We start from the raw sequence: 47371 nt of genomic DNA, 5'->3' as shown, positions 1-47371 counted from the left end.
ACGCCGCGGCGCAGGGGCAGGCGGGCTGGGCCGGGCTGCTGGCGCTCACCAACGTGGGCTACAACCTCTACCCGATGTGGCTCCAGCAATACATTCGGGTGCGGCTGGCCGCGAGCGCGCCGCGGCGGGGGGCCCGGTAGGAGCAGGGTTGTCCGTTGCAAATAAGAAGCTTGCGATTCGGGTAGGGCCATGCGCCCGCGGCTACTGAGGCCCTAGTGGCTGCTCCAGCAACCAGCGCACGGCTTCAGTTTCGAAGTTGAAAGTGCGGTAGGTGATGGCCAGGTCTTGCACTTGGGCGGTGGCGTAAGTAGTGGCCAGCCGCACAAATACGTTGGGCGATACGATGATGGCCCCGTGGCGGTAGCCGCCGTTGGCCACGGCCTGGGGCAGCCAGGTCCGGGCCACCCACTGCTGCTCGTCGGGGGAGAAGGGCGCCATGCCGATTTGGTTGATGAGCACGCGGCTCCATCCGTGCTGCTGTAAGCCCAGGGAAATTTGCGTGAACAGCGCGCACGTATCGGCCAAAGTGCGCGCCTGGGGCCCCACTGCACGCGCACGAAGCCGGCGAGGTCGGCCGCGGCCCAGCCGGCAGCATTTTCGAAGAAAATAGTAGGTAGCAAGACTTCGTTTATGAAACACAAAGGTAGAATTCCCTGCTTTGATTGCATTTCGCTGCGCCGTTGTGCGGTGGTGGCGCGGGCCTAGGGCCCCCGGGCCCGCGCCGCCGCTGGGGTCCCGGGCGCGCCGTCGCCTTCCGCCGCACGGCGCCGTATAAGCCCCCTATGATTCCATTGATTGCCCACACGCCCCACCTGACCATCCTCGCCGCCAGCCGGGCCCTGCTCACCGCTGAGCTGCACAAGCCCCAGTATTTTCCCGTGCTGCTCGGGGCCGCCCTGCCCGCCGCCTGGCCGCCCGCCGGTCCCCACCGCGAGGCACTAGAAAGCACCCTGGAAAAACTCACCGCTGGCGGGCGCGACGCGGCCGGCTGGTACGGCTGGTACGCGCTGCGCAAAGCCGCGGGCGATGTGCCGCGTACGCTGGTGGGCGCGGGCGGCTTCCTGGGGCCCCCGGACGCGGCGGGTACAGCTGAGTTGGACTTTGCCATTGCCGACGAATGGCGCGGCCAGGGCCTGGCCACCGAGCTGGTGGGTGGGCTGGTGCAGCAGGCCGCCGCCACGGGCGTGGTGCGCCGCCTGGTGGCCCACGCCCCGGCCGATGCCCCCGCTGCCCAGCAGGTACTGCGCCGCAACGGCTTCGAGCCGGCCGAAACCGCCGCCGCTGGCCGCCTGCGCTTCGAGCGGGCCATGGTGTCGGTGGCCGATGCCGCGCTGGGGCCCCCGCGGCGTAGCGCCCGGCCCGTAGTTGCCCCCCCGCGGGCCCAACTTAGCCGCATGAAAAACTATAAGCTTGCCCTCGGCCTGGCCGGGGCTGCGCTGCTGGCGGGCGCGACCCGCCCGGCCGCGCCCGCCAAAACCTACGATCTGGTAATCAGCCACGTGGGCGTGGTGGACGTGGCCACCGGCCAGGTGCGGCCCGACCAAACGGTGGCCGTGGCCGGCGGCAAAATTGTGCAAGTGGGCCCCGCGGCTCAGGCCCGCTACGCCGCCCGGCAAACCATCGACGGCACCGGCCGCTACCTTATGCCCGGGCTGTGGGACATGCACGTGCACTTCCGGGGCGGCGATAGCCTGGCGGCGGCCAACAAGAAGAGCCTCGCGCTGTACCTGGTCCACGGCATCACAACGGTGCGCGACTGCGGTGGCGACCTCACGGCCCGCGTTTTTGAGTGGCGGCGCCAGGAGGACGCGGGCACGCTGGCGGGGCCCCGCATCTTCACCTCGGGGCCCAAAATAGACGGCCCCGGGGCCTACTGGCCCGGCTCGCTGGAAGTGGAAACGCCCAACCAAGTCAGCCGGGCCCTCGACTCGCTGCAACGGCTGAAGGTGGATTTTGTGAAGATTTACGACAGCAAGATTTCGGCCGAAGCCTACCTGAACGTCATCACCCAGGCCGAGGCCCGCGGGATGAAAACCACCGGTCACATGCCCTACTCCGCCACGTTGGGCGACGCCGTGGCCCGGGGCCTGGATGCTACCGAGCACCTGTACTACGTCTTCAAGGCCTGCTCAGGCAAGGAGGATAGCCTCACGGCCGTGGTGCGCGCCAGCTTGAAAACGCCCAAGCCGCTGGGCCTGTTTGCCATGCTGCCGGCTGTGTACGACACGTACAGCCCGGCCGCGGCGGCGCGTATTTTCCGGGTGATGGCCGCCCACCACACGGCCGCCGTGCCCACGCTGGCCATCGGCAAAACCCTGGCCGAGCTGCCCGACAACGACCACGCCCGTGACTCGCTGCGGGCCTACATCGATCCTAAAATCCAGGCCACCTACGCGCGGCGGCTGGCCAGCGCCCGCCAGCAGCCGGCCGCCGCCCGGGCCTTCACCCAGAAGCTGGAGGCCAAGTTCATGACGCTGGTGCCGCAGATGCAGGCCGCGGGCGTCGTGCTGCTGGCGGGCTCCGACAGCGGGGCTTTCAACTCGTTCACCTACCCCGGGGCCTCGCTGCAAGACGAGCTGGCGCTGCTGGTGCAAGCCGGCCTCACGCCCGCCCAGGCCCTGCGCGCGGCCACCCTCAATGGGGCCCGGTTCATGGGCGTGGCCGAGCGCAGCGGCAGCATCGCCGTGGGCAAAGACGCCGATTTGCTGCTGCTGAACGCCAACCCGCTAGCCAATATCAACAACGTGAAGCAGATAGCTGCGGTGGTATCACGCGGCAAAGCCTACCAGCGCGCCGACCTTAACCGGATGCTGGCCGCCTTAAAAAACAAGTAGAGACGCATCTTTGCGTCTCAATCGCTGCCCGGCCGTACGAATACCGACCGTTCAACGATTGAGACGCAAAGATGCGTCTCTACAGATACAGATAGCTAAATCTTACGCCCGGCCCATCTGCCGGAGGAAGGCTACGTGCGAGGCCACGGCGTAGCGCATTTTGGGGTATTCCTGGTAGGGGAGGCCGAACTCTTCGCAAGTCTGGCGGATGATTTTGCTCAGCTTGGGGTAGTGCACGTGCGAGATTTTGGGGAACAAGTGGTGCTCAACTTGGAAGTTGAGGCCCCCTACGAGCCAGCTAATCACGCGGTTGTCGGTGGCGAAGTTGGCGGTGGTGCGCAGCTGGTGAATGGCCCACTCGTCCTCCATTTTGCGGGTAGTTTCGTGGGGCACCGGGAAAGCGGCCTGCTCGACGGTGTGCGCCAGCTGGAACACGATGCTGAGCGTGAAGCCGGCCACGGCGCCCGTCAGCAGGAAGCCCGCGAGCCAGGGGCCCCAGCCCAGCATGTACACGGGCAGCGCCACGAATAATCCCAAATTCAACAGCTTGAAACCCCAGAAAATGAGGTGGTCGTTGGTGCTCATTGGCTTGAGGGCCACGCTGCCAATTTTGCGGCTGAAGTACTTCTGGTAGTCGGTAAAGAGAATCCAGGAGATGTAGAGCAGGCAGTAGAAAAACCCAAAGTACAGGTGCTGGAAGCGGTGGGCGCGGTGGCGGGGCTGGTCGGGCGTCAGGCGCATCCAGGGCCGGATGTCGAGGTCGTCGTCCACACCCTCGATATTAGTATACATGTGGTGCACGGTGTTGTGCTTGGCGTCCCACATGTAGCTGCTACCCCCAAACACGTTGAGGGTGAAGGCCGCCACCTTGTTCAGCCAACCGTGGCGGCTGAAGCTGCCGTGGGCCCCGTCGTGCATCACATTGAAGCCGATGAGGGCCAGTACGCCGCCCATTAGTACGCACTCGGCCAGGGCCCAGCCGGTGGCGGGCGTGAAGAACACCAAGTGCACGTACAGGACTACCAGGGCCCCGAGCAGCAGGGCGGCCTTGCCCAGCAGCGAGGCGTTGCCGGTTTGGGCCTTGCCCGTGGTTTGGAAATACTCGGCCGTGCGGCGCTTCAGCTCGGCGTGGAAGGAGCGGGGGGGCGCAAATTTGGGAAGCAGCATAAAGAAGGAAAAACCAACTGATGGCCCGCCGCAAAGCGGGCCGCTGGGGCAGTGCCGCATTGCCAATCGGCAACCGCGGCGGGCTTCTGCACCTTGCACAAGCCAAACGCACGGGGAGGTACGCAGCCGCCCACCCCGAAGGATTGGCGCGCGGCACCCCAGCCCGCCCTACACAACGCCCCTTCCCTCGTGGAAGTTGGCGGGGGCCCTAATGTTGTTGGCCCGGGGCCCCCGCGGCGGCGCGTAGCCCCGGGGGCCCAAACGCCGTAGAAGGCAAAAAATTCACCCTTTTCTTCTGTCGCCATGTTTCGTCCGTTGCTTCTCGCCCTGCTCTTTGTGGGGGCCCTGGCCCGGCCCGCTGCGGCCCAGTCGGCCGCTGGGTTGCCCGCCCGCCCGGTACCGTTCCAGTTCGTGACGGACCAGGCCAAGCTGATGGCCCCCGCTGACGCCAAAAAACTCGAAGGCGGCCTGCGCCGCTACGCCGACCAAACCGGCACCCAAGTGGTGGTGGTGACGGTGCCCAGCCTGGGCGGCCGCCAGGTGTCGGACTACGGCCGGGCCCTGGGCACGGCCTGGGGCGTGGGCCAGCGCGGCAAAAACAACGGCCTCGTGGTCATCGTGGCCGCCCAGGAGCACAAGGTCACCATCCAGCCCGGCAGCGGCTTGGTTGATAAAATCACGCCCGCCCTCACGCAGCGCGTCATCGCCCAGGATTTTGGACCCAGCTTCAAGCAGAACAACTACTTCGCGGGCTTGCGCAAAGGCCTGAGCACGTTGATGCTGGCCGCCAACCCCGCCTCCAACCCCAACAAAACCACCACTCCGGCCGCCGCCGGGGCCCCCACTGCGGCCGCCCCGGCCGCCGCCGCTGCCCCGGCCCTGAACAGCGAGGTGCCCAGCGCCGCGCCCGGTGCTCCAGCCAGCAACATGGCCACTAACGGCGGAGGCGGCCTGACGGCGGCTCCCGCTTCGACGGATTCCGCGGGCCCGGGCATTGGTACGGGCGTGCTGCTCATTGGCGCAGTTGTGATGGGCGGCCTGTTGTATTTATTGGTTCGCATGTTTCGGCGCAAGAGTGCGGACAGCGCCGCACCGGGGCCCCAGGCGTCCAACAACCCGAACTTCTACCCCAACCAACCCAACCCTAATCAGCCTAATCGGCCGGGCGGCCCGCCCAACTTCCTGCCAAATTCGCCCCAGGGCGGCAACTACGGTTCTGGCCAGGCCCCCAACCAGGGCGGCAGCGGCTTGGGCATGGGCAGCATTTTGGCCACCGGGGCCGCCGCCGCCGCGGGCGCTTACCTCGGCAACCGCATGTCGGAGGGCCACAGCGGCAACGCCGGCAGCGCGCAAAATTTCGGCACCAACAACGCTGGCTTTGGCAGCGGTGCGGATGCGGCGGGTGGTGCCGCCGCTGGGGCTGCGGGCACCGGCGCCGCGGGCGACTACTTCGCCGGGCGTGGCGGGGAGGCCAACGAAAGCGCCCCCGATTACTTCTCCAACGACAACACCGGCAACGAGCCGTCGGGCGATTACTTCTCTTCCGACGATTCCTCCTACGACGACACTTCCTCGGACGACACCGGCGGCGGCGGCTTCGACGATACCAGCAACGATAACAGCGGCTCGTGGTAATGCGCTGCTAACCAAGACGCTAAACAAAAACAGCCGCCCAATTTTGGGCGGCTGTTTTTGCTGTGGGGCCCTGTTAGGGCGCTGGCCGGGGGGCGGCGACTACTTGGGCATGGTACCCTCCAGGTCGCCCACTTTGATGACGCCGCGGTGCTTGGGCTGCTGGGCGCGCTTGGCCTGCCGCCGGGCCCGCCGCCGGGCGAAGAAGCCCATGCGGGCGTTGCGCTTGCGCGCCTGGCCCCGGTACTTATAGGCTTTGTAGCGCGGATGGTGGTCGGCGGTGGGGGCGCTGGCAGCGGCGGTGGCTTCTGGAGCATCGACCAGGCCGAGCAAGCAGCACAGCAATACGAGAATAATTCGGAGCATAAGGATTTGATAAAAAGTGAGGTATAAACGGTTAGAATTGCAAAGTAACTGCCTGGCTTGCACTCGCGTTTCATCTGGGGGCCCACCGCCCGGTGAATAAAGAATAGAATGAAGATTTTTTATGAATTTTAAAACAAAAACGAAACTGTACATCAAAAGATATGTAGGCAATTAACTGGTTAGCTGATTGATGATTGTGCTCAAAGAAGGAGGAGAACAATCGATTTTAAGCGCGCAAAAATTATTTAAAAATAACCCGAAGGCTGTCCTTTACCTGCTAAATTATCTGACTTAAAGCGGGTTGGCCCCGTATGTAGGGCGCTTGCAGCGGCGGGCCCCAGGCCCCCGGAGCCCGCCGCTGCAAGCGCCCGTCCGGTGGTTTTCTGCCTTCATTTAACCCATTTTTAGTGAGCGACGAGATTACCATTGTTAAAGACGAGGCAGGCATGGCCAAGCCCACTATGCGCCGCTTCGCCGTCAATGTAGCGTCGCTGTTCAGTGTGCAGGTGGCCAACTTCTTGCTGCCGCTGCTCACGGTGCCCTACGTGGTGCGCATCATCGGGCCCGACAAGCTGGGCTTGCTCAACTTTTCGCAGGCCTACGTCACGTACTTCAGCCTGCTCATCAACTACGGCTTCGACATGGCGGCCGTGCGCGTGATTGCGGCCAACCGCGCCGATACCGAGGCCACCAGCCGCATTTTCAGCCAGGTAATGGCCGGCAAGGCGCTGCTGTGGGCCCTGTCGGTGGTCGTGTTCACGGTCGTCACGCTCTCCAACCCCGAGTTCAAGGGGCACCTGGGGCTGCACATCTGCACGTTTCTGGTGTGCATTGGCACGGTTCTCTCGCCGTTCTGGCTGTACCAGGCCATGGAAGACCTGGGGCGTGTGGCCATGTTCAACTTGGCCGTGAAGATCATCTTTTCGCTCTCGGTGCTGCTGCTCATCCGCAAGGCCGACGACTACGTGTACCAGAACCTGGCCATCAGCGTGTCGCAGATTTTGGTGAGCGTGGTGGCGCTTTACGTGGCCGTGCGGCGTTTCAAAATTAAGTTTAGCTGGCCCACGGGCCCCGAGCTGCGCAACCGCTTCAAAGAAGACCGCACGCTGTTTTTCTCGTCGGTGATGATTACGATCTACGCCAGCTCGAACGTGTTCATCCTCGGCCTGCTCACCATTCCGTACAATGTGGGCATCTACGCGGCCGGTACGCGGCTCGAAGGGATGGCCGAGTCGTTCGTGGGCCTGGCGCTCAACCAGGCGTTCTTTCCCATTGTGGCCCAGGCTTTTGGGCAGGGGCGCGAGCAGGGGCTGCGCATGGTGCGCACCACGTTTTTTCCGCTCTTTATTGTGATGGCCTGCGTGAGCGCTGGTCTGTGGCTGGTGGGGCCCTACGTCATCACGCTGCTCTACGGGGCCAAGTTTGCGGGGGCCGTCACCATCCTGCGCATCGTGGCGCTGCTGCCGCTCATCATCGGCATGAGCAACCTGCTGGGCCTGCACACCATGCTGAACCTGCGCATGGACCGCGCCTTTTTCACGGTCACGGCCGTGGGCTCGGTGGTGGGGCTGGCCCTGAACATGCTCCTCATCCGGCGCTACGCCCACGTGGGGGCCGCCTACGCGCTGGTGCTCACGGAGGCCTACATCACGGGGGCCATGTATGTGTACCTGCGCTGGAAGGGCATCGAAGTCATCAAGGTGTCGCACCTACGCGAGGCCATTGCATTTACTAAATCGCGCGTTTTAGCGCTAAAAAAGAAATAGTTATGGAAACTATTGCCGCTTTAGTAGTTACCTACAACCGCCTGGCCGACCTCCAGAAGTGCCTCGATACGCTGCGTGAACAAACGCATAAGCTCGACGCCATCTTCATCGTGAACAACGGCAGCACCGATGGCACGGCCGAGTGGCTGGCCACCCAAACCGACCTGCTGGTGACGACCCAGGCCAACCTGGGCGGGGCCGGCGGCTTCGCCACGGGCATCGACACGGCCTACCGCGCCGGCCACACCTGGATTTGGTGCATGGACGACGACTGCCTGGCCGCGCCCGACGCCTTGGCCGCCCTGGTGGCTGCGCCCAACCTGGGGCCCTGCATCAAGAACTCGATGTCGGTGAGCGTGAACAGCCGCGACGAGTTGGCCTTCTTCGTGGACCGCCCCAACCAGGCTTACCGCAAGGTGAGCGACATGACCGGCGTGGACCTAATTTATGGCGTGGCCTCGTTCTTCAACGGTACGCTGGTGCACCGCAAAGTGGTGGAAACCATTGGTATACCCGACAAAAATCTGTTTATCTGGGGTGATGAGGTGGAGTACATGACCCGGGCCCAGAAGAACGGTTTCCCTATCGTGACGGTGCCGCGCAGCGTATTCTACCACCCCGCCTCGTTCGACCGCGACGGCATTCCGTGGCCCGCCGCCTGGAAGCAGTACTACGCCGTGCGCAACCAGCGCCGCGTGCTGCAAAACCAGTTCGGCAACACCCTAGGCCGCATGCTGTACGCCAGCTGGGCCGCCAAAGCCACCTTGCAGCAGGCCGTTGCCCAGCGCGACAACCGCCTCTACAACTTCCTGCTCTACGGCGAGGCCGCCCTCGACAGCCTGACCGGCAACTTCGACAAGCGGCCCGATACCATCCGCACCTTGCAGTTTTATAAGTGGCGCAATAAGTAGCTGTTGCAAAGCATATTGCATAAAAAAGAGCGGCCTGTTAAGGTCGCTCTTTTTGTTGTTAATTGTTGGCTAGAAGTCGGAAGAATCGGGTGCCGGGGCCCTATTTCTGCACCACTTGCATGCTCACGCGGCGGTTGAGGGAACGGCCTTCTTCGGTGTCGTTGTCGGCGATGCCGTCCAGGGCCCCGTAGCCCACCGAGGTGAGGCGGTCGGACGGTACGCCCATGCTCACGAGGGTGGTCATGGCGGCCTTGGCGCGCTCCTGGCTCAGGCGCAGGTTTATGTAAGCGCTGCCCGAATTGTCGGTGTAGCCGCCCAGCTTCACCTTGGCCGCCGGAAACCGCTTGAGGATGCTGGCAATGTTGGAGAGCTGCCACAGCGACTCGTTGGTCAGAATAGCCTTGTTCGATTCGAAGTAGATGCGGTCGAAGCCAATCCAGCCTTTCGCTGGGTCCATCATGTCAACTTCCTTGGTGGGGTCGATCAGGAACTGATAGAGCTTGCTTTCCGTCGAGTTGGACCCGATGATCTGGCGCACCCCATTCTTGAGCTTAAGTACCACCGGCACTGCCGTTTTGCCACGGGCCGCGTCGGCCGCCGATGTGATGCTGGCCACTGGCACGGCCGTGTAGGGCCGGCCCGTGGGGGCCCCCGCCTCGGCCACCGGGGCCGCCGTGGTTGTGGCCACTTCCGCGTCCGGGTTGCGGGTGCCCAGGATGTAGCCAAACTCGGCCACCGCAATGAAGCCCACGCCCAATAGCAGCGCGTTGGCGTGCCGCGCCACCCACGAGGAGGCCCCGGCCGTAGCGGCAGCGGCCGGTGCGGGCATGGCCGCGTATTCGGCGGCCGCCAATGGGGCCCCGGCGGTGGCGGTGCCCGGGTGGGGCCGCAGCCACTGGCTCAGATCCTGGGCCGTCCAGTTATTCTGGTTCACCAAGCCGCCCATGATGCTGAGGGCCGCGCCGCTCACCTGCTCTACCAGCTGGTTTACCGATGCGGTCTGAATACCGGCGGCCGTGGCCACACCGTGCACTTTGCCGTGGTAGCGGTCGTCGAGGGTCGTTTTCACCAAGTCAGCATCGGCGTCGGGCTGCGGGGTGGCGTGCGCGGCGCGGGCCGCGTTCCAGAGGGTATCACGGCCGCCGGGCTGGCCGGCCAGCTCCTCAAAGGTGCTCATTACCAGGTCGGCCACGCGCGAGATGGCCAGCTGCACCCCCACCTGATGCTCGGCGGCCAGGGGCCCCGTGGGGGCTAAGCCATGCGCCCGAAGGAAGTTCTTGATGTCTTCCGGCATGTTGTGGAGCGTGGTCATAGCTGGGGGCGGCGTAGGGATGGAAAAAGGATGCTGTTTTTTATGGCTTCAATACCATGCGGACTTACGAGAGCCGGCCCGCTGAGGATGGGGCCCTGGCAAAAGATGCAAAATGGGGTTCGGCTGGGAGCGGCCCCAGCGGCGCATGCGGCGCACCAAGCGGCTTTTTGTGGCCCCCAGCCAGCGGGGCGTAGCAGATAATTACAGTTTTATCAGCACGTTGCCACCCGAAACCGCACAGGTTCATTGCTTCAAATATATAGTATATTGAAGAAATAATATTGTTTGCATAAGAAAAATTAGTCGCGGCCGCTTGGCTCCGGGCCGGCCTACAGCTGCTCGACGCGGCCGCCGGGGTACACCACGAACGTGGCGCTGTCGAGGGCCAGGGCCCCAGCCTGGTTTTTGGCGCGGTAGGCGTGCACCAGTTGGGTGCCCAAGCGGGTCGAGTCCTTCACCCCGATGAAGCTGTTGGCGATGACCAGCAGTGAGTCGTTGTGCTTGTTGGCCTTGCCGTAGAGGCCCATGATGGCGGCCGTTTTGGCCGGCGCGTCGTGGCGGGCCAGCGAGGCTTTGTAGTTGGCCAGCGCCTGGTTGCGGGGCGTCAGGGCATCGTCAAAAGCCTGCATGGCCACCACGCCCTTGATGGCGGCCTCGTTTATTTTGGTGTAGGCGGCGGGGGCCCCCCAGCGCACGGGCTCGTAGCCGGGGAAGGCATCGGCGTGGGCCGCCACGTACTTGGCCACGGCCTGCTGCAAAGTGTCGCCCGGGGCAGCGGCTTTTGCCGCGGGGGCCCCGGCGGCTGCTTTATCGGCCGGGGCGGAGGAATTGCAGCCGGCGGCCATCAATAAAAAAATGAATGCAGGAAAAAGGTTTTTCATGGCGGGGGCTGGGTATTGGATCATACGAAGTAAGGGGCTGGCCGCTGAACAGCCGGTCCCGCGAGGCCGCCCCAAACAATCAGGGCGTTAGCCCGGCCGCAGCGCCGCTTTACGGCGGCGTGCGTTGTGGAGTTTCCGCGGGGTGGGCCCGGCGGCGGGTGGGGCCCCGGGGGCGGGGCGGATAAAGCGGCAGGCTTGTTGCACAACCGCAAACGGGTTAAAACACGTATGGTTCAGCGAATTCTACCGTTTGGGAGGTTTTAGCTGAGGCCCGTGCCTGGGCGCTGCTGCGCCACAGGTAAGTATTTTTGTCGCAAAACTTGCAATCCTGCTTTATATCTTCTTAATTCAGCTTCTTGAATACTTTGCTCATGATGTTACTTCTCCGATTTCGCTTGCTGGGCTGGTTGTTTTTGCTGGGGTTGGGGGGCTGCGTGACGCAGCAAAAGCTGCCGTACTTGCAGAGCAGCAGCTACTCGAAGCAGAAGCCAGTGGAAGTGGCCAACGCTCGCCCGGCGTACTTGCTCCAGCCCGGCGACGTACTCAGCATCCGGGTGCAGAGCGTGCAGCCCGCCCTGAGCGAACTCTTTAACGTGCCGACGCCCCAGAGCATGGTGTCGGGCGACCCCAGCACCCTTTACCTCACGGGCTACCCCATCGACGAGGCCGGCACCATCAACCTGCCCACCGTAGGTCGCCTCAAGGTGACGGGCATCAGCTTGACCCAGGCGCAGGTGCTGCTCGAGCAGAAGGTGGGCGCCTACGTGCGCGACGCCAACGTGTTGGTGAAATTGCTGAGCTTTAAAATTACGGTGCTGGGCGAGGTGCGTACGCCAGGCCGCTATTTTATTTATAACCCGCAAGCCACCGTATTGGAGGCCCTGGGCATGGCCGGCGACCTTACCGAATTCGGTAACCGCCAGAACGTTAAGCTCGTTCGGCAAACCGCCAAAGGGTCGGAAGTCGTATTACTGGACCTGACCGATGCCAACCTGCTGCAATCGCCCTACTATTATTTGCTGCCGAACGACGCCCTGTACGTGGAACCGCTGAAAGCGCGCACCGAGCGGGGCAATGCCAATAACTTGGGCCTGGTGTTTGCCGGCATTTCTGCCATTGTGCTGTTGATCAGCTATCTTACTAGATAATTAAACGGGTTTAATTGACTGATTCCGGGGTTTTGTCCCGGGTATATACTTATGGAAGCGCGTCCTACCCCTTTTGCTGCCGAATTAGATTTACACGAGCTCTTTTTTAAGCTCCGCCGCCGCTGGACCTGGTTCGTCGGGACCTTGGCCATTACCGGGGCCCTGGCCTGGGTGTACCTTCAGGTGAAGTCTCCGGTGTACGATTTTCAGTCCACCCTGCTCATCGGCGACCAGTCGACGGGTTCCAAGCAGGCCCAGGAGCTGCTGCAACTGCTTGACAGCAAGCCCAAAGGCCTCAAGCTGGAAGACGAAGTGGGCTTGCTCTCCTCGTCAGGCATGATGCGGCGCACACTGGCGCAGCTGCCGTTTTCGGTGAGCTACTACGCTGAGCCCAACTCGTGGCTGAACTGGGTGCGGCCGCTGCAAGTGCGCGAGCGGGCCGCCGGCGACATGCCCTTCTGGGTGGTGGCCGTGCCGGCCCGACCCCAGCTCACGGGCGTGCCCATCTACGTGGAGTCGCTGCCGGGCAACAAGTTCCGGGTGCACGCCGATGCCAAGCTTGGCCAACTGCGCATGTTGGCCACCGGCGACTTGGTGCGCGAGGTGAACGATGTGGAGTTTGACCAGACCGTGGCCGCTGGCGATACGCTGCGCAGCCCTTTGCTGACGTTGGTGTTCCGCCCCGAGCCCGACCAGCTGGGGGGCGCCAAGGCCAAATACTTCTTCAAGCTGAACGACTTGGCCAGCCTCACGGCCGAGTATCAGGCCCGCCTCAAGGTGCGCCCCACCGACCACGAGTCGCGCATCCTGGAGCTGACCACCTCGGGCACCGTGCCAGCCAAAGAAGTTCAGTTCCTCAACACGCTGATGACTACCTACGTGCAGGACGACTTGAGCCAGAAGAACCAGGTGGGCGGCAAAACCCTGGCCTTCCTCGATAACGAAATCAGCAAGCTGTCGGGCTCGAAAACGCGCGCCGCTCAAGACCTTAGCTCCTTCCGCTCGGCCAACAGTGTGGTGGACGCCGGGGCCCAGTCGGGCGTGGGCATTCAGCAGCAGAACGAGCTGAACGCTACCCGCAACCGTCTCGCCACCACTCAGCGGCGCTACGAAAACATGCTCTCTTACCTGCGCGCCCACCGCGGCGCCGGCAGCGTAACGGCCCTGAGCAGCGGCGGCATTGATGACCCGGCCTCGACCGGCCTCATCCAGCAGCTCTCGGAGCTGGGCAGCCAGCGCGCCGCCCTCATCGTGAACGCCAGCGAAATCAACCCCCTCGTGGTGGTGCTCGACGAGAAAATCAGCACAACCAAGGAGCTGCTTATTCAGACATTGACCGGGCTGGTGAACTCGTCTAGTAGCGCGCTGCGCGATGCCGACCAACAACTGGGCGAGGTGCGCGGCCAACTGAGCCGCATGCCCGAGAACGAGCGCCAGCTCAGCTCACTGCAAACCAATTCCCAGTTCAACGAGAAGAACTACAACTACCTGGTAGAAAAGCGTAACGAAGCCGCCATTGCCCTGGCCACCAACGCCACCGACAAGAAGATTGTGGACGCCGCCAAGCAAAACGGCCTGGGACCCTCGGCTCCCAAACCGCTGCTCATTGCCTTGCTGGCGCTGCTGGCCGGCCTAGTGCTGCCCGCCGCTTTCGTGCTGATGCAGGACAAGACCAACCGCCGCGTGCAAAGCAAGGAAGACCTGACCCGCCTCACCGGCATTCCCCTGCTGGGCGCCATTCCGCACGGCACCGACGAGGACAAGCAGAGCATGCTGAGCGACCCGCGCAGCGCCATTGCGGAAGCTTTCCGGGCGGTGCGCGTGAACCTGCAATACCTCTCGGCCGGGCTCGATAAGCGCGTGATTGGCGTCACGTCGTCGGTGCCCGGCGAGGGCAAGAGCTTCTGCACCGTGAACCTGGCCGCTGAGCTAGCCCAGAGCGGCCGCCGGGTGGCGGTGCTGGAGTGCGACATGCGCCGCCCCACGCTGGCCGGCTACTTCGGCATCGACCGCAAGGCCGCCCACGGCCTGAGCACCTACCTGGAAGGCACCAGCACCCTGGAGGAGGCCCGTAGCAGCACCAGCATCGACAACCTCGACGTGTTTTGCTGTGGCCCGCTGCCCCAGAATCCCACCCGCCTGGTGGAAAGCGCGCGGCTGGGCGAGCTAGTGCAACAGTTGCGCGGTGAATACGACTACCTGCTAGTGGACATTCCGCCACTGGGCTACGTGTCCGAGTTCCTGGTGCTGCTGCAATACCTCGACGCCAAGGTGTACGTGGTGCGCCAGAACTACACCGACCGCTCGCTGGTGAACCAGATCAACGAAATGCATCGCGACCACAAAGTGAAGCAGCTCTACCTGCTCATTAATGACGTGCGCTTCGCCAACACATACGAGTACCGTTACAAAGCCAACGCCTATAAGTACGGCGCGTAGCATTTTTGAGCTGTTGGCCATTAGCTGCTAGCTGTTAGCTTTTTAAGGTAAATAGAATTCACTTCCAATTGTAAAAAGCTAACAGCTAGCAGCTAATAGCCAACAGCTCAAAAAATGGCCGTAACCACCCAAAATCTGTCTTCGGCCGCCGTGCGCGGTGTGCAGTGGACGACGGCCGCCACGGTGCTTACCGCCGTGATGCAGATTGGCTACACCGCCGTGATGGCCCGCCTGCTCGACCCCGCCGCCTTCGGGCTGGTGGCCATGGCGGGCGTGGTGTTGCGCTTCGGCAGCTACTTTGCTGAGATGGGCCTGGGCCACGCCCTAGTGCAACGCGCCGAGATTGACGGCCACGATGTGCGGGCCACCTTCACGGCCTCGCTGGGCCTGGGGCTGGCCGTGGCGGGCATTGCCTGGCTGGGGGCCCCCTGGCGGTGTTGTTTTTGAAAAACGAGGCCGTGGTGCCGCTGGTGCGGATGCAGGCCCTGGGCTTCATCATCGTGGGCCTGGGGGCCACCGCCACCAGCCTGCTGCGCCGCGAAATGCGCTTCGAGGTGATTGCCAAGGTAGAAGTGGCGGCCTACGTACTGGGCTACGGCGGCGTAGGCATCACGATGGCGGTGCTGGGCGCGGGCGTGTGGAGCCTGGTGGCGGCCAGCCTAGCCCAGCAGTTTTTCGCGGCCCTGATGAACTACCTGGTGGTGCGGCACTCGCTGCGCTTCATCTTCGACAGGGCCCCCTACGCCCGGCTGCTGGGCTACGGCGGGCGGGTATCGGTGGTGGGCTTTCTGGAGTTTATCAACGGCAATCTTGACACGCTGCTGATTGGGCGGCTGCTGGGCTCGGTGCTGCTGGGCATCTACAACCGGGCCTACATGCTGCTGTACCTGCCCATGTACTTCCTGACGAACAGCCTGGCGCGGGTGGCCTTCCCGGCCTTCAGCAAAATCCAGGACGACCTGCCCCGCACCCGGGCCCTGTACCTCACCAGCAGTACGCTGGTGGCCACCGTGGTGCTGCCCGTGTGCGCCGGCGTGGCCGTGGCGGCCCCCGAGCTGGTGCAGGTGCTGCTGGGGCCCCGGTGGGCCGCTTCGGTGCCCATCCTGCGGGTGCTGTGCCTGTCCATCCCGCTGAGCATGACCACGTTGTTTGCCGGTGTAGTAGCCGATGCCCGGGCCAATCTTAAGCAGAAAATCATCCTTAACCTGGAGTTTATGGCCCTGCTGGCCACGCTGTTTTGGGCCCTGAAGGGCTACGGGCTGGCCGGCATTGCCGGGGCCATCGGCACGGGCGAAGTGGTGCGCACGTTCCTCTACATGCGCATCACGCACCGCGACATTGGCATTCCCTACGGCCGGCTGTTTGCCATCTACAAGCCCGGGTTGCTGAACGCTGCCGCCGTGGGCCTGGGCTTGCTGGCCGTGGCCACGTTGGTGCGCCCGCTGCACGCCCCCGCCTTGGTGGCCCTGCTCGCCCAGATAGCCGCCGGGGCCCTGGTGCTGGGCGCGGTGGTGCTCCGCTGGCCTTCGGATGAGCTGCGGCCGATGTTGCAGCAGGGCCTGGGGCGGCTGCGTGGCTTGCGCCGGCTACCCGCTTCGGCCTACCCGGGCCTGGCCCGCTACACAGCTTTCCTGGAAAGCCGGCCTAGCGTATCGCCCGTGTTTGAAACCTTCGACCAACCCCTCGCGCCATGAACATCCTGCTGACCTCGCTGCAAGTGCCGGGCGCGGCCTCGGGCGTGCGGGTGCACTACGAGCGCCTGGGGGCCCTGCTGCGCGCCCAAGGCCACCAGGTTACCGTGGTGACGCAGGACGACCTGACGCCGTGGGTGCGCCGCGCCATCGGCGCCGTGCGGCGCGGGCTGGGGCTGCTGGGGCCCCTGGGCCGGCGCGTGGGCCTGGAGCTGGGGCAGGTGGCCGAAATCTTCTGCGCCATCGACCGCGGCCCGCGCTACGATGTGGTGAATGCCCAGGACGTGGCCAGCGGCTGGGCCGCCCGCCTGGCCCTGCGCGACCGGGTGCCGGTGGTGGTGACCGGCCACTACAACGACCACCCGGGCGAGGAAGTGGTCATTCAGCTGGGGATGCCGCCGGCCAGCTGGGCCGCCCGCTTTGAGGTGCGCTGGTACAATTTTTTGCTGCGCCGCACCCGGTTTTTCCTCGGGATTTCGGAGTACGCGCTGCGCCTGACGCAGAAGTTTTTGCCCGCCGGGGCCCAGACGGCCATCGCCCACAATGGCGTGGACATGGCCGCCTTTGCGCCGCCCGCCGCCGGTGGGGGCCCCGGCAGCGGGCCCGATTTGCGGACCCTGTTCCCGGGCCGGCCCATCGTTTTGAACATCGGCCAGCTGGAGGCCCGCAAAAATCAGCAGTACCTGGTGGCCGTGGCCGTCGAACTGCGGCAGCTGCACCCCAGCTGCGTGACGGTGCTGGTGGGCAAGGGCGAAGATGAGCCGAAGCTGCGCGCCCTCATCGCGCAGCACGGCCTCGAAAACGATGTGGTGCTGCTCGGTTACCACACGCAAGTGGCTGCCCTGCTGCACGCTGCCGACGTGTACGTGCACACCGCTGCCCGCGAAAACTGCCCCTACGCCGTTATCGAGGCGCTGGCGGCCGGCTGCCCAGTGCTGGCCCTGGCGGCCGGCGGCAGCCCCGAGCTGCTGGCTGCCACGCCCGAAGCTTCCATTGCGCAGGCCACGGCCCCCGCGGCGGTGGCCGCGCAACTGGCCGGCTTGCTGGCCAACCCCGCTGCGCTGCGCGGCTTGCAGCAGCGCCAGTACGCCTATGCCCGGCCCCGCTTCGACGTGGCCGCGATGGTAAGCGCCACGGTGGCGTTTTACCGGCAGGCGGCCGGGCTGGGCCCCGTTGAGGCCCCGGCCGCCCCACCGGCCGCCGCCGTGGCTGCCTAACCCGTATAGCCCACCCTGGGCTTCCCTTATCTTATATAATATGCTATGAAAATTCGTCTGAATTTCCTCCTGATTCTGCCCATAGTGGCCGTGCTGGCCACTAATGCAGCGTTTTGGGAATTTATTTATGGGCCCCAGGTAGACCAAGAGCCGGACGGCGTTAAGCTTTACACCTACGCGCTGTTCGCGGCCTCGTTCGGGGCCATGGTGCTGTACGGGCGCTACATGGAGCCGATGATCCGCAACTGGATGTGGGTAGTGCTGGCCGCTATCGGCGGGCTGATGCTGGAATCGTACGCCGACCACAGCACCTGGATGGTGTACCCGCACGTGTTCAGCAAGCTGTTCATGCTGCTGATTATGTTCGGGATTTACGCCTTTCACCGGCGCTTTGGGCTGCCCTCGATGGGCCAGGTCATCGGCGTGCTCACGTTCGTGCTGCTGGCCAACCTGCTGGTATTTCACCGCGATTCGCTCAGCCTCAGTGCCTTTGCCGATAACGAGCGGGGGTTTGGGTCGTCGTCGGCCTACCTGTTTGTGCCCATCGCGCTGTACTGCCTCAACCGCTACCTCACCCACGGCGGGCTGCTGGCGCTGGGCTTTTTCTTCTTCTGCCTGCCGCTCATCATCTTCCTCCAGCACCGTTCGGTGTGGATTGCCACGGCCGTGGCCATCCCGCTCGACCTGCTGCTGCTGCGCCGCACGCCGGGGGTGCGGTTTTCATTTCCGAAGCTGATCATGCTGGTGGTGCTGCCCGGCATTCTGGGCTCGCTGGGGGCCACGGCCCTGGTGCTGAACAACCCCGAGGTGGTGAACCGCCTGCAAGCCAGCATGGACGACATGGCCAACGCCGACAAGCAGGGCACTGGCAGCTGGCGCCTCAAGCAGCTGGAGTCGTACATGCCGCTGGTGCAGGAGCGCCCCCTGGCCGGCTGGCGCCTGGAGGGCTTCGAGGTGCCCATGCAGTTCTACGACCCCAGTAATGACCAGCCGATGTGGGCTGACCGCACCGGCCACCACTTCCACAACTTCTACCTCGACCGTGCCTTTTATTTCGGCATCATCGGCATTCTGATGGTGCTGCTCGTGCCCATCGTGCGCATCGTGCAGCGCCTGTTCCAGCGGGGCCCCATGCGGCCCGACACGGCCCTGCTAATTGCCTACTTCGGCTGCCTGCTGGTATTCTCGGCGTCCTACGACTGGTCGACTTACCACTTCGGCCTGCTGGGCCTGCTGCTGGCCGCCCTGGGCGAGCCCGAGCCCCGATTCCTGGCCTTGCCCGCCGAGGAAGAAGCCAAAGAAGAAGCGGCCGAAGAAGTGGAAATAGTGAATAAATCATACATAACTGTTTGATTTTAATGCTTAGCAAGCACACCTTTGCTAAGGCTGCCCGTATGCAACGGCCGCCTAACCTCGACGTGGCATGGCCTTAAAAGTACTTTGGCTAGCGCCTTTCCCGCACCCCCTCGAAACCGGTGGCCACCCCGTGCCCTGGGTGGGCACGCTGGCCAACTTGCTGAAAAAGCGCCCGGAAGTGGAGCTGACCGTGCTGAACTGGTCGCACCGCATTGCCGATCCGGTCGACGAGTTTGACGCCGATGGCATCCACTTCATCTACCTGAAAACGCCGCCGGTGCGCGAAGACATCCTGACGCTTTACCAGCGGCGCATTCGGCTGGTGCGGCGCTACCTGCGGCAGCACGCCCACCGCTACGACCTGCTGCACCTACACGGCTCGGAGCTGCAATTGCCGGCCATGACGGCCGGCCTGCGCGTGCCGACGCTGCTCTCGGTGCAGGGCATCGTGTCGGAATACGCGAAGGTGGTGCCGGATTCGTTGTCCATCCTGAAAGCGCTCTGGACGATGGCGGGCCTCTACGAGCGGTGGTACCTGCCCACCGTGCACCACTTCTTGTGCCGCACCGACTGGGACAAAGCCCACACGGCCCGCCTCAGCCCGGGCTGCACCATCTACCACAACTGGGAGGCGCTGCGGCCGGAGTTTTTTGCCGCCGCCGACGCCCGGCCCCCACTTCTATGCCCCGGCCCCAGGCCCTGTTTGTGGGCGGCAACCAGTCCATCAAGGGCTTTAAGGAAATGCTGCGGGCCTACGACCTGATTCGCCAGCAAGCCGACCTGAAGCTCGTGATTGTGGGCCGCCTCTCGCCGGCCGATGTGGCGGCCGTGGCCCAGCGCTACGGCCTGGCCCACCTGGGGCCCGTCGACGTGGAGTGCCGCCCGTTTCAGGACGCGGCCGGGCTAGCCGGGCTCATGCGCGAATCGTTCTGCCTGCTCCACCCGTCGTACATCGACAACAGCCCCAACAGCGTGTGCGAAGCCCAACTGGTGGGGCTGCCCGTGGTAGCATCGGGCGTGGGCGGGGTGGGCTCGCTCATCACCGAGGGCGAAACCGGCCTGCTCTGCACCCTGGCGCCCGGCTCGCTGGCCCGGCAGGTGCTGCGTCTCTGCCACGACGCGGCCCTGCACGGCCGCATTGCCCGGCAAGCGCAGGCCGTGGCCCGGGAGCGCCATGACCCAAACGTCATTGTGCAACGTACACTTGCTGCCTACCAGGCCGTTTGCCAGTCCGCGGGGCCGGCCGGCCGCGCCAATGCACCGGCCGCGGTGGCGATTCACTGAACCATATCCGTATAGGCTGTTCGCACCCTAACGGCAACATTATGCCCCATCCCGATGCCTCTCTGCCCACCGGGGCCCTCAATACGCCGGTTTTGCTGATGATTTTCAGCCGGCCTGATACCACTCGGCGCGTGTTCGACACCATTCGCCGGGCCCGGCCCACCCGCCTGTACGTGGCCGCCGACGGCCCCCGCCCCGGCCACCCCACCGACGCCGTGCGCTGCGCCGAAACCCGCGCCGTGGTGCAGGAAGTGGACTGGCCCTGCGAAGTACTCACTCTTTTTCAGGAGGAAAACCTGAACTGCGGCCTGGCCCCGGTCACGGCCATGAACTGGTTTTTTGCGCACGAAGCCGAAGGCATCATCCTCGAAGACGACTGCGTGCCGGCCCCCAGCTTCTTTCCGTTTTGCCAGGAGCTGCTGGCCCGCTACCGCGACGACGCGCGGGTGATGCACATCGGCGGCAACAACTTCGGCTCGGAGGCCCAGGGGGCCCTGGACCCCGGCGCGCCCTCGTACTACTTCTCCACGCAGCGCAACAGCTGGGGTTGGGCCACCTGGCGGCGCGCCTGGCAGCTCTACGACTACCACCTCACCGACTTCCGGTCCGTGGCCGCCTCGGGGGCCCTGAACAGCACCTTCACGGGGCCCCTGGAGAAGCGCTACCGGCTGGGCAAGATGGCCGGCGTGCTGGCCCTGCCGCAGCCGCCCGACGTGTGGGACTACCAGTGGGAGTACACCATTGCCCGCCACCAGGGCCTCTACATTGTGCCCGCTGTGAACCTGGTGGGCAACATCGGCTTCGGTAACGACTCGACGCACACCCACGACGGGGGCGACGTGCTGGGCGACTTGCCGGCGCGCGACCTGGCCTTCCCGCTGCGCCACCCCGCCCAGGTGGCCCAGGACCGCCGCCGCGACAACCGCCGCTTCAACGAGTTCTTCCGAAGCCGGCTGGCGGCCATGGTGCGGCGCGTATTTGCGGGCCAGAAGCCGGTGGCCGCCGGCCTCCAGAGCCCCAAGCAAGCCGCCAAGCCGGCCCAACCCATTTCGTGATGAAGGTATTGATATCGGCTTACGCGTGCAATCCAACCAAAGGGGGGGAAGAAGGCATTGGGTTCAATTGGATGCAGCAGTGGCAACAGCTGGGCCACGAAGTGTGGTGCCTGACCAAATCCACCGGCGCCGCCGATTTAGAGGCGTACATCGCTCAGCACTGGTCGCCAGCCGAGCAAACCCGTACGCACTTGGTTTACGTGGCTGTACCGGCCTGGGTAGAATACGCCTACCGCTGGCAGTTTGGGGTGTACCTGCACTACATGGTGTGGCAGTACCGGGCGTGGCGCGCGGCGCAAGGCTTAGCAGTGGCCCAAGGGTTCGATTTGGTGCACCACGCTACTTACGGCAGCATGCAAATGGCCACTTGGCTGTGGCGGCTGGGCCAGCCCTTGGTAGTGGGCCCCCTGGGCGGGGGGCAGCAAGCCCCGGTGGCGTTTCGTCGCTACTTCCCCGATTGGTTTAAAACCGAAACGTTGCGCAATGCCATTAGTAAGGTATTGGTGGCGTGCGACCCCAATGTGCGCCAAAGCCTGCGCCGCGCCGCGCTGGTGCTCACCACCAACGCCGAAACGGCCGCCGCGGTCCGCCGCCTTGGGGGCCGGCGCGTCGAAATGTTTCTCGACTCAGGCCTTCCGGCTAATTTTCTGCCGGCCGAATTTCCCATGCGCCCCGGGGGAGGGGCGTTGCGGCTGCTGTGGTTGGGCCGCCTGGTAACGCGTAAAGCCTTGCCGCTGGTGCTCGAAGCGTTGGCGCAAGTCGACGCCCGGGTGCCGTTTTGCCTTACCGTGGTGGGCGATGGCATAGTAGGGGCCCAGTTGCCCGCCCTCATTGCACAACACGGGCTGGAAGGCCGCGTGGTGTGGCGAGGTACGCTGCCCTGGGCCGAAGTGCGCGAGGAATTTTTGACGCACGACGCCTTTATGTTTGCCAGCCTACGCGATTCGTTCGCCACGCAGTTGCTGGAGGCAATGGGCACCGGCTTGCCCATTATCACTCTGGACCACCAAGGCGCCCGTGATTTCATTCCGCCCGCCGCGGCCTTAAAAATTCCCGTGACTACGCCCGCCGAAACGGTGGCCGCCCTGGCCCGGGCTGTTGAGTACTGCTACGACCACCCGGCCGCGCGCGTGGCCATGGGCCGCGCCGGCTATGCCTTTGCGCATACCCAAACGTGGCCGTTGCGGGGCCGCCATCTCCAGGCGCTGGTCAATAGTGTGCTGGCACCGAGCCGGTTGGTGCCCGCTGCCGTGCCCGGGGATACTACTCCACCTTCTCAATTATAACCGCTGCTATGCTTTACGTTATTATCCCCGTTTTCAACCGCTGGCGCTACACCGCCGAGTGCCTTGTCTCGCTGCGGGCGCAAACCAACCAGGAATTCCGCACGGTGGTCGTGGACGACGGCTCGACCGACGAAACGGCCGCCGAATTGGCCCGCGGCTACCCCGAAGTGGAAGTGGTGACTGGCGACGGCAACCTGTTCTGGACGGCCGGCGTGAACCTGGGCATCCGCCGGGCCCTGGCCCTGGGCGCCACCCGCGTGCTCACCCTGAACAACGACGTGGTGGCCGCCCCCACCTTCGTGGCCGAGATGCTGGCCGCCGCCGACCAAAACCCCACCGCCGTGCTGGGGGCCCTGGAGTTCGACGCCGCCACCGGCGAAGTGATTTACGGCGGCGAGCGGCTCGACTTCCGCACCAACACCCGCCGCGACCTGCTGCACGAGCTGCCCGCCGGCCTGCGCACCGGCCTGCACCCCGTCACGTACCTGCCCGGGCGCGGCCTGCTGATTCCTAAAGCGGTGATTGACAAGGTGGGCCTGTTTGATGAGAAGCGCCTGCCGCACTACCTCGCCGACTTCGACTACACCAGCGTGGCGCGCCGGGCCGGCTTCCCGGTGCTCTGCAACTACGCCGCCCAGCTCAGCACCTACCCCGAGGAAAGCGGCCAGACCCTCACCCGCAAGCACCGCAGCGTGAAGGGCTACTACCAGCACCTGTTCGGCATCCGGGGCGGGGGCAACCTGGTCAATTTCACTCACTTCGCTATTAAAAACTGCCCCGCAATTTATTTGCCCTACTTCCTGCTGAACGGCTACGCGCGCCGGCTGGTGGGCTATTTTATGCACTAATGCGGGCCTTTTTGCACCATCCGGTTCGCTGGCTGTGGCTGGCCCTGCTGGCCGGGGGCCCCGGCGTGGCCGCCTGCGCCAGCCACCACGCCAGTGGCGACGCCACGCTCGTCATCACCAAGGGCGGCACGTATTCGGGCGCCTACGCCAGCACGGCCTCGGGCACGGCCTGCGTGCGCATTGCCACCACCGAGCCCGTGGTGCTGGACGGCTGCGCCCTGACGGGCCCCGGCAACCTCATTGAGGCCGGCGAGGGGGCCGACCTGACCGTGTGTAACTGCCGCGGCCGCGGCCTGCCGCCCACCACCGATAAGCAGGCCCCCGGCCGCTTCCTCGACGCCTACCGCCCGCGCCGCCTGGTGGTGGAGCACAACGCCTTTGTGCAAACCAGCGGCATCGTAGTGAACCGCTGGAGCGGTACCGGGGCCCCCGGCCAAACCCTGGCGGTGCGCTACAACCTGGTGCGCGACGTGGACGGCCGCTGGCGCAACAACACCGGCAGCACCCATTGCAGCTTCCTGCTTTTGAACACGGTGCAGCACGTGCCCGGCATCGAAATCGCCTACAATGAGGTGGTGAACGCGCCGGGCCAGAGCCTAGTGGAGGATAACATCAACCTGTATAACTCATCGGGCACAGCTGCCAGTCCGCTGCGGGTGCACGACAACTTTGTGCGCGGCGCCTACCCGTTTCCGGCCGCGGCGGGCCAGTTCACGGGCTCGGGCCTGACGACCGACGGCGACGCCAAAACGGCGGACGGCGCCACGGCTTTCGTGGAAGCCGACCACAACCAGTTTGTGGCCACCGGCAACGCGGCCATGAACATCGCCGCCGGCCACGACATCTACTTTCACGATAACCGCGCCATCACCGCCGGCTACCTGCCCGACGGGGCGCGCTTCAGCGCCGGCTACGCCGGGCTGGGCGTTTTCAACTTTTACAAGCAGCCCGAAACCGTGTTTTTTGGCCACCGCGTGGCCCACAACACCGTGGGCTACGTAAAGTGGGGCGGCACCGACCCTGCCCCCGACCGCCAGGACCTGAGCCCCGGGGCCTGCGCGCCCTGCGCCGACACCAAACACTTGGCCGGCCCCATCGCCTGGGTAACCGAGGAAAACGAGTGGCGCACCTGGCAGCAGAAGCTGCGCAAAGCTGGCGTGGCGGTGGGGCCCCAGTTGGTTTCGGTTTCCAAATAATCTTTCAAAAGCAACCGAGTGGTCAGTCGTAGTTTACGGGGTGTTGGTTGGGCGGTCACGGGCTGACTAGCAACGGACAACTAGTAACTGACAACTTAAATAACTCCCTGATGTACATCGGCGTTTTAGCTCCCATTGCCACCAACGACCTGCTGCCCCTCGCCGAGCGGGACGCTGCCCGCGCCTACCCCAACGGCCGCGCAGGGGCCCCGCTTATCAGCAACCTCATCCGCGAGTACGTGGCCCGCGGGCACCGGGTGGTGGCCATTACCCTCGACGACGAGCTGGGCGACGACACCCCGCCCTTCGTGCACGAGGGCCCCAGCCTGACCTACGTGGTGGTGCCCGCCCGCAGCCGCACCTTCCGGCCGAACGGCCGCCGCCTGGGCCGCACCGCCGATTTTTTTTGGTTTGAGCGCCAGGGGATGCTGGCCCAGCTCCGGCGCTTCCGCCCCGAGGTGGTGCACGCCCACTGGACCTACGAGTTTGCCCTGGCCGGCCTAGCCTACGACCCGCAAACGCTGGTAACGGTGCACGACAACGCCCGCATCATCTTCGACTACGTGCGCACCCTCAACCGCTTGTTTCACTTGCTGATGGCGCGCTACGTGTTCCGCAAGGGCCACCGCTTCACGGCCGTGTCGCCGTACATGGCCGCCACCGTGCAGCCCTGGACGAAGGCCCGGGTGGCGGTGGTACCCAACCCGGTGGTCATTCCCGGCCGGGCCAGCCTGGTGAAAGCACCCCTCGACCGGCCCGTGCTCAGCACGGTGGTGAACGGCTGGGACGACCGCAAAAACAGCAAAAATGCCCTGCTGGCCTTCCGCGCCGTGCAGCAGCAGCACCCCACGGCCGTGCTCTGGGCGATGGGCACGGCATTTGTGCCGGGCGAAGAAGCCGAGGCGTTCTGCCGCCAGCACGACGTGCAAAACGTCGTTTTTATGGGCCCCACGCCCCACGAGGAAGTGCTGAGGAAAATTGCCGCCAGCACGCTCATCCTGCACACCTCGCTCGAAGAATCCTTCGGCATGGTGCTCGTGGAGGCCATGGCCTACGGCGTGCCCGTGGTGGCTGGGCAGGCCAGCGGCGCCGTGCCGTGGGTGGTGGAGGACGGCGGCCTGCTGGTCGACGTGACGAGCGTGGACGCCATTGCCGGAGCCGTCAACCGCCTGCTTTCCGACGGGGCCCTGTACGCGCAGGTATCCGCCCGAGCCGTGGCCATTGTGGCCGAGCGGTTTCCCCTGGCCAAAATTGCCGACCAGTACCTGGCGCTCTACGGGGCCGTTTAATCGGCTAGTTGATCGGGCGATGGTTTAAACTGGAGTGGTCCGGCGCTCAGTCGTCGGGCCACTCTTGCAATACCCCGAAACCGCTGTGTAGTAAGAGTGGTCCGACGACTGAAAAAGTCGCCGGACCACCCCGGTTTGCTCTAAAATTCAAGCGGAAGCAGTGCCATTATGCCGGGCTCAGCCAAGCCGGGATGGGGGCAGGCGGAGCTAAGCGGTCTTGGCTTTCAATCGCAAGGATTGCCTTTCGCCCAGCGTGAGGGAGCGCCACAGCCACTCGACGGGGCCGTACGTGAAGTGCTTCAGCCAATAGGCGCTCGCGCCGACTTGCAGTAAGAATATGGGCAAGCTGAGCAAACAGGCCAGCCACAACTCGCTGGTACGGAGCAGGCCCAGGCCGTAGCCAAAGAACACTAACGAACCTATCAGGGTCTGAAGCAGGTAGTTGGTGAGGGCCATGCGGCCGACCAGTGCCAGGGGCGTGGCTACCCAGCGCCCGGGCCGCGACTGAAACAGCAGCGCCAGGCCGGCAATGTAAAAGCCGGTGGTGGCCACGTTGCCCAAATCACGGACTACGGCGAGCAGGGCGCCGGCGAGTGGGCCCGATAGCTGCGCACCCTCGTGCGCCCGGCCCATTGCCAGGGCCAGGAGCTTCGTGGCGACCAGCAGTAGCAGCGCTCCGCCGACAAACCACCAGAACGCGCCCCGGGCGCTTTCCAGCCGTTCGAAAAGCCGCCGCCGACCGGTGTACAGTCCCAGCAGGAAGAAGCCCAGCGTTTGGAAAATCCGGCCGCTGCCGAATTGAAAATCCAGCGCATCGCCAAACGAGTGCGCGTTGGCCCAAACCGTGGCTGCGTAGCTGCCGTGGGCCAGCGTGCGGTAGGTAGCCTGCGCCTGGGGGTTTGGGGCGCGCGCTGCCGGCTGGGCCGTGGGCGGCGGGGCCGTCCAGGCGCGGTAGGCCTGGAGCGAACGCACGGGCAGGTTAAGCGCCAGTACCAGCGCAAAGGCGAGGACGACGCCGTTGGAAAACCTATTGAAGAGCAGCAGCAGGGCCCCCAGCACCGCATAGATGAGCAGAATATCGCCCCGCCAGTGCAGGTAATGCAGCAAGCCAATGGCCCCCAAGATGCACAGCCGGCGCAGAAACCGCCGAAAAAAAGCGGCGGGCGCAACGTGCGAGCGGCTGATCATCAGCGAAAAGCTCAGGCCGAATAAAAAAGAAAAAAGGGCGTAAAACTTATCCACAAAAAGCAGCTCTACCTTCCCGGTTACCAGGCCGTTGAGGTAACCGGCGGCATGCGTTGCGTACAGCTGACTGGGCAGGGCATCGGGCGCGAACCAGCGGCTGCAATGCACCACCAGAATACCCAACAGGGCCCCTCCCCGCAGGGCATCAACGGTCTGTAGGCGAGCGGCTTTGGCTTGTTTGGCGGGGTCGGGTAGGGAAGGGGTCAAAGCAGGCGGTGAAGTGAAAGCAAGGCCGCTAAATAAGCGGACCAGCTTGCAAATACATTGTGGTTGGGTTGGGGCCCCTATCCAGGGCCCCGGCCATCTGGGCGAAGGCGGGGTGATGCTACAAAACGAATACGGGGCGCTAGCAGTTGTCGGCGCGGCCACTGAGCAATTGTCAACAGTAGCAAGCGCGGGGTACGCCCCAGCGCCGCAAAATGTTCAGCGCCAAGCGGTCGGTGCCGCAACCGTCGCCGAAGGTGAGCAGGGCGTACTTACCGGCCGGGCCGGGGCCGCGCAGCATACCGGCCGGCGCCACAAAGGCGTAGCTGTGCGCCACAAAGTAGGCCACGAATCGCTCAAACGCCCGCACGGCGATGCGTTGTTGTGGGTCTGCCTCGTGCCCGGCCATCGCGGCCTCGTCTTCGAATCATACACGTAATATGAACGCCAGCAGTGCCGGCTGCTCGGGGCCGGGGCTACGTTCGTCGGGGCGGTTGGGAGCATGCCTCCAGGCAAAAGCAATCACAGGTTATTGGGAGCGGTAGAGAGCAGATGCACGTCTTTACGCCTTAATAATAAGCGGGATACGAAATAATGGCAACGGGCGTTATGGCCGCCGGTCAGCCCGGGTTGGTAGCATCGGTTAACACTGGATAGGCCGGAATATTAGTCTGCTAATATTGACTTTTACCACTATTCAATTGCATGTGAAAATGCAATCTTGTGTATTAAAGGGCAACTTATATAATTTTGGCTCAGGTGTTTATGAACAATAGAATTTCATATCTTTGCCTACGGCTTTTTTACGTTTTATAACATTTTTAATTAATTCAGGAAATCATACTCCTGGCGGCTTATGTTAAAAACCGATAAAATCACTGCTTTCGCTACTCGCAAACATGCGCCCGCAGCTAGCGTACGGGCCTTTTTGATGCTGGCGGCAGCCGGCCTGCCGCTGGTTTCGGCGCAAGCCCAAACGGTAACTTACGCTGATCCAATTGTAATAACCAAAGGCGGCACCTACACCGGCAACTACCGGAGCAACGATTCGGGGAAGCCGGCCGTGCTGGTGAACACCAACGAGCCCGTGGTGCTCGACGGGTGCAACATAGCCGGGGCGGGCAACCTGATCCAGGCCGGTGAAGGGGCCAACCTGACGGTGCGTAACTGCCGCGGCCAGGGCCTGACGCCCAGCGTAGACAACCAGGCCCCCGGCCGTTTCCTCGATTCGTACCGGGCCCAGCGCCTGGTGGTGGAACACAACGCCTTTGTGCAAACCAGCGGCATTGTGGTGAACCGCTGGAGCGGTACCGGGGCCCCCGGCCAAACCCTGACGGTGCGCTACAACCGGGCCCGCAACATTGACGGGCGCTGGCGCAACGGTGGCAGTACCCGCAGCAGCTTTCTGATTCTGAACACGGTGCAGCACCTGGCCGGCGTCGATGTGGCCTACAACGAGGTCATCAACGCCCCCAACCAGAGCTTGGTGGAGGACAACATCAACCTCTACAACACGTCGGGCGCAGCCGGCAGCCCGGTGCACGTGCACGACAACTTTGTGCGTGGGGCGTACCCGTTTCCAGCCACCGACGGCCAGTTTACCGGCACGGGCCTGACCACCGACGGCGACGCCGGGGCCCTGGAAGGGGCCGCGGCTTACATTGAAGCCGACCATAACCAGTTTGTAAGCACCTGCAACGCGGCGATGAACATTGCCGCCGGCCACGACGTGTATTATCATGACAACCGTCTGGTAACCAGTGCATTGTTGCCGGATGGCTCGCGCCTAAAGGCCACCTACGCCGCCACGGCCGTGTTCAACTACTACCAGCAGCTGGCAACACTGTTCTTCAACAACCGAATTGAAAACAACGTCATCGGCTTCGTGCGGTGGGGGGCCAACAACCCTTTTCCCGACCGCCAGGACCTGAGCCCGGGCAACTGCGCCACGTGCGCTGGCACGGTGCACCTGCCCAACCCTATTACGCTGGCCACTGAGGACAATGAAGCCACCCTGTGGGCCCAGAAGCTCCAGCAGAACGGCGTGGTGGTGGGGCCCCTGGGGGCCGCTGCGGCCCCGGCGCCAGCCCCGACGGCCCCAGTTGTGGTAGCCAACGGCCAGGTGGTTAACCCTGGCTTTGAGGCCGACGGGGCCGCCTCGCGCACGCCCACGGGCTGGCAGGCTACCTCCGATGTTGATGCCGAATACAGCGAATCGTACGCTGGGGGCCACACGGGTACTTACCACGGCACCCACTACCGCTCCTCAGCCTACGAGGTGTACACCTACCAGGTGGTCGGTGGCCTGGCAAACGGCACGTATGCCTTCAGCGCCTGGGTGAAAAGCAGCGGGGGCCAGGCCGCCGCCCAAATGCGGGCCAGCAATTACGGGGGCCCTGTGCTGACCGCCAACCTGGCCGCTACCCCCGGCGGCGTGGCGGCCCCGGGCTGGGTGCTGCTCACCGTGGCCAACATTGCGGTGACCAACGGCCAGTGCGAAATCGGCTTTTACTCGAAGGCTGACGGCGGGCAGGCCATCTATTTTGACGATGTGACCCTGGCCCCCCAGCAGAACGCTGGCCGCAACGCCGCGCCCACCGTGGCGCTGAGCGCCGCCACTAGCCTTGCGCTGGGCCAGTCCCTGGCCCTGAGTGCCACGGCCGCCGACGCCGACGGCACGGTGGCCAAGGTAGATTTTTTCAACGGCACGACCAAGCTGGGTGAGGATGCCGGGGCCCCTTACCAGCTGAGCTGGACGCCCACCGCCGCCGGCACGTACACCCTCACCGCCGTGGCCACCGACAACGCCGGGGCCAGCACCACCTCAGCCGCCGTGGCCGTGGTGGTGGCGGCATCGGCGGCGGCGCCAGTAAGCCCCGGCACCAACCTGGTGGCCAACCCCGGCTTCGAAGCCGGTGGCTTGCCCACAGAAAGACCCACCGGCTGGCAAACCGCCACCGGCCCGAACACTAACGGCAACGCCGACTATACCGAGGTGTATCCCGGGGGCCACGCTGGCCTCTACCACGCACGCACTACCGCCCCGAAGCCTACGAGGTGTACACCTACCAGGTAATCAAAGGCTTGCCAACGGGTACTTACACGCTGCGGGCCTGGGTGAAGAGTGCCGGTGGCCAGCCCCGGGCTGAAATGCGCGCCAGCAACTACGGCGGCAACATGCGCACCGCCAACCTTAGCACCGGCACCAGTGGCTGGACGCTGGTGCAAATTCCAAACATCAACGTAGCGAACGGGCAGGCTGAAATTGGCTTCTACTCCAACGCCCAGGGCGGGCAATGGCTGTACTTCGACGACGTGGAGTTCGTGCTCCAGCCCGCTGCGGTGGGGGCCAACACCGTGCTGAACCCCAGCTTCGACGACGACCTGATTGGGCTGTGGCCCCCCCGCCAGTGGACGACCCAGACCTTCGGCTTCACACCGCCCTACGCCAGCTTCACCGAGGCCTACCCCGGGGCCCACTCGGGGGTGTTTCATGGCACGCACTACCGCCCGCTTGCCTACGAAGTATATACCTACCAAGTAGTTAAGAATCTGCCAGCGGGTGCTTACGTGCTGCGAGCCTGGGTGAAGAGCAGCGGCGACCAGGAGCGGGCCGAGCTGCGGGCCAGCAATTACGGCGGCGCGGTGGTGAGCGCCGCGGTCCCCGCTACCCCCGACGGGCAATGGGTGCAAATCGCGGTGCCAAACATTGCGGTGAGCAATGGCCAGTGCGAAATTGGCTTTTATTCCAAAGCCAAAGGCGGCCAGAGTGTCTACTTCGACGACGTGGAGCTGGTGCTGCAAAGCAGTGCCTCGGCAACGAGCGCAACGGCGGGCATGGCCGCCAGTGCACTCGCCGGGGGCCCCACACTCTTCCCCAACCCAGCCGATGGCCAGGTAACGGTGTCCGTCAATTTCACGCAGGCTACCTCCGTCACGCTGGTGATAATGGACATGCAGGGCAACCCCATGGTCCGCTCACAGCAGCAAGCCACGGTTGGCGATAATCAATTCGCGCTCAATACCAGCAACTTGCCCAGCGGCATCTACGCCCTGCAAATTCAGAGCAGCCAGCCCACGATGGTGCAGCACCTGGAAGTGAAGCACTAGGGCCCTGGCCCGTGAAAAGGGCGGGGAGGCCCGGGGCAGCTACTGCTGCTCCGGGCCTCCCCGCCCTTTTTATTATGTCTTCTTAACGCCTTGGTTATTTCTTGGCTAGCGACGTGCGGGCTAGCATAAAAAGGAAGCGCGAGTTAGTGACCAGGTAGCGCTTCCAGAGCCGGCGGGGCTCCAGCCAGAGACGGTAGGCCCACTCCATCCACAGGCGGCGGGCCCACACGGGCAGGCGCTGCTCCAAGCCGGCGTACACCAAAAATGCCTGGCCCACGCCCAGCATGCAGGCCTTTACCTGGCCGCGGTGCGCGGCCATCCAGCGCTCCTGCCGGGGGCAACCCAAGGCCACAAATAGCAGGTCCGGGTCGGCGGCGTTGATGGCGGCCACGTGGGCGGCTTCCTCCTCGGGGGTAAGGGCGCGAAAGGGCGGGGCGCAGGTGCCCACCAGGCGCAGGGTGGGCAGCTCGCGCTTGGCCCGCTTCACAATGGCGGCGAGCACGTCGTCGGTAGTGCCGTAGAAGTACACCGACTGGCCGCGGCGGGCGGCTTCTTCCATCAGGGCGGGCACCAGGTCCATGCCGGCCACGCGCTCCTGGGGGTGGCCGCCGCGCCAGCCGGCCACGCTGGCCACGGGTCCCCCGTCGGGGGTCACGAGGTCAGCCTCGGCCAGCACCTTACGGAAGCTGGGGTCGCGGTGGGCTTCTACTACCATGTGCACGTTGGCGCAGCACACGTAGGCTGACTGGCGGGCCGCTCCCAGTTGCAGGATGCGGTCTACAAATTCCTCAAAGGGCCCCGTGGTGATGGGGGAATCAATAACAGTTTGCGTCGATAACATGAGCGCTAAAATAAGGGGCAGGCGTAATTAAATAGCTAGAATTAAAATACTAAGTAATAGGATTATATGCTTTCAAATAACAAGCAGTTGCCTTGCCGTTGATTGCTTATGGCTGACTATTTAGTACGCATTCTTCTCGCCGGCCACCATGTTCCACACCGTCTTGCCGATGATTTTTATATCGAGCAGCAGCGACCAGTTCTCCACGTATTCCAGGTCGTACTCCACACGCTTCTCCATGGCACCGGCGGCGCGGGTTTCGCCGCGGTGGCCGTTCACCTGGGCGTGGCCCGTGATGCCGGGCGTCACGGCGTGGCGCTGGGCGTAGGTGTGAATGTGCTTGGAGTATTCTTCCAACTGCGACACCATGTTGGGTCGGGCCCACCACCGACATGTGGCCGAGCCACACGTTGAAGAACTGCGGAATCTCGTCGAGGCTCGACGAGCGCAGGAAGCGGCCCACGCGCGTTACCCGGGCATCGCCCTTGGTGGCCTGCAGCTCGGTACCGCCCGTAGTCGTGCTCATGGAACGCAGCTTGTAGCAAGGAAATAACTTGTTGCGCTTACCCGGCCGCATCTGTTTAAAGAACACGGGGCCCGGCGAATCCAGCTTGATGATCAGCGCCAGGATGGGTAGTAAAATCGGGAACACGCCCACGATAACCAGGCCCGAAAACACGAGGTCGAAGCCGCGTTTGGCAATTTGGTTGGTGCGGAACGCCAGCGGGTGGCGGCGCACCGTGAGGATGGGGCCCCGGCCGTGGTAGTGCACGTTCACGCCCTTGTGCAGGGTGCCTTCGAAGTCGGGCAAAATGCGGAAGGCCATGAAGTGGTCGTCAGCAAAAGTGGACAAGTCCGAAATCAGATCGGACTCGTTGAGGGGCATGGCGAAGTACATTTCATCGACCTGCTCCTGCTCGCAAAAATTCTTGAGGTCGGCCAAGCCGCCGCGCACCAATGGCTGGAGGTCGGCCGATACGGGCTCGTCGGTAAAGAAGCCTAGGAACTGGTTGGCTACCGGGTCGTGCAACGTCAGGAACTGGTGCATTTCGCGGCCGCTGCGGCTGGCGCCCACAATCACGAAGCGGCTGTGGGGCCGGGCCAGCCGGTAGCGGTAGGTGCGGTAGAAGAATGCCACCAGCAGGCGCCCGCTCACCACGGCCGTACCAGCTACGGCGTACAGCAGCACGATGTAGCGAATGGGCAACAGCCGCACTTGCAGCAGCAAAATACCTGCCGTGAGCACCACCGCGTGAATCAGCAAGGCCAGCACCAGGGCCCAGAATTTCTCCGAGTACGTCGTGAGACGGTCCAGTGAGGTGGGGTTAGTGACCTGGCCCGCCACAATCCACCACAGCAAGGCGAAAACGGCGAAGAACAACGGGTAGTCGCCGCCGAACTGCCAGTCGCCACGGTGGTGGAATTCAACGAAGCGGAAAGCTCCAAAAATAAGTAGGACATCGGCGGCCAACAGAATCATCTGATTGACTTGCGTGCGGCGTTCGTAGAGGATCATATTAACAGGGATAAGTAGCGGTATAGCGGGGTGTTCGTGCCCGGTATCAATTTATTATGCGGTTCTCGGGGGCACATACGGAGTGGAAGCCCGATTAGCTTCACCAATTATGACTTAATGTATATCTAATTGTAAATTTCATAAAAGCAACCCGTTGCGTAGGAATTTTAATTGGAATAATAATATTTAAAAAACAGGATTTATCCTGAGGTGAAAATGTATTATACCTATTCCCAGCGTTTCAGTGCATATTTTTAACTAATTAAGAACAAATATATGTGTAAGTAGATATTAATGCAAGAAATTGTTATTATTAAACTTTTACCTGCACTTAAGGTGGGTGTTCTCAAAGCATGTGCCAAAAATTAGTGAGTTAGTTCTACGTTGGGGTAAGGGGCGGCCACTTCCACGGGCACGTTGATGGCCGTGGGGAAGGCCAGGAAGTGCGCCACGCGGGGCGGCTCGGGGTCCCGGTGGTACTGGCGCACCTGCTCCTCCACCGCCTGGTCGTCGCGGGTGAAGCGGTGGTGCTGGCGCAGGTGCTCGCCCCAGGTGGCCACGGTGAAAAACTCGGTGATGCGCGCGGGGTCGGCCAGGTCGGCAAACACGCCGGCGCGCAGGGCTCCGTCGCGCAGGCGCAGGCGCGAGAGGCGGTTGGCCACCGGCTGGAAGGCGGCCCAGTCGGCGGGGTCAATGCGGTAGGTAATCATTACCACCACCGGGCCGTCGTCGGGGTCGGCGGGGCCGTCTGCCACGGGTGGGTCGAGCCAAGGCTCGGCGGGGTCGAGGTCGAGATTGTCGGCCGCTTTAAGGGGGTAGGGGAAGGCCAGCAGGGCGCTGGCGGCCATCCAGCCAGCGGCCGCGCACAGGGCCACCTGCGGGCTGAAGTAGTCGGCCAGCTCGCCCCAGGCCAGGCTGCCGAGGCTCATGCCCGCCTGAAACAGCAGCATATAGATGCTCACCACCCGGGCCTGCACCCACTTGGGCACGTTCAGCTGCACGGTGGTGCTGAAGCTGGTCATGGCCATGAGCCAGGCCGTGCCCGACACGAACATAATGGGCCCCAGCACGGCGGTATTTTCGATGAAGGCCAGGCTCAGGTTGGTGCCCACGAAGGTGAGCCCGCCCAGCAGCACCCGCTGGTTGAGGCTGATGCGCTCCCCCGCCCGGCCCATCAGAAAGGCGCCCGCCACGGCCCCGGCGCCCAGCCACGAGAGCATGCTGCCGTAGTGGCCCGCGCTCAGGTGCAGCTTGCGGGCGATGACGACCGAGAGCAGCGCCCACATGGCGCTGGCCCCGAACCCGAACGCAAATACCCGCACCAGCACCGCGTGAATGGGCGGTGCGTAGTGCACATAGCGCATGCCCGCCCGCAGGGCCCCCAGGAAGTGCTCGGCGGGGCCCTGGCTTTCCTCAGCGTCGCGCTTCCAGAAGTAGATGACCGCGAATGTGCCCAGGAATGACACGCCGTTGAGCATGAACACCCAGCCCGGCGAGTAGTAGGCGATGACCACGCCGCCCAGCGCCGGCCCAATGGCCCGGGCAATGTTGTTGCTCACGCCGTTCAGCGTGATGGCGAAGGGCAGCACCGGGCGCGGCACCAGCTCGGTGGTTACGGTTTGCCACACTGGGCCGTTCAGCGCCGAGCCCATGCCTAGTAAAAAGGTGAAGCCCAGCACCCCGAAGGCCGACACCTGCCCGCCCAGCGTGAGGGCCCCCAGCAGGGTGGCCACCACGGCCATGAAGCCCTGCGTGCCCAGTAGCAGCTTGCGGCGGTCGGCCAGGTCGGCCAGGGCCCCGCCGGGCAGGCTCAGCAGAAAGGCGGGCAGGCTGGTGGCGGTTTGCATCAGGGCCACGAGCAGGGCCGAGGTGGTGAGGGTGGTCACGAGCCACACGCCGGCCACGTTTTGCATCCAGGTGCCCACGTTGGAGGCGAGCGATGCAATCCACACGGCCCGGAACACGTGGTAGGCCAGGGGGCTCCACATGGTGGCCCGGGCGGGCGGAGCGGGGGTAAGGGAAGGGGTCATCGGGGAAATAACAGCACGGACCAGCTTACGGATTTGGGGCCCAGGGTACGCCGCCCGGGGCATTTGGGGCTCGATACGGTACTTTAGAAATAGTAAACTAGTAAAAAATTGATTAGGCGAAAACCGCGCTTTGTAATACTTTAACGCGCAGTGCTTTGGCCACCCCATCCGTTGGGGCAACCCGGGCACACCGGCCGGGGCCCCCAGGGGCCCCGGGCCAACGAAAAGCAGGGCGGCATCTATTTGACAATCAAATAACTAACAATAGCATGACGGTTGACCACAACGCTGCTTCGGCGGGCCTGTACCGCCCGGAGTTTGAGCACGACGCCTGCGGCACGGGCTTCATCACGTCCATCACCGGGCGCAAGTCGCACCAGATGGTGGTGGACGCGCTGACCATGTTGGAAAACATGGAACACCGCGGCGCCTGCGGCTGCGACCACGACTCGGGCGACGGCGCGGGCCTGCTGCTGCAAATCCCGCACTGGTTCCTATTAGAGGAGTGCCTGGCCCTCGACATTCAGCTGCCCGAGCCCGGGGCCTACGCCGTGGGCCAGGCCTACTTGCCCAAGGACGCCGCCGCCCGCGCCACCGCCCGGGGCCTCATCGACGCGGCCGCGCAGCAACTGGGCCTGCGCATCCTGGGCTACCGCCCGGTGCCCGTGAACCCGGCCGGCATCGGCGTCACGGCCCTCAGCGGCGAGCCGGTGATGGAGCAGGTGTTCGTGGCCCGGCCCGTGGACGTGGCCACCACCGCAGACTTCGAGCGCAAGCTCTACGTGTTGCGCCGCCTCATTGTGCACAAGGTGAAGGAGGTGCTGCCCGGGGGCCTCGACGACCTGTACTTCGCCTCGTTCTCGTGCCAGACCATCGTATATAAAGGCCAGCTTACCACCTACCAGGTGCGCGGCTACTACCCCGACCTCACCGACGAGCGGGTGACGACGGCCTTCGGCCTGATTCACTCGCGCTTCTCGACCAACACGTTCCCAAGCTGGCGGCTGGCGCAGCCCTTCCGCTACCTGGCCCACAACGGCGAGATTAATACCCTGCGCGGCAACCTGAACTGGTTCTACGCCGGCCTGCAAACCTACGCCTCGCCCTACTTCACGGCCGAGGAAATGGAGATGCTGCTGCCCGTGATTGACGCCGGGCAGTCGGACTCGGCTTGCCTCGACAACATTGTGGAGCTGCTGCTGCACTGCGGCCGCGCCCTGCCCCACGTGATGATGATGCTGGTGCCCGAGGCCTGGGACGGCAACGAACAGATGGACCCGCTGAAAAAGGCGTTCTACGAGTTCCACGCCACCTTCATGGCCCCCTGGGACGGCCCGGCGGCCCTCAACTTCACCGACGGCCGCCTCGTGGGGGCCATGCTCGACCGCAACGGCCTGCGCCCGCTGCGCTACGTCGTCACCAACGACGGGCGGGTGCTGGTGGCTTCCGAGGCGGGCGTGCTGCCCATCCCGGAGGACATCATCCTGGAGAAAGGGCGCTTGCAGCCGGGCAAGATGTTCGTGGTGGACACCGTGGCCGGCGAAATCATCACCGACGCCGAAATCAAGCACCAGGCCGCCAGCCGCCAGCCCTACGGCGACTGGCTGCGCAACTACCAGATCCGGCTCGACGAGCTGGAGGACCCCCGCCAGGTGTTTTCGGACCTCGGCGCGGCGGCCGTGCTCAAGTACCACCAGGCCTTCGGCTACACCCGCGAGGACATCGAAACCGTCATCCTCCCCATGGCCCTGGAGGGTAAGGAGGCCATTGGCTCGATGGGCGTGGACGTGCCCCTGGCCGTGCTCTCCGACCAGCCCCAGCACCTGAGCAGCTACTTTAAGCAGTTCTTTGCGCAGGTTACGAACCCGCCCATCGACCCCATTCGGGAGCGGCTGGTGATGAGCCTGGCCACCTTCATCGGCAATAACGGCAACATCCTCGACGAGGACAAGATGCACGGGCACTGCGTGGCCCTGCGCCACCCCATCCTCGTCAACCACCAGCTCGAAAAGCTGCGCAGCATCGACACCGGCCTGTTCCACGCCAAAACGCTCCAGACCTACTTCAAGGCCGACGGCAAGCCCGGCTCGCTCGAAGCTGGCCTGGCCCGCTTGTGCCGCTACGCGGAGGACGCCGTGAACGACGGCTTCGAGGTACTGATTCTCTCCGATAGGGCCCTGGACTCGGAGCACGCGCCCATCCCGTCGCTGCTAGCCGTGTCGGCGGTACACCACCACCTCATTCGGCTCAGCCGCCGCAGTGCCGTGGGCCTCGTGGTGGAGGCCGGCGACGTGTGGGAAGTGCACCACTTTGCCTGCCTGCTGGCTTTCGGGGCCACCGCCATCAACCCCTACCTGGCGCTGGCCACCATCCAAACTACGCACTTGGATGGCCGCCTTGAAACCCGCCTGGAGGGCCCCCAGCTGATCAAAAACTACGTGAAGGCCGTGAACGACGGCCTGCTGAAGATTTTCTCCAAGATGGGCATTTCGACCCTGCTCTCGTACCACGGGGCCCAGGTGTTCGAGATTCTGGGCATCAATCAGGAAGTGGTGGACCGCTACTTCACCGGGGCCGTGACGCGCATTGGAGGCCTGGGGCTGGACGAGATTGCCCGCGAGACTTTGTACAAGCACTTCCAGGGCTTCCGCAGCAACACGCCGCCCGAGGCTGAGGTGCTCGGCGACGGCGGCTTCTACCAGTGGCGGCGGCGCGGCGAGGCGCACATGTTCAACCCCGAAACGGTGCACCTGCTCCAGCTCGCCACCCGCACCAACAACTACGCCACCTACCAGCGCTACGCCAAGCTGCTGAACGATCACCCCAGCCAGGCCTTCAGCATCCGGGGCCTGCTCGACTTTGCCCAGCACCGCGAGGCCATTGCGCTTGAAGAAGTGGAGCCGGCGGAGGTGATTATGAAACGCTTCGCTACCGGGGCCATGTCGTTTGGCTCCATCTCGCACGAGGCGCACAGCACCCTGGCCATTGCCATGAACCGCATCGGCGGCAAGAGCAACACCGGCGAGGGCGGCGAAGACCCCATGCGCTTCGAGGTGATGGAAAACGGCGACTCCATGCGCTCGGCCATCAAGCAGATTGCCTCGGCCCGCTTCGGCGTCACGGCCCACTACCTCACCAACGCCGACGAGCTGCAAATCAAGATGGCCCAGGGCGCCAAGCCCGGCGAGGGTGGGCAATTGCCTGGCCACAAAGTAGATGAGTGGATTGCCAAGGTGCGCCACGCCACGCCCGGCGTGGGCCTGATTTCGCCGCCGCCCCACCACGACATCTACTCCATCGAAGACCTGGCCCAGCTGATTTTCGACCTGAAAAACGCCAACCGCGCCGCCCGCATCAACGTGAAGCTGGTGAGCAAGGCGGGCGTGGGCACCATCGCGGCCGGCGTGGCCAAGGCCCACGCCGACGTGATTCTGATTTCGGGCTACGACGGCGGCACCGGGGCCTCGCCGCTCAGTAGCATCCGCCACGCGGGCCTGCCCTGGGAGCTGGGCCTGGCCGAAGCCCACCAGACGCTGGTGCGCAACCAGCTGCGCAGCCGCGTGGTGCTGCAAGCCGACGGCCAGCTCAAAACCGGCCGCGACCTGGCCGTGGCCGCCCTGCTGGGGGCCGAGGAGTGGGGCGTAGCCACGGCCGCCCTCATCGCCGGGGGCTGCGTGATGATGCGCAAGTGCCACCTCAACACCTGCCCCGTGGGCGTGGCCACCCAAGACCCTGAGCTGCGCAAGCTGTTCACCGGCCAGCCCGAGCACATCGTCAACCTATTCCGCTTCCTGGCCGAAGAGCTGCGCGAAATCATGGCCTCGCTGGGCTTCCGTACCGTGAACGAGATGGTGGGCCGCTCGCAGTTCCTCAAGCGCAAGGCCGGCATCGGCCATTGGAAAGCCAAGCAGGTTGACCTGAGCGGTGTGCTTTACCCGGCCCCCAACCCCACCGGCGCCACCCTCTATAAGAGCGAAGACCAGGACCACGGCATCGCCGACGTACTCGACTGGGAGCTGCTAGCCCGGGCCCAACCCGCGCTCGACTACCAGCGGCTGGTATTCGGCTCGTTCGACGTGCGCAACACCGACCGCACGCTGGGCACGCTGCTCTCCAACGAAATCACGAAGCGCTACCACGCCGCTGGCTTGCCCGAGGGCACCATCCACTTCCGGTTCAAAGGCTCGGCGGGGCAGAGCTTCGGGGCGTTTGCGGTCAAAGGCTTGTCCTTCAGCTTGGCCGGCGAAGCCAACGACTACGTGGGCAAGGGCCTCTCCGGGGCCCAGCTGGCCATCTTCCCGGCGCCGGAAAGCAAGCTGGTGCCCGAGAACAACATCATCATCGGCAACGTGGCGCTGTACGGCGCCACTTCCGGGGCCCTGTTTGCCCGCGGGCAGGCTGGCGAGCGGTTCGCGGTGCGCAACTCGGGCGCTACGGCGGTGGTCGAAGGCGTGGGCGACCACGGCTGCGAGTACATGACCGGCGGTAGGGCCCTCATCCTGGGCAAAACCGGGCGCAACTTCGCCGCCGGCATGAGCGGCGGCATCGCCTGGATCTACGACCCCGACGGCGTGTTCCCCGAAAACTGCAACCTGGAAATGGTGGAACTCGAAGGCCTCACGGCCGACGACGAAGACCAAATCCAGGCCCTATTGCGCCGCCACCACGAGCTAACCGGCAGCGACAAAGCCGCTTTCCTGCTCGCCAACTGGCCCGAAGAAACCGGCCGCTTCGTGAAGGTGTTCCCCTCGGAATACAAAAAGGTGCTGCAACGGGCACAGCTGCAAGCCGCGGGCTAGGGGCCCTATTAATTAAATAAATCATTGTCATTCCGAACGCAGTGAGGAATTTGATGACTGCTCCCTCAGGCGGTGAAGCCAGATTCTCACTGCGTTCGGAATGACAATCCTTTAAAATTTCAACTAATCCCCGCAATGGGCAACATCACCGGTTTCAAGCAATTCGAGCGCGCACTGCCCGCCAAGGAGGCCCCGCAGGTGCGCACCACCAACTACCAGGAGTTCATCGGCCTGTACCCGCCCGAGGCGCTGCACCAGCAGGCGGCCCGGTGCATGAACTGCGGCATCCCGTTTTGCCACTCGGGCTGCCCGCTGGGCAACATCATCCCTGAGTTCAACGAGGCCGTGTACCGGCAGGACTGGGAGGACGCCTACCAGATCCTCACCACCACCAACAACTTCCCCGAGTTCACGGGCCGCATCTGCCCCGCGCCCTGCGAGTCGGCCTGCGTGCTGAGCATCCACAGCACGCCGGTGGCCATCGAGGAAATCGAGAAGCACATCATCGAAATTGCCTTCGAGAAAGGCTACGTGCACCCCACCGCGCCGGTGCTGAAAACCGGCAAAACGGTGGCCGTGGTGGGCTCGGGGCCCGCCGGGCTGGCGGTGGCCGCGCAACTGGCCAAGGCCGGCCACACCGTCACGGTGTTCGAGCGCGACGAGCAGCCCGGGGGCCTGCTGCGCTACGGCGTGCCCGATTTCAAGCTGGAGAAATGGGTGATTGACCGCCGCATCGAGCTGATGGAAAAGGACGGCATCACGTTCCGCTGCAACGTGGAAGTGGGCCGCGACCTGCCCGCCGCCGAGCTCCAGCGCAGCTTCGACGCCGTGGTGCTGGCCGGCGGCGCCATTGCCCCGCGCGACCTGCCGCTGCCCGGCCGCGAACTGGCCGGCATCCACTACGCCATGGACTACCTCGGCCAGCAAAACCGCCGCGTGAGCAGCATCCCCGTCCAGGGCCCCGACATCCTGGCCACGGACAAGCACGTGGTGGTGATTGGCAGCGGCGACACGGGTTCCGACTGCGTGGGTACCGCCAACCGCCAGCAGGCCACCGCCGTGGCCCAGTTCGCCCTCATGAACCAGCCTTCCAACGAGCGGCCGGCCCACACACCCTGGCCGCACTACCCCACGGTGTTCCGCACCAGCAGCTCGCACGAAGAGGGCTGCCAGCGCCACTGGGGCATCAGCACCAAGGCGTTTCTGGGCGACGAAAACGGCCACGTTAGGGCCCTGCAAGTGAGCGACGTGACCTGGGAAACCGACGCCATGGGCCGCCGCCTCACCTCAGAAGAAGTGCCAAACTCGACCCGCGAAATTCCCTGCGAGCTGGTGCTGCTGGCCATGGGTTTCCAAGCCAATCCCTACGAGGGCGTGCTGGCCCAGCTCGGCGTAGCCGTGGACGCCAATGGCCTTGTGAAAGCGCCCGAAACCACCTACCAAACCAGCGTGCCCAGCGTGTTCGTGGCCGGCGACATGCGCCGCGGCCAGTCGCTGGTCGTCTGGGCCATTTCCGAAGGCCGCGAAGCCGCCCGTCAAATCGACTTGTTCCTAACGGGGCAGACGGCACTGCCAAGCAAGAACGCGGTGGGCATGTTTGCGTGAAATAATTAGTCCTGTTTCTTAAGATCACAGACAAGTACGCCGTGCGGTGCTGCACGGCGTACTTGTCTGTGATTTTTTATTTATTGTAATAATTAAAAACCGTGGAAATCGGGATTGTGCAAGCTTACCTTGGGTCCTAAGCTAACTTGGACCAAGCTGTCAATTTTTTTATCACTGTAATTATACTTACTGCTGTCATAAATAAATTCCCAGTCATAATTGTATTCTGGCTTGTAACCGTTATGAGTGGTTTGACTAATTCCCACACCTTGAATTTCAATAGTGTATTCTGACAAGCTTTTGCCATCCAAATAAATTATGCCTGTGTTGTCAACAAAGTTTAACTGTTTATCAAACAAGTCCTTTTTAGTGAATTTATCGGCTTTGAAACCGCTACTATCTTTTATAATAATTGTGTAGTCACTTTTATTATTCAAAATGTTTATAATTGCCTTTCTGCTATCATACTTGAATTTTGCTGATATTAATAAAAATGCAGATACAAATAGTATTAATTCTAATATACTGACTGTTAATATTTTTCTGAATTTATCAATCAGTAGTCTATCAATCATGATAGTAACTACAGCAGCTAAAAATAAATAGATGTATAATAATGCTATAAGACTCTCGCCACCTTTTAATGTTAACGAGTAGAGAAAGGCTGGAATACTGTAGATTATCGCAAGGCTGCTTGTTAATAGCCCAAGGGTAGGCCTACGAAAAATATTCCACATAGAAGTTGGCATTTATAAACTAGGCTGTAGGATGCAGGAGTGAATCAATTTAGCGCGAGTTATCATACGTTAAATCTAAAATAGATTAGGAGATAAAGCGCTAGCTGGGTGCATATTCACTCATTCCACCAAATCCAGCACGTCGCGCACGTCGCTAATGTGGTGCTGGGGCCCCAGGGCCATGCAGGTAACGGCGTCGCCGAAGCCGTAGGCGGCCCAGCAACTCGGCACGCCGGCGCTGCGGGCGAAAAGTAAGTCGGAGGGCGTGTCGCCAATCATTAGCATGTTGGTGGCAGGCGTACCCAGGAAGTGTGGCTGCACTACTTCGTAGAACATGTCGGGGGCTGGCTTGAGGGCCAAGGCGCGGCCAGGAAAGCTGCCCTCGCCCACAATGAGCGAGGCGTAGCGGCGCAAGTCGAGCCGGTCGAGCGACGTGCCCAGGGTGACGATGTTCTTGTTGCTGACGTAGGCCAGGCCGTAGCCGGCGGCTTGCAGCTCGGCCAGCACTTCGGGGGCCCCGGCGAAGGGTTGCACCAGCGGTTCGCCCTCGGCGGCGTAGATGGCGCGGTAGGCGGGCACCCAGGCCGATACGTCGGCGTCGGTGCCGGTGGGGTGCAGCAGGTTCAGGATTTCGAGGGTGGGCAGGCCCAGCGTCACCACTTCATCAAGGGCGGCCGTGGTGGGCACCGGCGCGCGGTGCAGGCGGAATACTTGCTGGAGGCTGTGGTAAATGGCCTGGCGGGTGTCGCACAGGGTGCCGTCGTAGTCGAAAAGTAGTGTGGAATAGGGCATGCGCAAAGAAAGCGCGCGCCGCTGGCCCCGCGTGGGGCCCTGGCGCGCCAAGGTGAAGCCCTAAAACCCCTGGGGGCCCCCACGGTTATACGGGGCCCTATTAAACGAACAAAAACATGGAATCCCTCAAAGGAAAAATCGCCCTGGTAACCGGCGCCGGCAAAGGCATCGGCCGCGCCACGGCCGTGGCCCTGGCCCACGAAGGCGTGCACGTGGGCCTGCTGGCCCGCACCGAAAGCCAGCTGCAAGAAGTAGCCAAGGAACTGCAAGCCCTGGGCGTGAAAACCGCCGTGGCCGCCGCCGACGTGGCCGACCGCGCCGCCGTGGAAGCCGCCGTGGCCCAGATTCAGCAGGCTCTGGGGCCCATCGACATCCTCATCAACAACGCCGGCATCGGCACCTTCGCCAAGTTCCTCGAGATGGAGCCGGCTGACTGGGAGCACATCATCCAGGTGAACCTGATGGGCGTGTACTACGTGACGCGCGCCGTGCTGCCGAGCATGCTGGAGCGGCAAACGGGCGACATCATCAACGTGGCCTCCACCTCGGGGCAGCGCGCTTCGGCGGGCAGCAGCGCCTACAGCGCCAGCAAGTTTGCCCTACTGGGCCTCACCGAGGCGCTGATGCAGGAGGTGCGCAAGCAGAACATCCGCGTGTCGGCCCTCACGCCGAGCACGGTGGCCACGGAACTGGCCATGGGCAGCGGCCTCACCGACGGCAACCCCGAAAAAGTGATGCAGCCCGAAGACCTGGCTGAGTTCATGGTGGCACAGCTCAAGCTCAACCGCCGCATCTTCATCAAGGAAGCCGGCATGTGGAGCACCAATCCGTAAGGAGTTGGCCCGCCAACAGAAAAGGCCGGGGCCCCACGTGGGGCCCCGGCCTTTTCTATTAGCGCCAAAAGCAAGCAGGACCTTTCGGCCGCTGGCAAACCCCTTGGCTTCTAGCTGAATCGAATAACAAAAAAAGGCCGTTTTCCTGTCGGAAAACGGCCTTTTAGGTAGCGGGGATAGGACTCGAACCTATGACCTTTGGGTTATGAGCCCAACGAGCTACCAACTGCTCCACCCCGCACTGTTTGTAATACAAAGGTAATACAAATTTTAAGAAAAGCCGCAAAATGTGCGCAATTGGTGCGGTGGACGACCCGAAACGGTGAGTATCAGCGCGAAAAAATGCAACGGCGGGGGCGGAGCGGCTATTTTTGCGGGTCTTTTCGCCGCTTATGCCCGCTCCTAGCTCTTCGCCCCGTCCCGCCGCCCTGGGTTTTATTTTCGTCACCATACTCATCGACGTCATTGGGATTGGCATCATCATTCCGGTGCTGCCCAAGCTGCTCGAGCAGCTCACGGGCGAGGGCATCAGCCGGGCGTCGGTGTACGCGGGGTGGCTGTCGTTTGCCTACGCGGGGGCCCAGTTTCTGTGCGCGCCGGTGGTGGGGGCCCTAAGCGACCGGCTGGGGCGGCGGCCGGTGCTGCTGGCCGCGTTGCTAGGGTTGGGGCTTGATTACGTGTTTCTTAGCTTCGCGCCCACGTTGGCCTGGCTGTTTGTGGGCCGGGTGCTGGCGGGCATCACGGGGGCCAGCTTCACCACGGCCACGGCCTACATCGCCGACATCAGCACGCCCGAAAAGCGCAGCCAGAACTTCGGGTTGGTGGGGGCGGCCTTTGGGGTAGGCTTTATCATCGGGCCGGCGCTGGGCGGGGTGCTGGCCACCTGGGGGCCCCGGGTGCCGTTTATGGCCGCGGCGGTCCTGAGTTTGGTCAACTTCTGCTACGGCTACTTCGTGCTGCCCGAGTCGCTGCCCGCCGACCGGCGGCGGCCCTTCGCCTGGTCCCGCGCCAACCCCGTGTCCTCGCTGCTGCGGCTGGGGCGCTACCCGGTCATCCTGGGGCTGGTGGCTTCGCTGGTGCTCATCTACTTGGCTGGCTCGGCCACGCAGTCCATCTGGACGTTCTACACCATCTACAAGTTTGGCTGGGGGACCAAGCTGGTGGGCTACTCGTTGGGCGCGGTGGGTTTGTTCACGGCCCTGGTGCAGGGCGGGCTGGTGCGGGTGGCCATCCCGAAGCTGGGGGCCCCGCGCGCCATTGTGGTGGGGCTACTGTGCTACGCGCTTGGTTTTGTGCTATTTGCCTTCGCCACGCGCGGCTGGATGATGTTTGCCTTTTTGGTGCCGTACTGCTTAGGCGGCATCGCGGGGCCGGCGTTGCAGGGCACCATTTCGGGCCAGGTGCCGGCCACCGAGCAGGGCGAGTTGCAGGGGGCCCTCACCAGCCTCATCAGCCTCACCGGCGTGGTGGGGCCCCTGTTCATGACGCACCTGTTTGCCGTCTTTACCGGGCCCGGCGCGGCGGTTGAGTTCCCTGGGGCCCCGTTTGCGCTGGGGGCCGTGCTCACCTTGGCCAGCGCCGTGCTGGCCCTGCGCACGCTGCGCAAGTACCCTGCCGCCACCGCGGACGCGGCCGGCCCGGTGGCGGCCCTACACTAGCTTTGGGGAAGCCCCATTTTCGTTATCCTGTTTTATCTATTTTTATGTCTATACCCGATTCGCAGGCCTTGCTCGACATCGTGCACCGCGCCGACCTCGGCATTCTGGTGGGCCGCTGGGGTTACCAGCCCGACCCAGCGGCCCTGCCCGCCGCTTATGAGCGCCTGACGGCCCACGCCCACGCCGCCGACTGCCGCTACTGGCTGCAAGACATCCGCCGCCGCACTGCCAACGACCCGGCCACCACCGCGTGGCTGCTCAGCGAGTACTTCCCCGCCATGGCCCTTCGGCTCGGGCCCCAACTGTGCGTGGCCTACCTCACCAGCCCGGCCCTGCACCAGGCCATACGGGAGGGCCCCGGGTTTGCCGACGTGGGGGACTACGAGGGCCGGCCGTTCGCGGTGGCCTTTTTCGGCGACGAGGGCGCGGCCGTGGCGTGGCTGTACGCGCAGCAACAAAGCCAAGATGCGGTCAGCAGATCCGCCACTTAAAGTAGCCGTTAGGAGGGAGCCGTTGAGGCCCCGGCGCGTGCGCATGGCGCCGGGGGTAAGGCGCGCTGAGCAGAGTGTTCGGGAAACGGGGCTAACCAGCGGTAAAAAAATATTTTCGGCGCGGCAGAACATCTATTACGATTGTTTCGTAGATTTACGAAACAATCGTAATTCAACTTGATGGAACGCCTCACCCAACCCGAAGAAGATGCCCTACGCGCCCTGTGGCCCCTGCCCAGCGGGGCCTTCGTGAAGGACGTGCTCGACGGCCTGCCCGCCCCGCGCCCGCCCTACACCACGCTGGCCAGCACCCTGCGCAACCTGGAGCGCAAGGGCTACGTGCACGCCGAAAAGCTCGGCAACTCCTTTCGCTTCAGCCCCCTGGTATCGGCCGACGACTACCAGCGCCGCTCGCTGGGGGCCCTGGTGAAGGAGCATTTCCGCGGCTCCTATAAGGAGTTGGTGTCCTTCTTTGCCAAGGAGGAGAAGGTTAGCGCCGCCGATTTGCAAGACATTCTCCGCCTCATCGAGGGCGGCGACAAAAAGGCCGAGTAGCCATGCTGTCCGCGCCGTTGCTCTACCTGCTCAAGGCCCACGCGGTGCTGCTGCTGTTTGCGGCGGCCTACTTCGGGCTGCTGCGCCCGCTCACGTTTTTCACGCTGAACCGGGCGTACTTGGCGTTTGCGCTGCTGTTTGCCGCCGCCTACCCGGCCCTGCCCATGCCTGCGCTGTGGCCGGCCGCCGCCCCCGCCCCCGCCGTGGCCTGGGTGCTGGCCGAGCTGCCCGCCGGGGCCCCCGCGGCGGCGCTGCCCATCCCGGGGCCCCCACTGGC

35 protein-coding genes, 1 tRNA gene and 2 pseudogenes are annotated in these 47371 nt (G+C 63.8%); 25 read left to right on the top strand and 13 right to left on the bottom strand.

Annotated features, from left to right (window positions below; genetic code table 11):
• Positions 1-201 precede the first annotated feature (201 nt).
• Positions 202-525, bottom strand: coding sequence for a hypothetical protein (locus BEN49_RS11195; protein ID WP_125916750.1), 324 nt, complete (start codon positions 523-525; stop codon positions 202-204).
• A gap of 257 nt (positions 526-782) precedes the next feature.
• Here BEN49_RS11195 and BEN49_RS11190 point away from each other — a divergent pair, with 257 nt between their 5' ends.
• Positions 783-2834, top strand: coding sequence for a GNAT family N-acetyltransferase (locus tag BEN49_RS11190; protein ID WP_083326000.1), 2052 nt, complete (start codon positions 783-785; stop codon positions 2832-2834).
• A gap of 102 nt (positions 2835-2936) precedes the next feature.
• On the opposite strand, the gene BEN49_RS11185 is transcribed toward BEN49_RS11190, so the two are convergent.
• Entirely contained in the window at positions 2937-4001 is a 1065-nt protein-coding gene (locus tag BEN49_RS11185; protein WP_070743336.1) for a fatty acid desaturase family protein, read from the bottom strand.
• Between the two features lie 303 nt (positions 4002-4304).
• Between BEN49_RS11185 and BEN49_RS11180 the strand changes: the two genes are divergently transcribed.
• Complete coding sequence (locus BEN49_RS11180) at positions 4305-5636, top strand: TPM domain-containing protein (protein ID WP_083325999.1); 1332 nt, start codon at positions 4305-4307, stop codon at positions 5634-5636.
• A 99-nt stretch (positions 5637-5735) separates the two neighbouring features.
• Here the strand turns inward: BEN49_RS11180 and BEN49_RS11175 are convergent, their stop codons facing one another.
• Positions 5736-5999 (bottom strand): hypothetical protein, encoded by a 264-nt coding sequence (locus BEN49_RS11175; RefSeq protein WP_070743330.1) that lies wholly within the window; start codon positions 5997-5999, stop codon positions 5736-5738.
• Positions 6000-6406: 407 nt separating this feature from the next.
• Between BEN49_RS11175 and BEN49_RS11170 the strand changes: the two genes are divergently transcribed.
• Together BEN49_RS11170 and BEN49_RS11165 are read left to right on the top strand one after the other, a co-directional pair.
• The gene (locus BEN49_RS11170; protein WP_239691908.1) at positions 6407-7765 is read left to right on the top strand and encodes a flippase; all 1359 of its coding nucleotides are present in this window, start codon (positions 6407-6409) and stop codon (positions 7763-7765) included.
• A 2-nt stretch (positions 7766-7767) separates the two neighbouring features.
• A complete protein-coding gene (locus BEN49_RS11165; RefSeq protein WP_070743326.1) occupies positions 7768-8676 on the top strand; it encodes a glycosyltransferase in 909 nt (302 codons plus the stop codon).
• 100 nt (positions 8677-8776) lie between these two features.
• On the opposite strand, the gene BEN49_RS11160 is transcribed toward BEN49_RS11165, so the two are convergent.
• Together BEN49_RS11160 and BEN49_RS27875 are read right to left on the bottom strand one after the other, a co-directional pair.
• Positions 8777-9988: an OmpA family protein gene (locus tag BEN49_RS11160; RefSeq protein WP_070743324.1), complete on the bottom strand. Its 1212-nt coding sequence runs from the start codon at positions 9986-9988 to the stop codon at positions 8777-8779.
• Between the two features lie 329 nt (positions 9989-10317).
• Positions 10318-10869: a hypothetical protein gene (locus BEN49_RS27875; RefSeq protein WP_158022846.1), complete on the bottom strand. Its 552-nt coding sequence runs from the start codon at positions 10867-10869 to the stop codon at positions 10318-10320.
• A 371-nt stretch (positions 10870-11240) separates the two neighbouring features.
• On the opposite strand from BEN49_RS27875, the gene BEN49_RS11150 reads away from it, so the two are divergent.
• The 12 genes and pseudogenes from BEN49_RS11150 to BEN49_RS11090 all read left to right on the top strand — a co-directional run bounded on the left by BEN49_RS11150 (position 11241) and on the right by BEN49_RS11090 (position 25678).
• Positions 11241-12017, top strand: a complete 777-nt coding sequence (locus tag BEN49_RS11150; RefSeq protein WP_070743318.1) for a polysaccharide biosynthesis/export family protein — start codon at positions 11241-11243, stop codon at positions 12015-12017.
• Between the two features lie 51 nt (positions 12018-12068).
• Positions 12069-14456, top strand: a complete 2388-nt coding sequence (locus BEN49_RS11145; protein WP_070743315.1) for an exopolysaccharide transport family protein — start codon at positions 12069-12071, stop codon at positions 14454-14456.
• Positions 14457-14570: 114 nt separating this feature from the next.
• Positions 14571-16150 (top strand): annotated as a pseudogene (locus BEN49_RS11135) (lipopolysaccharide biosynthesis protein).
• The gene (locus tag BEN49_RS11130) at positions 16147-17364 is read left to right on the top strand and encodes a glycosyltransferase family 4 protein (protein ID WP_070743307.1); all 1218 of its coding nucleotides are present in this window, start codon (positions 16147-16149) and stop codon (positions 17362-17364) included. Before BEN49_RS11135 ends, BEN49_RS11130 begins: the two are co-directional and overlap by 4 nt.
• A 45-nt stretch (positions 17365-17409) precedes the next feature.
• Entirely contained in the window at positions 17410-18717 is a 1308-nt protein-coding gene (locus BEN49_RS11125) for an O-antigen ligase family protein (RefSeq protein WP_070743305.1), read from the top strand.
• Positions 18718-18787: 70 nt separating this feature from the next.
• Positions 18788-19483 (top strand): glycosyltransferase, encoded by a 696-nt coding sequence (locus BEN49_RS11120; RefSeq protein ID WP_070743302.1) that lies wholly within the window; start codon positions 18788-18790, stop codon positions 19481-19483.
• The gene (locus tag BEN49_RS11115) at positions 19402-20004 is read left to right on the top strand and encodes a glycosyltransferase (RefSeq protein ID WP_070743299.1); all 603 of its coding nucleotides are present in this window, start codon (positions 19402-19404) and stop codon (positions 20002-20004) included. The genes BEN49_RS11120 and BEN49_RS11115 overlap by 82 nt, the downstream gene beginning before the upstream one ends.
• Before the next feature lie 41 nt (positions 20005-20045).
• On the top strand, positions 20046-21059 hold the full coding sequence (locus tag BEN49_RS11110; protein WP_070743295.1) for a hypothetical protein: 1014 nt from the start codon (positions 20046-20048) through the stop codon (positions 21057-21059).
• Positions 21060-21130: 71 nt separating this feature from the next.
• Positions 21131-22345, top strand: a complete 1215-nt coding sequence (locus BEN49_RS11105; RefSeq protein WP_239691907.1) for a glycosyltransferase family 4 protein — start codon at positions 21131-21133, stop codon at positions 22343-22345.
• 8 nt (positions 22346-22353) lie between these two features.
• Positions 22354-23193: a glycosyltransferase family 2 protein gene (locus BEN49_RS11100; RefSeq protein ID WP_070743288.1), complete on the top strand. Its 840-nt coding sequence runs from the start codon at positions 22354-22356 to the stop codon at positions 23191-23193.
• On the top strand, positions 23193-24389 hold the full coding sequence (locus tag BEN49_RS11095) for a hypothetical protein (RefSeq protein ID WP_070743285.1): 1197 nt from the start codon (positions 23193-23195) through the stop codon (positions 24387-24389). Before BEN49_RS11100 ends, BEN49_RS11095 begins: the two co-directional genes overlap by 1 nt.
• A gap of 110 nt (positions 24390-24499) precedes the next feature.
• A complete protein-coding gene (locus tag BEN49_RS11090) occupies positions 24500-25678 on the top strand; it encodes a glycosyltransferase family 4 protein (protein WP_070743282.1) in 1179 nt (392 codons plus the stop codon).
• 207 nt (positions 25679-25885) lie between these two features.
• Here the strand turns inward: BEN49_RS11090 and BEN49_RS11085 are convergent, their stop codons facing one another.
• Together BEN49_RS11085 and BEN49_RS11080 are read right to left on the bottom strand one after the other, a co-directional pair.
• On the bottom strand, positions 25886-27130 hold the full coding sequence (locus BEN49_RS11085) for a DUF418 domain-containing protein (protein ID WP_094123146.1): 1245 nt from the start codon (positions 27128-27130) through the stop codon (positions 25886-25888).
• A 172-nt stretch (positions 27131-27302) separates the two neighbouring features.
• Entirely contained in the window at positions 27303-27536 is a 234-nt protein-coding gene (locus BEN49_RS11080; RefSeq protein ID WP_070743279.1) for a hypothetical protein, read from the bottom strand.
• A gap of 522 nt (positions 27537-28058) precedes the next feature.
• Here BEN49_RS11080 and BEN49_RS11075 point away from each other — a divergent pair.
• Together BEN49_RS11075 and BEN49_RS11070 are read left to right on the top strand one after the other, a co-directional pair.
• The gene (locus tag BEN49_RS11075) at positions 28059-30203 is read left to right on the top strand and encodes an Ig-like domain-containing protein (RefSeq protein WP_070743274.1); all 2145 of its coding nucleotides are present in this window, start codon (positions 28059-28061) and stop codon (positions 30201-30203) included.
• Positions 30185-31237: a T9SS type A sorting domain-containing protein gene (locus tag BEN49_RS11070; RefSeq protein WP_070743271.1), complete on the top strand. Its 1053-nt coding sequence runs from the start codon at positions 30185-30187 to the stop codon at positions 31235-31237. Before BEN49_RS11075 ends, BEN49_RS11070 begins: the two co-directional genes overlap by 19 nt.
• Positions 31238-31331: 94 nt before the next feature.
• On the opposite strand, the gene BEN49_RS11065 is transcribed toward BEN49_RS11070, so the two are convergent.
• From BEN49_RS11065 to BEN49_RS11055, 3 genes are all read right to left on the bottom strand, one after another.
• Entirely contained in the window at positions 31332-32078 is a 747-nt protein-coding gene (locus BEN49_RS11065; protein WP_070743268.1) for a WecB/TagA/CpsF family glycosyltransferase, read from the bottom strand.
• Between the two features lie 106 nt (positions 32079-32184).
• On the bottom strand, positions 32185-33594 hold the full coding sequence (locus tag BEN49_RS11060; protein ID WP_070743265.1) for a sugar transferase: 1410 nt from the start codon (positions 33592-33594) through the stop codon (positions 32185-32187).
• Positions 33595-33959: 365 nt separating this feature from the next.
• On the bottom strand, positions 33960-35624 hold the full coding sequence (locus BEN49_RS11055) for an MFS transporter (protein WP_070743262.1): 1665 nt from the start codon (positions 35622-35624) through the stop codon (positions 33960-33962).
• 269 nt (positions 35625-35893) lie between these two features.
• Between BEN49_RS11055 and gltB the strand changes: the two genes are divergently transcribed.
• The gene (gltB, locus tag BEN49_RS11050) at positions 35894-40423 is read left to right on the top strand and encodes a glutamate synthase large subunit (protein ID WP_070743259.1); all 4530 of its coding nucleotides are present in this window, start codon (positions 35894-35896) and stop codon (positions 40421-40423) included.
• Positions 40424-40558: 135 nt separating this feature from the next.
• A complete protein-coding gene (locus BEN49_RS11045; protein ID WP_070743256.1) occupies positions 40559-42028 on the top strand; it encodes a glutamate synthase subunit beta in 1470 nt (489 codons plus the stop codon).
• Between the two features lie 92 nt (positions 42029-42120).
• On the opposite strand, the gene BEN49_RS11040 is transcribed toward BEN49_RS11045, so the two are convergent.
• Both BEN49_RS11040 and BEN49_RS11035 read right to left on the bottom strand, forming a co-directional pair.
• The gene (locus BEN49_RS11040) at positions 42121-42765 is read right to left on the bottom strand and encodes a hypothetical protein (RefSeq protein ID WP_125916748.1); all 645 of its coding nucleotides are present in this window, start codon (positions 42763-42765) and stop codon (positions 42121-42123) included.
• 120 nt (positions 42766-42885) lie between these two features.
• Positions 42886-43557: an HAD family hydrolase gene (locus BEN49_RS11035; RefSeq protein ID WP_070743247.1), complete on the bottom strand. Its 672-nt coding sequence runs from the start codon at positions 43555-43557 to the stop codon at positions 42886-42888.
• 116 nt (positions 43558-43673) lie between these two features.
• Here BEN49_RS11035 and BEN49_RS11030 point away from each other — a divergent pair, with 116 nt between their 5' ends.
• A complete protein-coding gene (locus BEN49_RS11030) occupies positions 43674-44390 on the top strand; it encodes a 3-ketoacyl-ACP reductase (RefSeq protein WP_070743245.1) in 717 nt (238 codons plus the stop codon).
• Between the two features lie 168 nt (positions 44391-44558).
• Here the strand turns inward: BEN49_RS11030 and BEN49_RS11025 are convergent.
• Positions 44559-44631, bottom strand: a tRNA-Met gene (locus BEN49_RS11025).
• Positions 44632-44782: 151 nt separating this feature from the next.
• On the opposite strand from BEN49_RS11025, the gene BEN49_RS11020 reads away from it, so the two are divergent.
• The 4 genes and pseudogenes from BEN49_RS11020 to BEN49_RS11005 all read left to right on the top strand — a co-directional run.
• On the top strand, positions 44783-46048 hold the full coding sequence (locus BEN49_RS11020; RefSeq protein WP_070743244.1) for a TCR/Tet family MFS transporter: 1266 nt from the start codon (positions 44783-44785) through the stop codon (positions 46046-46048).
• 44 nt (positions 46049-46092) lie between these two features.
• Entirely contained in the window at positions 46093-46539 is a 447-nt protein-coding gene (locus BEN49_RS11015) for a hypothetical protein (RefSeq protein WP_070743241.1), read from the top strand.
• Positions 46540-46719: 180 nt separating this feature from the next.
• Positions 46720-47094 (top strand): BlaI/MecI/CopY family transcriptional regulator, encoded by a 375-nt coding sequence (locus BEN49_RS11010; protein WP_070743238.1) that lies wholly within the window; start codon positions 46720-46722, stop codon positions 47092-47094.
• Between the two features lie 2 nt (positions 47095-47096).
• A pseudogene (locus tag BEN49_RS11005) lies at positions 47097-47371 on the top strand (hypothetical protein); the annotation flags it as partial.

The sequence above is a fragment of the Hymenobacter coccineus genome (assembly GCF_001816125.1).
GTDB lineage: Bacteria > Bacteroidota > Bacteroidia > Cytophagales > Hymenobacteraceae > Hymenobacter > Hymenobacter coccineus.
The sequence above is the reverse complement of the archived record's forward strand: the minus strand, read 5'-3'. Positions and strand labels throughout refer to the sequence as shown.

What these genes read in the sequence shown, in the direction of transcription:
- BEN49_RS11105 (WP_239691907.1), top strand. Translation starts at nt 21,131, where the DNA reads ATGCAGCAGTGGCAACAGCTGGGCCACGAAGTGTGGTGCCTGACCAAA.
- BEN49_RS11055 (WP_070743262.1), bottom strand. Translation starts at nt 35,624, where the DNA reads ATGACCCCTTCCCTTACCCCCGCTCCGCCCGCCCGGGCCACCATGTGG.
- BEN49_RS11180 (WP_083325999.1), top strand. Translation starts at nt 4,305, where the DNA reads ATGTTTCGTCCGTTGCTTCTCGCCCTGCTCTTTGTGGGGGCCCTGGCC.
- BEN49_RS27875 (WP_158022846.1), bottom strand. Translation starts at nt 10,869, where the DNA reads ATGAAAAACCTTTTTCCTGCATTCATTTTTTTATTGATGGCCGCCGGC.
- BEN49_RS11130 (WP_070743307.1), top strand. Translation starts at nt 16,147, where the DNA reads ATGAACATCCTGCTGACCTCGCTGCAAGTGCCGGGCGCGGCCTCGGGC.
- BEN49_RS11120 (WP_070743302.1), top strand. Translation starts at nt 18,788, where the DNA reads ATGGCCTTAAAAGTACTTTGGCTAGCGCCTTTCCCGCACCCCCTCGAA.
- BEN49_RS11030 (WP_070743245.1), top strand. Translation starts at nt 43,674, where the DNA reads ATGGAATCCCTCAAAGGAAAAATCGCCCTGGTAACCGGCGCCGGCAAA.
- BEN49_RS11145 (WP_070743315.1), top strand. Translation starts at nt 12,069, where the DNA reads ATGGAAGCGCGTCCTACCCCTTTTGCTGCCGAATTAGATTTACACGAG.
- BEN49_RS11045 (WP_070743256.1), top strand. Translation starts at nt 40,559, where the DNA reads ATGGGCAACATCACCGGTTTCAAGCAATTCGAGCGCGCACTGCCCGCC.
- BEN49_RS11020 (WP_070743244.1), top strand. Translation starts at nt 44,783, where the DNA reads ATGCCCGCTCCTAGCTCTTCGCCCCGTCCCGCCGCCCTGGGTTTTATT.
- BEN49_RS11010 (WP_070743238.1), top strand. Translation starts at nt 46,720, where the DNA reads ATGGAACGCCTCACCCAACCCGAAGAAGATGCCCTACGCGCCCTGTGG.
- BEN49_RS11075 (WP_070743274.1), top strand. Translation starts at nt 28,059, where the DNA reads ATGCTGGCGGCAGCCGGCCTGCCGCTGGTTTCGGCGCAAGCCCAAACG.
- BEN49_RS11175 (WP_070743330.1), bottom strand. Translation starts at nt 5,999, where the DNA reads ATGCTCCGAATTATTCTCGTATTGCTGTGCTGCTTGCTCGGCCTGGTC.
- BEN49_RS11015 (WP_070743241.1), top strand. Translation starts at nt 46,093, where the DNA reads ATGTCTATACCCGATTCGCAGGCCTTGCTCGACATCGTGCACCGCGCC.
- BEN49_RS11100 (WP_070743288.1), top strand. Translation starts at nt 22,354, where the DNA reads ATGCTTTACGTTATTATCCCCGTTTTCAACCGCTGGCGCTACACCGCC.
- BEN49_RS11125 (WP_070743305.1), top strand. Translation starts at nt 17,410, where the DNA reads ATGAAAATTCGTCTGAATTTCCTCCTGATTCTGCCCATAGTGGCCGTG.
- BEN49_RS11150 (WP_070743318.1), top strand. Translation starts at nt 11,241, where the DNA reads ATGATGTTACTTCTCCGATTTCGCTTGCTGGGCTGGTTGTTTTTGCTG.
- BEN49_RS11110 (WP_070743295.1), top strand. Translation starts at nt 20,046, where the DNA reads ATGCCCCATCCCGATGCCTCTCTGCCCACCGGGGCCCTCAATACGCCG.
- BEN49_RS11035 (WP_070743247.1), bottom strand. Translation starts at nt 43,557, where the DNA reads ATGCCCTATTCCACACTACTTTTCGACTACGACGGCACCCTGTGCGAC.
- BEN49_RS11080 (WP_070743279.1), bottom strand. Translation starts at nt 27,536, where the DNA reads ATGGCCGGGCACGAGGCAGACCCACAACAACGCATCGCCGTGCGGGCG.
- BEN49_RS11060 (WP_070743265.1), bottom strand. Translation starts at nt 33,594, where the DNA reads ATGATCCTCTACGAACGCCGCACGCAAGTCAATCAGATGATTCTGTTG.
- BEN49_RS11190 (WP_083326000.1), top strand. Translation starts at nt 783, where the DNA reads ATGATTCCATTGATTGCCCACACGCCCCACCTGACCATCCTCGCCGCC.
- gltB (WP_070743259.1), top strand. Translation starts at nt 35,894, where the DNA reads ATGACGGTTGACCACAACGCTGCTTCGGCGGGCCTGTACCGCCCGGAG.
- BEN49_RS11185 (WP_070743336.1), bottom strand. Translation starts at nt 4,001, where the DNA reads ATGCTGCTTCCCAAATTTGCGCCCCCCCGCTCCTTCCACGCCGAGCTG.
- BEN49_RS11165 (WP_070743326.1), top strand. Translation starts at nt 7,768, where the DNA reads ATGGAAACTATTGCCGCTTTAGTAGTTACCTACAACCGCCTGGCCGAC.
- BEN49_RS11160 (WP_070743324.1), bottom strand. Translation starts at nt 9,988, where the DNA reads ATGACCACGCTCCACAACATGCCGGAAGACATCAAGAACTTCCTTCGG.
- BEN49_RS11115 (WP_070743299.1), top strand. Translation starts at nt 19,402, where the DNA reads ATGCCCCGGCCCCAGGCCCTGTTTGTGGGCGGCAACCAGTCCATCAAG.
- BEN49_RS11040 (WP_125916748.1), bottom strand. Translation starts at nt 42,765, where the DNA reads ATGTGGAATATTTTTCGTAGGCCTACCCTTGGGCTATTAACAAGCAGC.
- BEN49_RS11065 (WP_070743268.1), bottom strand. Translation starts at nt 32,078, where the DNA reads ATGTTATCGACGCAAACTGTTATTGATTCCCCCATCACCACGGGGCCC.
- BEN49_RS11090 (WP_070743282.1), top strand. Translation starts at nt 24,500, where the DNA reads ATGTACATCGGCGTTTTAGCTCCCATTGCCACCAACGACCTGCTGCCC.
- BEN49_RS11095 (WP_070743285.1), top strand. Translation starts at nt 23,193, where the DNA reads ATGCGGGCCTTTTTGCACCATCCGGTTCGCTGGCTGTGGCTGGCCCTG.